This window comes from Variovorax sp. DXTD-1, assembly GCF_003984625.1.
Classification (GTDB): Bacteria; Pseudomonadota; Gammaproteobacteria; order Burkholderiales; family Burkholderiaceae_C; genus Variovorax.
Genome location: NZ_RWKH01000003.1, coordinates 221,035 through 273,880, shown reverse-complemented (window position 1 = coordinate 273,880; position 52,846 = coordinate 221,035). Strand labels below are relative to the sequence as shown.

Below are 52,846 nucleotides of genomic sequence, written 5' to 3'. Positions count from 1 at the left end.
GTGTAGACGGCGCTGTCCATCTAAAGTTAGCTGGAAGCCATCTATAGGCATCAATTTGAAGCAACGGCGCCGTCACCTATCAGGTTCAGGCCGCTGCAGGCGCTAAGCCCAGGGGGTATCGGCCGCTTCCGTCGTATCGGCTCATACGCATTCTTGGGCACAAATTTTGCGCAAGCGAGCAAGGAAAAATCGGGAAGTTGCGGGAAAACCCAAATTCGATGGGCAATAAAAAACCGCCCCGAAGGGCGGTTTTCAGAGGGAACGGTTCCCTGTATGTGGTGCCGGAGAGATGAATCGAACACCCGACCTTCTCATTACGAATGAGCTGCTCTACCGACTGAGCTACACCGGCGAAGCCTCGGATTATAGCAACACCGTCAGGCCTTTTCGGTGTGGTACTTGGTCAAACGCTCGACTTCGTTACGCGAACCCAACATCACGCTCACGCGCTCGTGCAGTTTGGTGGGCTTCAAGTCCAGGATGCGCTGCTTGCCGTTGGTGGCGGCGCCGCCGGCCTGCTCCACCAGCCAGCTCATGGGGTTGGCCTCGTACATCAGGCGCAGCTTGCCGGCCTTTTCGGGTTCGCGCTTGTCCCACGGGTACATGAACACGCCGCCGCGCATCAAGATGCGGTGCACGTCGGCCACCATGCTGGCAATCCAGCGCATGTTGAAGTCTTTGCCGCGCGGGCCTTCCTTGCCGGCCAGGCACTCGTCGATGTAGCGCTTCATGGGCTCGTCCCAGTGGCGCATGTTGCTCATGTTGACTGCAAATTCCTTGGTATCGGCCGGAATCTGGATGTCTTCCTGTGTGAGCACAAAGCTGCCTTGCTCGCGGTCGAGCGTGAACATGGCCACGCCGTTGCCCACGGTAAGCACCAGGGTGGTCTGCGGGCCGTAGATGCAGTAGCCGGCGGCTACCTGCTGGGTGCCGGCCTGCAGAAAGTCGGCTTCCTGCACGCCGGGGGTGTCATCAGGCTTCTTCAGCACGCTGAAGATGGTGCCAATGCTCACGTTCACGTCGATGTTGCTGCTGCCGTCGAGCGGGTCGAACATGAGCAGGTATTCGCCCTGCGGGTAGCGGTTGGGCACCACGTGGATGGTTTCCATTTCCTCACTGGCCATGGCCGCGAGGTGGCCGCCCCATTCGTTGGCCTCGATCAGCACTTCGTTGGCGATGATGTCCAGCTTCTTCTGGATTTCGCCCTGCACGTTTTCGCTTTCGGCGGTGCCGAGCACTCCGCCCAGCGCGCCCTTGTTGACGGCCTGGCTGATGCTCTTGCAGGCGCGGGCGACCACTTCGAGCAGCAGGCGCAGCTGGCCGGGAATGAGGCCGTCGGCGCGCTGTTGTTCGACGAGGTAGCGGGTGAGGGAGATCTTTTGTTGAGCCATGTGCTTCCTGTGTTCCTTGCTTATCAGTTGCCGGCCAGGGCGCGGGTCACGACTTCATGCGTGTCCTTGCTCAGGTCGGGCTTGGCGGCCACGCGGGCAATGGCTTCGCGCGCGGCGCTGCGGTAGGGCTCGGCCAGCTTGCTCCAGCGGTCGAGCGCGCGGGCAAGGCGGGCGGCCACCTGGGGGTTGATGGCGTCCAGCTCTATGACGCGCTCGCTCCAGAACACGTAGCCGGCCGCGTCGGGGCGATGAAACGCTCCGGGGTTGGCGCTGCAGTAGCTGAAGATCACGCTGCGGGCGCGGTTGGGGTTCTTGATGGAGAAGTCCGGGTGCTTCATCAGCTGCTTGACCAGCGGCAAGATGTCGCCGCCGCGGTCGGGCGCGCCGGCCTGCAGCGAAAACCACTTGTCGATGACCAGCGCTTCGTCCTTGAACAGGGCGTGAAAGCGCGCGAGCGCCTGCGCGGCCAAGGTGTGGCCCGACGCCACCAGCGCGTTGAGCGCGTTGAAGCGGTCGGTCATGTTGCCGGCGTCCTTGAAGCGCTGCAGCGTCTTGCCGGGCCACACGGTGTCGCCCGAAGAGCGCGCCGCCAGGCACAAGAAGTTCAGCGCCATGCCGGCGAGCGCGCGGCGGCCTGAAGAGGTGGGGTCGGGCGTGTAGGCGCCGGTGTCGTGGTTTTCTTCGTAGACCTGTTGCCAGTCCTGGAAGAGGGCGGTGGCCAGCTGGGCGCGCATGGCTTCGCGCACCAGGTGCACGCGCTGCGGATCGACCACGTCGAGCTGCTCGGCAATGTAGGTTTCCGAAGGCAGGGTGAGCACCAGTTCCTTGAAGGCGGCGTCGAGCTTGGGGTTGCGCAGCACGCTGCGCATGGCGTCCAGATACGCGTCGTTCAGCACCGGGGTGGTGTCGGTCGCAAGCGCCGCAATGCCTTGCAGCGCGGCGCGCAGGCCCAGGCGCTGGCCGGCTTCCCAGCGGTTGAACGGGTCGGGGTCGTTGGCCAGCAACGTCAGCAGTTGGGCGTCGGTGTACTCGAAGTCGAGAATCACCGGCGCGCTGAAGCCGCGCAAGATGGAAGGCACGGGCTCGGCGTCGAGGCCGACAAAGGTAATTTGCTCGCCGGCGCGCGAGAGCACCACGGTGCGCGTGCAGGGCGTGCCCGGCGCGCCGCGGGTTACTTCGGTTTCGCCTTCGAGCTGCAGCGGCAGTTCGCGGCCGCTGGCATCGAGCAGGCCAATGTTCACCGGAATAACGAACGGTTCCTTGGTCGGCTGGCCCGGCGTGGGCGGGCAGCTTTGCACGATGCTCAGGGTGTAGCTGCGCGCTTGCGCGTCGTACACGCCGTGGGCGGCAAGGCGCGGCGTGCCGGCCTGGCTGTACCAGCGCTTGAACTGCGGCAGCAGGCGGGCCAGCTCCGAATCGGGGTTGGTATCGGCAATGGCCTGGGCAAAGTCGTCGCAGGTCACGGCCTGTCCGTCGTGGCGCTCGAAGTAAAGGGTCATGCCCTTTTCAAAGCCCTTGCGGCCGACCAGCGTCTGCATCATGCGGACCACCTCGGCACCCTTTTCATAAATGGTGACGGTGTAGAAGTTGCTGATCTCGATGTAGCTGTCTGGCCGCACCGGGTGGGCCATGGGGCCCGCGTCTTCAGGGAACTGGGCGGTGCGCAGCACGCGCACGTCTTCGATGCGCTTCACGGCGCGGGCCGAGGCGTCGGCGCACAGGTCCTGGCTGAACTCCTGGTCGCGGAAGACGGTCAGGCCTTCTTTCAGAGAGAGCTGGAACCAGTCGCGGCACGTGACGCGGTCACCGCTCCAGTTGTGGAAGTACTCGTGGCCGACCACGCTTTCGATGTTGCTGTAGTCGGCATCGGTGGCGGTGGCCTGGTTGGCCAGAACGTACTTCGTGTTGAAGATGTTCAGGCCCTTGTTCTCCATGGCGCCCATGTTGAAGTCGCTGGTGGCCACGATCATGAAGCGGTCCAGGTCCAGCGGCAGGCCGAAGCGGGCTTCGTCCCACAGCACCGAGTTGACCAGCGAGTTCATCGCGTGCTCGGTCTTGTCGAGGTCTCCGGCGCGCACGTACACCTGCAGCAAATGCTCCTTGCCGTTGCGCGCGGTAATGCGCTGCTCGCGCGCCACCAGCTTGCCGGCCACCAGCGCAAACAGGTAGCTGGGCTTCTTGAAGGGGTCGACCCACTTGGCAAAGTGGCGGCCCTCGGGCAGGTCGCCCTGCTCGACCAGGTTGCCGTTCGACAGCAGCACGGGGTAGGCGGCCTTGGCGGCGCGCAGCGTTACCGTGTACATCGCCATCACGTCGGGGCGGTCCAGGAAGTACGTGATGCGGCGGAAGCCTTCGGCCTCGCACTGCGTGAAGAAGGTGTCTTCGCTCACGAACAGGCCCATCAGCTTGGTGTTCTTGATGGGGCAGCAGGTGGTGAAGATCTCGAGCTCGAAGGCGTCGGGCAAACCATCGATCACGAGCTGCTCGCCTTCCATGCGGAACGACGCGCCCTGGCCGTTGACCAGCACGCGGGCCAGGTTCAGCTCGTCGCCGTCCAGGCGCAGCGGTTGGGCCGGCACGTCGGGGTTGCGGCGCAGTTGCATGCGGTTGAGCACGCGGGTCTTGGCGGGGTCGAGGTCGAAGGTCAGGTCGACGGTGTCGATCCAGAATGCCGGAGCGGCATAGTCTTCGCGGCGAATGGCAATCGGTTGCCCTTGGGCGTCACGCTGCAGCAGCATCGAGTGTCTCCAGAAAATTCGAATGGGCGAGTTCGTCGTAGTCGCGAACGGCGGCAATCACATGGGGGCCGGCAAGCTCGGCGGCGGTATGGGTGCTGCACACGGCCACGGCACGCATGCCGCCGCGGCGCGCAGCCTCGATGCCGAAGGGCGCATCTTCAAACACGATGCAGCGCTCGGGCGGCACGCCAATGCGGCGCGCGGCTTCCAAGAAAATCTCGGGCGTGGGCTTGCCGGCAAAGCCTTCGTCGCCGCCCACAATGGCCAGCGGCAGTGGGTCCATCTTCAGGCGCGACATCGCAAACTCGATGTTGTGCCGGTCGCCCGCCGTGCCCACGGCCACCTTCAGGCCGCGCGCCACGGCGGCCTTGGCAAAGGCGGTGAAGCCGGCCACCTCGGTGAAGTTGTCGCTGAACATGGCGCGGTAGATTTCTTCTTTCTCGTGCACCAGGGCCTGGCATTCGTCGTCGGCCAGTTCGCGCTCGAACAGCTCGCGCATGCACTCGGCGCCGGTGCGGCCCGTGGTGCGCGCAAGAATGTCGGTCACGTCGAGCTTGAGCCCGTGGCGCGCCACAAACTCCACCCACGAGCGCGCATGCCACGGCATGGAGTCGATCATGGTGCCGTCCATGTCGAAGATGAAGGCTTCGACCTTGTCGTGGGTCAGGCTCATCGATTACACGCCTTGCTTCAGCGAGGCTTCGATGAACACGTCCAGGTCGCCGTCGAGCACCTTTTGCGTGGCCGAGACTTCGACGTTGGTGCGCAGGTCCTTGATGCGGCTGTTGTCCAGCACGTAGCTGCGAATCTGGTGGCCCCAGCCCACGTCGGTCTTGCTGTCTTCGAGCTTTTGCTGCTCTTCCTGGCGCTTGCGCATTTCGTGGTCGTACAGGCGCGAGCGCAGGCGCTTCCACGCCACGTCGCGGTTGCTGTGCTGGCTGCGGCCGTCCTGGCACTGCACCACGATGCCGGTGGGGATGTGCGTCAGGCGCACGGCCGAGTCGGTCTTGTTGATGTGCTGGCCGCCCGCGCCGCTTGCGCGGAAGGTGTCGGTGCGCACGTCCGAAGGGTTGATCTCGATCTCGATGGAGTCGTCGATTTCCGGGTACACAAAGATCGAAGCAAAGCTGGTGTGGCGCCCGCCCGACGAGTCGAACGGCGACTTGCGCACCAGGCGGTGCACGCCGGTTTCGGTGCGCAAGAGGCCAAAGGCGTAGTCGCCTTCCACCTTGATGGTCGCGCCCTTGATGCCGGCGGTGTCGCCGGGGGTTTCGTCTTCGATCTGCGTCTTGAAGCCCTTGCGCTCGGCGTACTTCAGGTACTGGCGCAGCAGCATGCTGGCCCAGTCGCAAGCCTCGGTGCCGCCGGCGCCGGCCTGGATGTCGACAAAGGCGTTGAGCGGATCGGCCGGGTTGTTGAACATCCGGCGGAATTCGAGCTGCTTGATGTCGGCTTCGAGCGCGGCGGCGTCATCGGCAATGGACTGCAAGCCGTCCATGTCGCCTTCTTCCTTCGACATCTCGAAAAGCTCGGCGTTGTCAGACAAGCCGCTGGTCAAGCGGTCGAGCGTCACGACCACGTCGTCGAGCGATTTCTTCTCGCGGCCGAGTTCCTGGGCCTTCTTGGGGTCGTTCCAGACGTTCGGGTCTTCGAGCGATGCGTTGACCGTCCTCAGGCGTTCGGCTTTGGCATCGTAGTCAAAGATACCTCCGTAAATCGGCCGTCCGGGCGCTCAGGTCCGCGAGGGTTGCGCCGATTTGGTTGATTTGTTCTGCGTCCATGGGGTGTCCTGACTGTGTTCGGGGGAAACCGGACATTTTCTCATGGACCGCACCGTTGCCCAGGAGAGCCCCTGTATTGCTCCTTCCCCCGCTGGGGGAAGGCTGGGATGGGGGCGGGCTTCGATCGAGCGCTGTGCTTATTTGGAGGCCGTCGTGCCCCCACCCCGGCCCTCCCCCAGCGGGGGAGGGAGGAAGGCAAAGTCAGAACGCGGGGACAAGCGATCCCTTGAACTGCGTTTCGATAAAGCTCTTCACCTCCGCCGACTGGTAGGCCGCAACCAGCCGCTTGGCCCATGGCTTGTCCTTGTCGGCGCGGCGCACGGCAATCAGGTTGGCGTAGGGGCTTTTCGGGGCCTCCTTGATCACGGCGTCCTTGGCGAGCGACAGGCCGGCCTTCTCGGCGTAGTCGTTGTTGATGGCGGCAATGACCAGGTCGTCGAGCGAGCGCGGCAGTTGGGCCGCGTCCAGCGCCACCAGCTTCAGCTTCTTGGGGTTGCTCACCACGTCGAGCGGCGTGGCGTTGTTGTTCTTCACCGCCTCGGGCTTCAGCGTGATGAGGCCCGCCGTCTGCAGCAGCAGCAAGGCGCGGTTGCCGTTCGACGGATCGTTCTGGATGCCGACCGAGGCGCCGTCGGGCAACTGGTCGATCGACTTGATCTTGCGCGAGTAGAAGCCCAGCGGCGCCGTGATGGTGAGGCCCACGGGCACGATGTCGAAGCCGCGGGCCTTGTTCTGGTTGTCCAGGAAAGGCTGGTGCTGAAAGGCGTTGGCGTCCAGGTCGCCCGAGGCCAGCGCGGCGTTGGGCAATTGGTAGTCGTTGAACACCACCACCTGGATGTTCAGGCCGTCCTTGGCGGCGACCTTCTTCACCACTTCGAAGATCTGCTCGCCGTTGCCGACGGACACGCCCACCTTGATGGCGGTCTTGTTGTCTTGCGCGAAGGCGGCGCTACCGGTGAAGAAAAGTGCGCCCGCAATGGTTGCAAGGGCGAGGGTGCGGCGGCGAAGGGTGCTGTGCATGTTGTTGCGCGAAATCAAAAAAAGTAAGGCCGCGAATGTGGCATTGCCCCGCCGGTTTGGGAACGAACCAATGCGCATATCGATATGGCGTTGTTCGCCGAGCTTCTTCAATGCTTATGCTTTTTCATGCATAAGCAAGCGCCGATTTGTTCGTTCCCTTTTGACGATTTTGTTTTCATACTCGGCACCTTTTTGCGAACTCCGCGGCCCGCTTCAGCGCGGGCCGTGCCTCCTCTCCATGACCAACCATTCGCCTGATACGGCCCGCGGCAACGCGGCGCCGGTCATCCGACTTCAATCGGTGCAGAAGTCTTTTGCCTTGCCCAGCGGCGAGGTGTTCGACGCCGTGCAGTCGCTCTCGCTCGACATTCACCAGGGCGACGTGTTCGGCCTGATCGGCAAGAGCGGCGCGGGCAAGTCGACCTTGCTGCGCCTCATCAACCTGCTGGAGCGGCCCGATGCGGGCAAGGTCTTTGTGGGCGGGCGCGACCTGACGACGCTCTCGCGCCGCGAGCTGCGGGACATGCGCCAGAACATCGGCATGATCTTTCAGCAGTTCAACCTGCTGCAGAACGCCACGGTGTTCGACAACGTGGCGTTCCCGCTGAAGATACACGGCCGCCATTCCAAGGCCGAAATCGACGCCCGCGTGCGCGAGTGCCTGGCCCTGGTGGGGCTGGCCGAGAAGATCGACACCTACCCGGCCCAGCTTTCGGGCGGGCAGAAGCAGCGCGTGGCCATTGCGCGTGCGCTGGCGCCGCGGCCGCAGGTGCTGCTGTGCGACGAGCCCACCTCGGCGCTCGACACCGAAACCACGCGCGCGCTGCTCGAAACGCTGCGCGACATCAACCAGAAGATCGGCGTGACCATCGTCATCGTGACGCACGAGCTCTCGGTGGTCGAGGTGCTGTGCCGCAACGTGGCCATTCTGGAGAAGGGCCGCCTGGTGGAGCAGTTTGCGGTGCTCGATGCGTCGGCCGAAGAGCGCAAGACGGCGCTGGGCCGCGAAATCGACGAGCTGGTGCGTCGCCGCGAGCGCGAGGCGCGCGAACCCATCACGTCGCGCCCCTTGCCGGTGCAGCGCAGCGCGCAGGAGGTGGCCTATGTTTGAAAACATCGCGCCCATCCTCCCCGAGCTGTGGGTGGCCACGGGCCAGACCTTCCTGATGCTGGCCATCGGCCTCTCGGCCGCGGTGCTGATTGGCGGGCCGCTGGGCATTCTGCTGTTCTTGCTGGGGCCGGGCCAGTCGCTCGAAAACAAGCCGGCGTTCCTTGTGCTCAACTGGATCGTGAACACCGTGCGTTCGTTTCCTTTCATCATTTTGCTGGTGGCGCTGGTGCCGTTCACGCGCGTGATTGCCGGCACGTCCATCGGGCCGCTGGCGGCCGCGGTGCCGTTGTCGTTTGCGGCCATTCCGTACTTTGCGCGGCTCGTCGACCAGTGCCTGCGCGAGGTGCCGCGCGGCGTGATCGAGGCGGCGCACGCCATGGGCGCTTCGGAGCTGCAGATCGTTTGGCGCGTGCTGGTGGTGGAGGCGCGCTCCGGTCTGGTGCTGGCGCTCACGGTGTTGGCGGTGAGCTTTCTCTCCTACTCGGCCATTGCCGGCGTGGTGGGCGGCGGCGGCATTGGCGACCTGGCCATCCGCTACGGCTACTACCGCTTTCAGACCGACGTGATGGTGCTCACCGTGGCGCTGCTCGTGGTGCTGGTACAGATCCTGCAGTTCGTGGGCAACACCACGGCGCGCAGGCTGGACAAGCGTTGATTTTTTGTTTTTCTCTTTCCTTTTGTCTCTTTTCTCTCCTGCTCATTCCATGAAAACCGCACTGCTGCGCCGTTCCGTCCTCGCCCTGTCTCTTGCCGCCCTGTCGTTCGGCGGCCTCTCGCTGGCACAGGCGCAAGAAGCCAAGAAGAACCTCGTCATCGGCGGCACCGCCGGCTCGAACATCGACCAGCTCAAGGCCGGCATCGTCCCCATCCTGGAGAAGAAGGGCTACAAGGTGAAGCTGGTCGAGTTCAACGACTATGTGCAGCCCAACCTCGCGCTGGCCCAGGGCTCGCTCGACGCCAATTTCTTTCAGCATCAGGTCTACCTGAAGAAGTTCTCCGCCGACCAGAAGCTGGACCTTGCCGAACTGGTGCAGGGCCCGATCGCGCCGCTGGGCGTGTATTCGACCAAGCGCAAGACCCTGGCCGAGGTGAAAGAGGGCGACCGTTTCACGCTGCCTAACGACCCGAGCAACCTGGCCCGCGCGCTGGTGCTGCTGGAGCAGAACAAGCTCATCACCATCAAGCCCGGCGTCGATCCGCTGCGCGCGTCTGAAAAAGACGTGGCCGAGAACCCGAAGAAGCTGAAGTTCATTCCGCTCGAAGCCGCGCAGCTGCCGCGCTCGCTGGGCGATACCGAATACGCCATCGTCAACGGCAACTTCGCAATCTCGTCGGGCCTGAAGCTCACCGAGGCCGTGGTGCTCGAGAAGACGCCCGACTACTACCTGAACGTGGTGGCCGTGAAGAGCGCGGACAAGAACGCGCCCTGGGCCAAGGACATTGCCGACGCCTACCGCTCCAAGGAGTTCAAGGCCGTGGTCGACACCAAGTTCCAGGGCTACGCCAAGCCCAGCTTCCTGCAGTAACTTTCAAGCAAAGGACGCCCATGCCCGTGCTCGCCGTTTTCGATGCCGAAGGACGCTGGTGCGACACGCATGTGTGCGACGGCCGCATCACCGAGCGCCTGGCCGGGCAAGGCGTGACCTGGGGCCGTGAAGAAGCGCCCGCAGGCCAGCGGGCGCTCGAGCGTGCGAGCTTGTTCTATGTGCGCACCGAAGACGGCTACCTGGGCCTGCTGTTCGAGGCGGGTGAATGGGTGGACATGTCGGCCGGCGCGGAGCATTTTTTCGACGACGGCCAGGCCGCACCGGCCCGGCCGCTGCCCGCCGCGCTGCCGCACTTCGACGCCTTCGTCGAAGAGGTGCTGATGCTGACGGGCAACGACGCGGACGAAGAAGACTGAGTTCGAAGCCGGTCTGGCGCACGCCGGGCCGCAGGCTTGTAGCATGTGCGAATGACCCAGCACATCGGAATCGTCGGATGCTCCGCCGAAGGCGCGGCGCTCTGCTACCAAACCATCTGCGTGGAGGGGGCCCAACTGCTCGGCCCGCATGCGCATCCTGAAGTCTCGATGCACACGCCGTCGCTTGCCGACTACATGCAGCACATCTATCGCAATGACTGGCGCGGCGTGGGCGAGGTCATGCTCGCTTCGGCGAGCAAGCTCGCGAAGATCGGTGCGAGCTTTCTGGTCTGCCCCGACAACACCATTCACCAGGCGCTGCCTTTCATCGAGGCGCGCTCGCCGTTGCCTTGGTTGCATATTGCGGAGTGCGTGGCCGAGGAGGCCGCGCAGCGCGGTTTCCGGCGCCTGGCCATCACCGGCACGCGCTGGCTGGTCGAGAGCGAGGTCTATCCCGAGAAGCTCTCTGCCAGGGGGCTCGAGTACGTTCGGCCTACTGCCGATGAGCGCGAAGAGATCAACCGCATCATCATGGACGAGTTGGTTTGCGGTGTTTTCACGCCCGACGCCATCACGGCGTTCCGCCGCGTCATACAGCGCATGAAGGACGAAGACGGCTGCGACGCGGTGGTGCTCGGCTGCACCGAAATTCCGCTGATCATGAACGACGTGAACTCGCCGCTGCCCACGCTCGATTCGACGCGGCTGCTGGCGCGCGCGGCGTTGCAGCGCACCGTGCAGGGCCGCGCCGCCAACTGAAACCCTGCTGGCTCAGCCGGCCAGGAACTGCTCGATCAGCCCGGCCACGCGCTGCGGCTGGTCGTGGTGCAGCATGTGGCCCGCGTCGGCGACTTGCTCGATGCGCACCGAAGGCATGGACTTCAGGCGCTCGTGGAACTCATCGAGGGTGTAGCGGTTTTTCCACCAGCCGTGCAGGCTGTCGTCCGCAGCTTCGACCATCAGCGTGGGCGCTGAAATCCGCGCATAGAGCGCGAGCGTTTCATCGACCCGGAAGATGTTCGCGTTGATGATCTTGTGCGCGGCGTCGCCGAGGATCTGCCAGCGCTCGCCGCCTTCGGCCTGCGCCTGGAGGGCCGACCAATGGCCGGCCAGCCAGTTCGCCTTGTCGGGTGTGAGGCGCGGGTTGGTCTTCATGAGCCGCCGCGCCACACCGTCGACCGACGAGTAGCCGGCAAGCGCCATTTCGCCGCGGTGCAGCCGCTTGAGTTCGTCGATCCATTGCCCGTAGCGCGCGGGCGCTTCCTCGGGTTTGCGCGCGGGCATGCCGAAGCCTTCGCAATTGACCAGTCGGCGAATGCGCTCGGGCCTCACGCCCGCATAGTGCATGGCGACATTGCCGCCCATGCTGTGGCCGACCAGGTCGACAGGCCGGGCCGCATCGCCTTCGCCCGCGTAGTGGTCGAGCAGCCATTCGAGATCGGCGAGGTAGTCGGGCAGCCAGTAGTTGTCGACACCGCCGCCATCGGTCAGCCCGAAGCCGCGCCAGTCGGGCGCGACGATGAAGCGCTCTTCGGCCAGCGCATCGACCACGAACTGCCAGGAGGCCCCCACGTCCATCCAGCCGTGCAGCAGCACCAACGGCGGCCGCGCCGCGGAGGGCTCGCCCCATACGCGCACGTGGTAGCGGAGGTTGCGCACGGGCACGAATTCGGTGCGCGAAGGACGAAGGGCTTGGTACATGGGCGCCGATGATACGGAGCCGGCGGCCGCGGCGCAGTCCGCCACAAGACAGTGCGCGCCCGGGTTTTGGGCCCGCGGCCTGCACACCGCAAAGGAGGGCGGTAGCATTCCGCGCATGAAAAAAATCCAACTCGGCCAGAGCAGCCTGCAGGTCACCCCGATCTGCCTTGGCACCATGACATTCGGCGAACAGGTGGACGAGCCCACCTCGCATGCCATCTTGAGCCGCTCGCTGGAGCGCGGCGTCGATTTCATCGACACGGCCGAGATGTACGCGGTGCCCACGCGCAAGGAGACCTACGGCGCCACCGAAACCATCATCGGCAACTGGTTTGCGGCCAATCCCGGCGCGCGCCAGAAGGTCACGCTCGCCACCAAGGTGGCCGGCCCGGTGCGCGCCACGCCCTGGGTGCGCGAAGGCACGGGCATGACGGCGGCCGACATCGTGGCGTCGTGCAACGCCAGCCTCAAAAGGCTGAAGACCGACGTCATCGACCTGTACCAGATCCACTGGCCCGAGCGCCACGTGCCGGCCTTCGGCGCGCTTTACTACGACCCGGCCAAGGAAACCTCGCAAACCCCGATTCACGAGCAGCTCGAGGCACTGGGCGGGCTGGTCAAGGCCGGCAAGGTGCGCGAAATCGGCCTTTCGAACGAAACGCCGTACGGCGTGCATGAGTTCGTGCGCCTGGCCGAACAGCACGGCCTGCCGCGCGTGGCCTCGGTGCAGAACGTCTACAACCTGGTGAGCCGCGGGCTCGAGAACGGGCTCGACGAGACGATGCACCGGCTCGGCGTTTCGCTGCTGGCGTATTCGCCGCTCGCCTTCGGCCTGTTGACCGGCAAGTACGACCAGGGTGGCATCGAGGGGCCCGAGGCTCCGAAGGGCGCGCGAATTTCGAGCTACGAATCGGTGCGCAAGCAGCGCTGGGGCCGGCCCGATGCATTGAAGGCGGCGCGCCGCTACAACCAGCTGGCACGCGACAACGGCCTGACGCCGGTGCAGCTGGCGCTGGCCTTCTGCTACACCAAGTGGCAGGTGGCAAGCACCATCATCGGCGTGACCACGGTGGCGCAGCTCGACGAAGACCTTGACGTGTGGGGCACCACGCTTTCGCCGGCAGTCCTGGCCGAGATCGATCAGATCCGCTGGGAGATCCGGGACCCGGCGACCTGACGCTGTTCAGCTCAGCGACCGCATTCGTTCCTGGCGGCGGCCAGGGCAAGCATGGGCAAGCTGAGCAGGCCCATGTCGCTGCCCTTGAATTGGCCGCGCATGCAGTCGCCGCGCGCTGCGTTGGCGACACCCGCACTGAGCGGCGTGTCGAGCGCGGAGCGGGCGCGGCCATTAATGCTCTGGTTCGCCTGGTCGGCGAAAGAGCGTTGCCGGGCCACGTCGCGGAGGGCACGCCTCGTGGCTTCGGTGTCCAGGGTGAGCGGGGGCGTGGCAGGCGGGCCCGTTGCCTGCGCGGGCTCGGCCAAGGTGTCTGGCGTCGCGGGGATCGAGCCGCTGGGCGCCGGCCGCGACGCACGCCTGGGGACGGGGCGAGGGGCGGCTGCCATTGGCGCGGTTCGTGGCTTGACAGTCGGTTGTTCCCGTTGCTCCGACGGGGCCGGCTTAGCCGGCGTGACGACCTGGACGACTTCCATGGCGATGCGCTTGATCGAACCCGCCGGTCTTTCGTGCGGTTGGCTGGCAACCAGCAGCAGCCACAACACGGCCGCATGTATGGTCACCACGGCCAGCACCAGTGCCGGCAGGGCCGGACGCGGCATCAGTCTCCGGGAGCCGGCTGCCATTCGAGCAGGTCACCTGGCTGGCACTCGAGCGCCTCGCAGATGCGCTCCAGCGTGTCGAAGCGCACACCGCGCACCTTGCCGCTTTTGAGGAGTGAAAGGTTCTGCTCGGTGATGCCGACGTGCTCCGCCAACTCGCGCGAGCGCATCTTGCGCCGCGCGAGCATGACATCGAGGTTCACGATGATGGGCATGGCGTCTTCAGACGAAGCCTGCATTGTCGTCGGCCATGCGGCGAGCCTCGACCATCACGCGTGCGATGGCCACGAGCACCGCACCGAAGAGGATGTGCAGGCAATCGAACCACGCGATGGTTATCGACAGGAAGCGCTGGCCCGGCGGGTTGCCGATGCTCAGTGCCACTGTCATCAGGCCGCGCGCCAGCGGAAGCAGCAGCGCCAGCAGCAGCACAGCCCACGCGAAGCGCGCCAGCGCGTCTAGCGCTGCGGCGCTGAAGACCCGGCCATGTCCGTATTCGTCGAACAGCCGCCAGAGGTGCCGCAGGGCGTACAAACCGCCGCCAACGGGCAGAAGGCTGACGGCCGCAGTGCGCCAACGTGCCGGGTCGTCCGTCGGCAGGCTGGGCAGGCCAAGGAGGTTGGCTCCGCCGAACAACTCCAGCCCCTGGTTGAACACCAGCAGCAGGACGGGCTGCGCCAGGAGCAGCGCGCCTCCGGCGAGGATGAGCGTGTGCACGATTTGAGCGTGCCGCCGCAGGTAGTACGAGGAGCTTGCCTTCGAGGCTGACGTATGCTGCATGTTTGGCTCGATATTTAATGTTGTACAGACAAAGTTTATCGTAAAACAGTAATCTCTAAAAAATCGAATCGTCAGCAGGATGGCCAGGAAAAACACCCACACCTCCGAAACGCCGGCCACCCAGCTGCTGCGCGAGCACAAGGTCGCCTTCACGGAGCACCCGTACGAGTACCTGGAGCACGGCGGCGCGCAGCACAGCGCCGAGGTGCTGGGCCTCGACCCCTTCACCGTGGTGAAGACGCTGGTCATGCAGGACCAGGACGCCAAGCCGCTCATCGTGCTGATGCACGGCAACCGCACGGTGTCGACCAAGAACCTGGCGCGGCAGATCGGCGCCAAGTCGGTGGAGCCCTGCAAGCCCGAGGTCGCGCAGCGCCACAGCGGCTACATGGTGGGCGGCACCTCGCCCTTCGGCACGCGGCGCCAGATGCCGGTGTACATCGAGTCGAGCATCCTGGAGCTGCCGAAGATCGCAATCAACGGCGGGCGGCGCGGCTACCTGGTGGGCATCGACCCGCAGGTGTGCGTGGCGCTGCTCGGCGCCAAGCCGGTGCAGTGCGCGCTGGCAGAATAGCCGGCCCGAATAAGAACATCCATCCTTCGTGGAGCGCCGCCTTGAGCTTTCATTTGCCTTCCCTCCTTGCCATCGTGGCTTCGTACCTGATCGGCTCGCTGTCGTTTGCGGTCATCGTGAGCAAATCGCTCGGCATGGCCGACCCGCGCAGCTACGGCAGCGGCAACCCCGGCGCCACCAACGTGCTGCGCTCGGGCAACAAGGGCGCGGCGCTGGCCACCTTGCTGCTCGATGCGCTCAAGGGCTGGCTGCCGGTGTTCGTCATCCGCCACTTCGGCGCGCAGTGGGGCCTGGGCGAGGGCGTGGCTGCGCTGGCGGGCCTGGCGGCCTTCCTGGGCCATCTGTACCCCGTGTTCTTCGGCTTCCAGGGCGGCAAGGGCGTGGCCACCGCGGCCGGGGTGCTGGTGGGCATTGCGCCCTGGCTGGGGCTGGCCACCGGCGTCACCTGGCTGATCATTGCGGTGTTCTTCCGCTATTCGTCGCTGTCGTCGCTCGTGGCGGCCTTTTTTGCGCCGGCGTACTACCTGATTGGCGGCAACATTGCGTGGCCGCTCGACCGCACGGTGCTGATTGCGATCATCATCATGAGTCTGCTGCTCGTCTGGCGGCACCGCGAAAACATCCGCCGGCTCGCGGCCGGCACGGAGTCGAAGCTCGGCTCGAAGAAAAAGGCTTGAACACCATGGCATCCATCACCCGCTTCCACGTTGGCCCGCGTCTGTCCGAGACGGCCGTGCACAACGGCACCATCTACCTCGCCGGCCAGGTGCCCGACGACACCGCGCAGGACATCCGCGGCCAGACCACGCAGGTGCTGGCCATGGTCGACCGCCTGCTGGCCGAGGCCGGCAGCGACAAGTCGCGCATTCTCATGACGCAGATCTTCCTGGCGGACATCACCGACATCACGGCCATGAACGAGGTGTGGGATGCATGGATTCCCGCCGGCAACACCCCGCCGCGCGCGACGGTGCAGGCCAAGATGGCCAATGCGGCCTACAAGATCGAGATCGTCGTCACGGCCGCGCAGGCCTGACGCGGACGCTCAATAGCGTTTTTCCAGGACCATCTGGTCCGCGTCCCGGCGCATCGAGAAGCGGTTGATGAAGCTGTTGCCCAGCAGAACAAAGGGCATGGGCTGCGGCGAGACGATGGCGTCGATGTCGTACACCTCGACATCGCCCACGCGCACCGACTGCAGCCGCAGCTTGTAGCCGCTGGACACGCCGTTGGCGGTGTTCATCTGGACGCGCTGGCCCTTGCTGTAGTCGAGGCCGATGCGCTGCGCGTCGGCGGCCGACAGGGCGATGGACGTGGCGCCGGTGTCGAGCATGAAGGTGACGGGGCGGCCGTTGATGGCGCCCTGCGTCATAAAATGGCCGCGGCTGTCGGCCGGCAGCACGATGCGGTTGCCGCCACCGCCTGAACCGGCTCCGCCGCCGATGCTCACCGGCGTGTCCATGCGCAGGTTGACGCGCTTGCCTTCCATCTCGACCACCGCCTGCTCGGCTTGCAGCGAGACCAGTTTCACGCCCTGGAAGGTTTCGCCGACCGCCACCGTCTTGGGCGGCGCGCCGTTCACGATCAGGATCGCGCGGCTGCCGATGGTGCCGGTCAGCATGACCGAGCTCGCCGCATGCGCCCCTGCTGCGGCCGCCAGCAGCTGCGCCGCGACGACGAGGGATTTCATGCGGGTCAGTCGCGGAAGTTGTTGAACGAGAGGGGCATGTCGGGCACGTCCTTCTTGATCAACGCCATGGCGGCCTGCAGGTCGTCGCGCTTGGCGCCGGTGATGCGCACCGCGTCGCCCTGGATGGCGGCCTGCACCTTGAGCTTGCTGTCCTTGATGATGCGGGTGATTTTCTTGGCCTGCTCGGATTCGATGCCGCTCTTGACCTTGATGACCTGCTTGACCTTGTCGCCGCCGATCTTCTGGACGTCGCCCTTGTCGAGAAAGCGCACGTCGACGCTGCGCTTGGTGAGCTTGGCGCGAAGAATGTCTTCGACCTGCACGAGCTGGAACTCGGCGTCGCCGATCATGGTGATTTCCTTGTCCTTGAGCTCGACGGCGGCGGCCGTGCCCTTGAAATCGAAACGCGTTGCGATTTCCTTGGCGGTGTTTTCGACCGCATTCTTCACTTCGGGCAGATTTGGTTCGCAGACGGTATCGAAAGACGGCATGGGCTCTCCTGATTCGCGGTAGCTGGATGCGACAATTCTCCCATGATCGTGGAGAACAACGTCCCGCTGCAGCCGTACAACAGCTTCGGCATCGTCGCGCGCGCGCAGAACCTGGTGCGCATTGCCAACGAGGCGGACGTGGCCGAGCTGCGCGCCGACCCCCGCTGGCGCGACGCGCCCCGTTTCGTGCTGGGCGGGGGCAGCAACATCGTGCTCACCGGCGACGTGAAGCCGCTGGTGCTGAAGGTCGAAATCAAGGGGCTGCGGCTGGTCGAGGAGACCCCGCGCGCCTGGATCGTGGAGGCCGGCGCGGGCGAAATCTGGCACGACGCGGTGCAATGGATGCTGGCGCACGGCTACCCGGGGCTCGAGAACCTGGCGCTCATTCCGGGCACGGTGGGCGGCGCGCCGGTGCAGAACATCGGCGCCTACGGGGTCGAGCTGCAAGACCGTTTCGATTCGCTCGACGCCATCGACCTGGACACCGGGCGCAGCTTTACGCTGGACGCCGCGCAGTGCGCCTTCGGCTACCGCGACTCGGTGTTCAAGCATGTGCGCAGCGGGCCGAACGATTTCGGGCTTTCGGGCCGGGCGCTGATCACCCGCGTGCGCTTTCGGCTGCCCAAGCCCTGGAAGGCGGTGGTGGGCTACCTCGACCTCGAGCGCAAGATGGACGAAACCGGCAATTTCACGCCGAGCGCCACCGACGTGTTCGACTGGATCTGCGCCATTCGCCGCGCCAAGCTGCCCGATTGGCGGGTGCTCGGCAATGCCGGCAGTTTCTTCAAGAACCCCACGGTCACGCCCGAGCAGTGCGCCGACATCATCGCGCGCGACCCGAAAATCGTGCATTACCCCATGGCCGACGGCACCATCAAGCTCGCGGCCGGCTGGCTCATCGACGCCTGCGGCTGGAAGGGCAAGTCGGTCGGCAATGCTGGCGTCTACGAAAGGCAGGCGCTGGTGCTGGTGAACCGCGGCGGCCTCGAGAACCCCGTGACCGGCGGCGAGGTGATGACGCTGGCCAAGGCCATCCAGACCAGCGTGTACGAGCGCTTCGGTATCCGGCTGGAGCCGGAGCCGGTGGTCGTCTGATGGACCTCGACTTTCTGCACCTGAATTACCGGCGGCGCATTGCCGCGCTGATGTGGGCACGCCGGGCCGCGGTGGTGGGGGCGCTTGTCGCGGTGTTCTTCGCCTTCAGCAATGGCGGCTGGCTGGTGCTGGTTCCGCTGGTTCTTGGCGCATGGGCGCTTGCGGCCACGCTGGGCTTCATGGAAACCAGCCTGCGCCGGCAGTTCATCCGCGAAGCCCGCATGCCGCCGTTTCTCATCGGCAAGCTGATCGCGGCCCACCCGGGGCTCAGCCGGCGCGACGCCGAGCTGGTGCTGCGCGGCCTTCGCCAGTTCTTCATGGCCCATTTGCGCAGCGGCCGCAAGTTCGTGGCCATGCCTTCGAAGGTGGTCGATACCGCCTGGCACGAGTTCATCCTGCACACGCAGGGCTACCACAACTGGTGCAAGGCGGCCTTCGGCGGCATGCTGCACCACAGCCCGGCCGAGGTGCTGGGCAAGGACCCGAAGCGCAACGACGGCCTGCGCCGCACCTGGTATTGGGCCTGCAAGGAAGAAAGCATCGATCCGCGCAAGCCCTCGCGGCTGCCGCTGCTGTTTGCGCTGGATGTGAAGTTCGGCATTCCGGGCGGCTTCGACTACGTGCCCGACTGCAAGGCGATCGACCGGCACAACGGCTCCGACGCCCATTGCGGCACCAGCTTTGGCGATTCGTCGTCCAATGGCGGTGGCGCGGGCGATGCCGGCGGCTTTGGCGGCAGCGAATCGAGCGGCAGCGGAGGAGGGGATTCTTCCGGCGGCTGCGGTGGTGGTTGCGGCGGAGGCGGTGGCGGCGACTGATCGACCGACAGACGCGCACCGCGCAAATGAAAACGGGCCCTCGAGGGCCCGTTTGTCATTCCAGGAAGCGCCGCGTCGGCTTACTTGGTTTCGTCGTCGTTGGTGAGCCGCGGCACCGAGGTGCCCTGGCCCGGCGACAGCAGCCCGGTGCGGGTGTAGATCGCCAGTTTCTCGCGCGTGTCGACGATGTCGAGGTTGCGCATCGTGAGCTGGCCGATGCGGTCCAGCGGCGTGAACGCGCCTGCGACCTTTTCCATGCTCAGGCGCTCGGGCTGGTACGTGAGATTGGGCGACACGGTGTTGAGAATCGAGTAGTCGTTGCCGCGGCGCAGTTCGATGGTCACTTCACCGGTAATGGCGCGCGCCACCCAGCGCTGCGCCGTTTCGCGCAGCATGATGGCCTGCGGGTCGAACCAGCGGCCCTGGTAGAGCAGGCGGCCGAGCTTGCGGCCATGGTCGCGGTACTGCTCGATGGTGTCTTCGTTGTGAATGCCGGTGACCAGGCGCTCGTAGGCGATGAACAGCAGCGCGAGGCCGGGGGCTTCGTAGATGCCGCGGCTCTTGGCCTCGATGATGCGGTTCTCGATCTGGTCGCTCATGCCCAGGCCGTGCCGGCCGCCGATGCGGTTGGCTTCCAGGATCAGGTCGACCAGGTTCGCATGCTCCACGCCATTGAGGGCGACCGGGCGGCCTTCCTCGAAGCGCACGGTGACGGTTTCGCGCTTGACCTCGACTTCGTCCTTCCAGAACGCCACGCCCATGATCGGCTGCACGATCTGCATGCCGCTGTCGAGGTTTTCCAGGTCTTTGGCCTCGTGCGTGGCACCGAGCATGTTGGAGTCGGTGCTGTAGGCTTTTTCGGCCGACATCTTGTAGCCGAAGCCGGCCTTGGTCATGAACGCCGACATTTCGGCGCGGCCGCCGAGCTCGTCGATGAACAGCTGGTCGAGCCAGGGCTTGTAGATCTTCAGGTTGGGGTTGGTGAGCAGGCCGTAGCGGTAGAAGCGCTCGATGTCGTTGCCCTTGTAGGTGCTGCCGTCGCCCCAGATGTGAACGTCGTCTTCCTTCATGGCCGACACCAGCATGGTGCCGGTCACCGCGCGGCCGAGCGGCGTGGTGTTGAAGTAGGTGACGCCCGCGGTGGTGACGTGGAAGGCGCCGGCCTGCAGCGCGGCAATGCCTTCATTCGCAAGCTGCGCGCGGCAGTCGATCAGGCGGGCGTTCTGCGCGCCGTAGAGCATCGCCTTGCGGGGAATCTCGTCGTAGTCGGGCTCGTCGGGCTGGCCGAGGTTGGCTGTGTAGGCGTAGGGAATCGCGCCCTTGAGTTTCATCCAGTGCAGCGCGGCGCTCGTGTCCAGGCCGCCCGAAAAGGCAATGCCGACCTTCTGGCCGGCGGGAACGTTTTGGAGAATGGTCGACATGTGGGTGTCCGGTTGGCGGTTCAGCCGAAATGGCAGATGTAGCTGTAGGGCTCGCCCGCCACGCGGATCTGGAAGCTCGAATTGCCAGGCACGCTGAACTTCTGGCCGGGGCCTGCCGTCACCCATTCGGTGGTGCCTTCGAGCTGGTATTCGCAGCTGCCGGCCGTGCCTTCCATGATTTCAGGGGCGCCAGTCTTGAAGGTCAGGGTGGACGGAAGAATCACGCCGACCGATTTTTTCGTGCCGTCGGCCAGCGTGAGGCTGTGGCTCACGCACTTGCCGTCGAAATACACATTGGCCTTGGTCGCCACTGCGGCGCTGTTGAGAGTGTCGGTAGTCGTCGTCATTGGATGGCGCCGGCGCGTGCGCGGTCGGCTTGTCGAGGACGCACCACCGCGGCGGCGCACCCCTCGGGGGTTGGAAAAGTCCCCGATTTTAGGGCTTGGCCAATACCCGCGGCCGCGGGCTTCCGGTCAGCCTGCCGCGCGCGGCTCAACGCCAGTGGCGATGGCCCCATCCGCCGCGGTAGCCGCCCCATCCCCTCGAGTACCCGAAATTCAGGGAGAGACCGACCGGCGGGTAGACGTAGGGCTGCGGGTAGACATAGGTCGGCTGCACATAGACGGGTGCCGCATACACCGGGGCCGGCCGAACATAGACCGGTGCCGGCGCCGGGGCATTGGAGACCACCACACCCTGTTCGGGCACCACGTTGTCCCATGGCGAGCCACCTTGCTGTGAAGGTTGGGCGTATTGCGGGGGGTGCTGGTACTGGTACTGCTGCTGGCCGCTGTCGGCTTCGACCGGGTAGGGCTGCAGCTGCGGCTGGGGCGCAACCGGCGCCGTGGTCACGCCATAGGTGTTGGCCTGGATCGGGATGGTGGCGCCCGGCCGGCTGTCCATGCGCGTCGTGTACTGGCGCCCGTTGTATTCGTAGGTGACGTTGTAGCTTGGGCTGCTGCCGGTCGTCTCATACACGGGGGTGGCGGAAATCACCCGCGCCCATGCCTCCTGGGCCTGGGCCACGCCCGCGGCGCCTGCCGTCAGCAACCCGGCCGCCGAAAGACCCGCAAGGGTGTGAAAGACTTGTCTGTTCATGGTGTTCTCTCCTGCAGATCGGTGTTGGAGAAGGTCGGCGAGACAGGGTTCCGGGGTTTACGCGGCGTTCACAGCAGCAGCCCAGGCTTCGGCATCGAACCCTGTCGTAACGCCGGTTCTGACCCCCCAGTTGACCACCGGCCTCTTGATGAGGCTCGGGTTGGCCAGCAATGTGGCGCGGGCTGAGGCGGCATCGACCACCGCATTGCGTTCGGCTTCGTCGAGCTTGCGCCAGGTGGTGCCGCGGCGGTTGACCAGCGCCTCCCAGCCCGGCTTTTTCAGCCACTGGTCAAGCTCGGCCTCGGGGACGCCTTGTTTCTTGAAATCGTGGAAGGTGTAGGCGACGCCATGCTCGTCGAGCCAGGCGCGGGCGCGCTTGACGGTGTCGCAGTTGGGAATTCCGTAGAGGGTTGTCATGGACGCCAATGATGCCGATAAAACGTGTGGCGTCAGTCGCTTCCCGGGTCGGCGACAATGCCGGGCTCCATGGAAACCCTTAACGACTGGCTCGCACGCGCCGAGCAACTCCATCCGAAGAACATCGAGCTCGGCCTCGATCGCGCCAAGGAAATGGCGGCCCGGATGGGCCTGCGCTTCGACTGCCCGGTCATCACCGTGGCCGGCACCAATGGCAAGGGCTCGACCTGCGCCATGCTCGAATCGATCCTCACGCATGCGGGCTACCGCACGGCGGTTTTCACGTCGCCGCACCTGGTGCGCTTCGAGGAACGGCTGCGCCTGGCGGGTGAAGCGGTCGATGCTTCTAAATTGATAGCAAACTTCGAGGCGGTGGAAGCAGCCCGGGGCGACATGCCCCTGACATACTTCGAATTCACCACGCTCGGCATCCTGCGCTGCATGATCGAGGAGAAGCCGGATGTGGCCATTCTCGAAGTGGGGCTCGGCGGCCGGCTCGACGCGGTCAACATCATCGACACTGATTGCGCGGTTATCACCAGCATCGACCTCGACCACATGGACTACCTCGGGCCCGACCGCGAAAGCATCGGCTTCGAGAAGGCCGGCATCCTGCGCCCGGGCAAGCCCGCCATCGTGAGCGACCCGATGCCGCCGCAAAGCGTGATCGACCACGCGGCCGCCATCGGCGCCGACCTGTGGCGCTTCGGACACGACTTCAACGTGTCGGGCGACAAGCAGCAGTGGGGCTGGTCGGGCCGAGGCAGGCGCTACAGCGGGCTGGCGTATCCGGCACTGCGCGGTGCCAACCAACTGCTCAATGCCGCGGGTGTGCTCGCGGCGCTCGAAGCGCTGCGGCCGCCGTTGCCCATCACCGCGCAGGCGGTGCGCACGGGGCTTGCCATGGTCGAGCTGCCGGGCCGCTTCCAGATTGTTCCGGGCGAACCCGCGCTGGTGCTCGACGTGGCGCACAACGCGCATGCGGTCGCGGCGCTGGCCGAGAACCTCGATGCGATGGGCTTCTATCCCACCACGCATGGAGTGTTCGGTGTCATGGCCGACAAGGACCTGGCCCCGATCCTCGCGCGCATCGGACCGATGATCGACCGCTGGTACTTCACCGATCTGCCGACACCGCGCGCCGCCAAGGCGAGCGATCTGCTCGCGAGTTGGCAGGCGCAGAACACGCGCGCCGACGCCTCGGGCAGCGTGCATGCGGGGCCGATGGAAGCGCTGCGCGCGGCCATCGAGCACGCGGACCCCGCTGATAGAATCGTGGTCTTCGGATCGTTCTTCACCGTGGGTGGCGTGCTGGAGCACGGCACCCCGCGGCTGCAAGCCAAACACCTGCTGCCCGGCGGCTGATCGCCGAACCGTCCGCACCATCTGGCACCACCTCGCTGCACTCCTTCAGGGATCGAACTTCATGGCGTTTTTCAAGTTCCGCACGCGCGGCCAGCAAGGCAACGAAGGACGCAGCGCACCGGCTGCCGTCCCCGCGGAAAGTGTCGAAACCATGCGCCGCCGCGCGCGGCACCGGCTGGTGGGCGCGGCTGTTCTGGTCCTGCTCGGCGTCATCGGCTTTCCGCTGTTGTTCGACACCCAGCCGCGGCCGGTGTCGGTCGACATCCCCATCGAGATTCCCGATCGCAACAAGGTCAAGCCACTGCCGGTGCCCGCCACGCCGGCACCCGCCGCACCCACGGGTGCAACCGACGGCGGCTCGCGCGTTGCCGCGGCGCCGTCGACGGGCGGCCGCATGATCACCGAGACTGCCGACGGCACCGAAATCGACCCCGGCAAACCGGCGGCCAACACGCCTCCGGCCGAAACAAAGCCCGCAGCCGAACCCAAGCCGGAGCGCAAGCCCGAGCCAAAGCCTGAACCGAAACCCGAGCCCAAGCCGGAACCCAAACCCGAGCCGAAGCCAAAGCCCGAAGCCAAGCCGGAATCCAAACCCGAACCCAAGCCCCCAGCTCCCAAGCCGGCTTCGGCCGATGACGGCAACCGCGCCCGCGCCTTGCTCGAAGGCAAGCCTTCCTCTACCAGCACCAAGCCCGCCGCAGCCGAAGACGGCGGCCGCTTCGTGGTGCAGGTCGGTGCCTTCGCAGACGCCGACAAGGCGCGCGAAGTGCGGCAAAAACTCGAGAAGGCGGGCCTCAAGACCTATGTGCACGTGGCCAAGACGGCCGACGGTGAGCGCACGCGTGTGCGTGTCGGTCCGTTCAGTTCACGTGCTGAGGCAGACAAGGCCGCGGATAAGGTCAAGGGCTTGTCTTTGTCGGCCGCCATCCTCACGTTGTAGTAGCCATCGCTCGCTGCCGTGGCCCTGCTCGACTGGATTGCCGTCACGCTCATCATCGTGTCGATGCTGTTCGGCCTGTGGCGAGGCCTGGTGTTCGAAGTGATTTCGCTGGCGGGTTGGGTGGCTGCCTTCATTGCCGCCCAATGGCTGGCTTCGGATGTGGCGGCCTGGCTGCCGTTTGGCGACCCGCAGGCCACCTGGCGCTATCCGCTGGCCTTCGTGCTGGTGTTCGTGGCGGTGGCGTTCGGCGTGGGCCTGGTGGCGGCGCTGACGCGAAAGCTGATTGCGGCTGTCGGCCTCAGGCCGGTGGACCGGATATTGGGTGGGGCCTTCGGCGCGGCGCGGGGTGCGGTTGCCTTGCTCGTGCTGGCGGTCATTGTTCATTTGCTGGCGTTGAGCGACAGTGCCTGGTGGCACGAATCGCACAGCGCCATTGTTCTCGATGCGGCATTGCAGGGCCTGAAACCCGCGCTGCCTGAAAAGTTGGCAAGCTACCTGCCCTGAGAGGAATCGTTCATGTGTGGAATCGTCGGCGTTGTCAGCAACGCACCCGTCAATCAACTGCTCTATGACGCCTTGCTGCTGTTGCAGCATCGCGGCCAGGACGCGGCCGGCATCGTGACCCTGCTCGAACGCAAGTTCTTCATGCACAAGGCCAAGGGCATGGTGCGCGACGTGTTCCGCACGCGCAACATGCGCGCGCTGCCCGGCAGCGTGGGCCTGGGCCAGGTGCGCTACCCGACCGCCGGCAACGCCTACAGCGAGGAAGAGGCGCAGCCCTTCTACGTGAACGCGCCCTTCGGCATCGTGCTGGTGCACAACGGCAACTTGACCAACGCGCATGCGTTGCGCGCGGAACTGTTCTCCACCGACCACCGCCACACCAACACCGAGAGCGACTCCGAAGTGCTGCTCAACGTGCTCGCGCACGAACTCGAGCGCGCATCGCGCGGCGTGCCGCTGAACCCGGCCGAGGTGTTTGCCGCGGTCAAGAACATGCACAAGCGGCTGCGCGGCTCGTATGCCGTGGTGTCGCTGATTGCCGGCCATGGGCTGCTCGCTTTTCGCGACCCCTACGGCATTCGCCCGCTCTGCATGGGCCGCAATGCCGACGGCACCGTCATGGTGGCGAGCGAGTCGGTGGCGCTCGAAGGTTCGGGCCACGTGTTCGAACGCAACATCGAGCCCGGCGAAGCGGTGTTCATCGACTTGCAAGGCAAAGTGCACTCGATGCAGTGCGCCGAAGCGCCCACGCTGAACCCCTGCATCTTCGAATTCGTTTACCTGGCGCGTCCGGACTCGGTGCTCGACGGCATTTCGGTGTACCAGGCTCGCCTCAATCTCGGCGAAACGCTGGCCAAGCGCGTGGTGTCCACCGTGCCGCCGAACCAGATCGACGTGATCATTCCGATTCCCGAATCGAGCCGCCCGAGCGCCACGCAACTCGCGCACCTGCTCGGCGTGCCGTACCGCGAAGGTTTCGTGAAGAACCGCTACGTGGGCCGCACCTTCATCATGCCGGGGCAGGGCGTGCGCAAGAAGTCGGTGCGCCAGAAGCTCAACGTGATTGCCAGCGAGTTCAAGGGCCGCAATGTATTGCTGGTCGACGACTCGATCGTGCGCGGCACCACCAGCAAGGAAATCGTGCAGATGGCCCGCGATGCCGGTGCGCGCAAGGTTTACCTCGCCAGCGCCGCACCGCCGGTGCGCTACCCCAACGTCTACGGCATCGACATGCCCACCAAGGACGAGCTGGTGGCACACGACCGCACGGTCGACGAAATTCGCGAGCTGATCGGCTGCGACGCGCTGATCTATCAGGACGTCGATGCCATGAAGCGTGCCATCGGTTCGCTCAACCCCAAGCTGAATGGCTTCGATGCCTCCTGCTTCGACGGCGTGTACGTGACCGGCGACATCGACACCGAAGCCATCTCGCGCATGAACGGCAACCGTCCGCGCATCGAAGAGACCGAAGAAGATTCGTCGCGCCTTGCGCTTCCCAATCACAGCGAGTGAGAGCTGAATTGACCGATGAACGAACCCTGCCGCCCGGACTGCATCGCGACACGCTCGCGCTGCGCACCGGGCTGGCGCCCAGTCAGCACGGCGAGCACTCCGAAGCGCTGTTCCTGACCAGCGGCTTTGTACAGCCCGACGCCGAAACGTCGGCGCGCCGCTTTGCCGGCACCGAGGCGGGCTTTACCTACTCGCGCACTTCCAACCCCACGGTCACCAGCTTCGAGCAGCGCCTTGCAGCCATGGAAGGCACGGAAGCCGCCATCGGCGCTTCCACCGGCATGGGCGCCATCCTCATGATGTGCATGGGCCTGCTCAAGGCGGGCGACCATGTGATCTGCTCGCGTTCGGTGTTCGGCTCCACGCTCAACCTGTTCGGCAAGGAGTTCGCCAAGTTCGGCGTCGAGACCACCTTCGTCTCGCAGACCGACGTGGCGGAATGGCGCGCGGCCCTGAAGCCGAACACCAAGCTGCTGTTCGCCGAAACGCCGACCAATCCGCTGACCGAGGTGTGCGACATCCGGGCGCTGGCTGATCTGGCGCATGGCGGCGGCGCGCTGCTTGCGGTCGACAACTGCTTTTGCACGCCCGCGCTGCAGCGACCGACCGAACTGGGCGCCGATCTCATCATTCATTCCGGCACCAAGTACCTCGACGGCCAGGGCCGCGTAATGGCCGGCGCGATCTGCGGTCCGTCGAAGCTCATCGTCGATGTGTTCGGCCCCGTGGTTCGCACGGCCGGCATGGCGCTGTCGCCGTTCAATGCGTGGGTGGTGCTCAAGGGCCTCGAAACGCTCGGCATTCGCATGCAGGCGCAGTGCGCCAATGCGCTGGCCGTGGCGCAGTGGCTCGAAACGCAGCCCGGCGTTGCGCGCGTCTACTACCCCGGCCTTGCCTCGCATCCCCAGCATGAACTGGCCATGCGCCAGCAGTCGGGGCAGGGCGGGGCGGTGGTGTCGTTCGACGTGGTCGGCGGCAATCCGGAAACGGCGCGCGCCAATGCCTTCCACGTGATCAACAGCACGCGCGTGGTGAGCATCGCCACCAACCTGGGCGACACCAAGACCATCATCACGCACCCCGGCACCACATCGCACGGCCGCTTGACCGAAGTGCAGCGCCAAGCCGCCGGCATCAGCCAGGGGCTCATTCGCGTCGCGGTCGGCCTCGAGTACATCGACGACATCAAGGCCGACCTGCTTCGTGGCCTGAGCACACTGAAATCCTGATCGATCCCATGACCGGCAAAGTTCGCACCCGCATCGCTCCGTCCCCCACGGGTTTTCTTCACCTGGGCACGGCGCGCACCGCGCTTTATTCATGGGCCTATGCGCGCCACCACGGCGGCGAGTTCGTGCTGCGCATCGAAGATACCGACGTGGCCCGCTCCACGCAGGATTCGACCGACCAGATCCTGGCTTCGATGCACTGGCTCGGCCTCGACTACGACGAAGGCCCGATCTACCAGATGCAGCGCCTGGAGCGCTACCGCGAAGTCATCGCGCAGATGCTCGCGGCCGGCACGGCCTACCACTGCTACTGCACACCGGCCGAGCTCGATGAAATGCGCGAGGCGCAACGCGCGCGCGGCGAAAAGACGCTGTACGACCGCCGCTGGCGCCCTGAGCCGGGCAAGGTGCTGCCGCCAGTGCCCGAAGGTGTGCCGCCGGTCGTGCGTTTTTGCAATCCGCCCGAAGGCGACGTGACCTGGAACGACCTCGTCAAGGGTGAGATCACCATCAACAACCGCGAGATCGACGACCTCATCATCCTGCGGCCCGACGGTGTGCCCACCTACAACTTTGCGGTGGTGGTCGACGACTGGGACATGGCCATCACGCACGTGTTCCGCGGCGACGAGCACATCAACAACACGCCGTGGCAGATCAACATCTTTCGCGCGCTGGGCGCGCCGCTGCCGCAGTTCGGCCATGTGCCGGTCATCCTCGGCGACGACGGGCAAAAGCTCTCCAAGCGCCGCGGCGCCGTGAGCGTTACCGCGTATGAAGAGAACGGCTACCTGCCAGAGGCCATGCTCAACTACCTGGCGCGCCTCGGCTGGAGCCACGGCGACGACGAGCTCTTCACGCGCGAGCAGATGGTGAGCTGGTTCGACGGCTCGCACCTGTCGAAGAGCCCCGCCCAGTGGGACGCCGCGAAGCTCGCGTGGGTGAATGCGCAGTACATCAAGGCCAAGGCCGATGCGGAGCTCGCACTGCTGGTGGCTGCGCAGCTGAAGAAGCGCGGCATCGAGGCCGACGATCGCCTTGCTGCCATCTGCGCGCTCTTCAAGGATCGCTGCGAAACCACGGTTGCACTGGCCGACTGGGCCGCTGCGTTCTATGCGGACGTGACGCCGAGCGAAGCCGATCGCACGCAGCACGTTACCGATGCGGTGAAGCCCGTCATTGCCACGCTCGCCGAGAAGCTCGCGAACGTGCCGTGGGAAAAAGTTTCGATCGCCGCGGCCATCAAGGAAGTTCTGGCCGCCCATTCTGTGAAAATGCCCGTGTTGGCCATGCCGGTTCGCGTCCTTGTGATGGGAACACCGCAGACGCCATCCCTCGACTCGGTGCTCGCAATTTTTTCTCGTGAAAAAGTTGTAGAGCGTCTGAAAAGGGCCTGATTTTTCGGTCTATAATTCGAGGCTCGACACCCACACGGGGGTATAGCTCAGCTGGGAGAGCGCTTGCATGGCATGCAAGAGGTCATCGGTTCGATCCCGTTTACCTCCACCATCAAAGTGTCGAGAAGAAGATAAGTGCTGATCGCAGCACGGTTCCTAAGGTTTTGACCCTATCGTCTAGAGGCCTAGGACACCACCCTTTCACGGTGGCTACCGGGGTTCGAATCCCCGTAGGGTCGCCAGTTTCATGCAAGTGAAGCAGGCACGAGTTGTCAACACTCGGCTCCGCAAGGAGTGAACGTTGTCTACCAGGAGTGGTAGTTCAGTTGGTTAGAATACCGGCCTGTCACGCCGGGGGTCGCGGGTTCGAGTCCCGTCCACTCCGCCAAACTCAAGCCCCTGTAGCAGTTTCTGCTACAGGGGCTTTTTGCTTTGTGCTCCAAATCGTCAGCAGCGCGGTTTGTCCGACACGGCGAACCGGCGCGTGCCGACCGGTCGATCCGCAGGGGCCTGTACTTTGGTTTCTTGGTCATGCACACCGACGAAAGGAATCACATGAACAAGCACCAACTCGAAGGTATGAAGGTCGCCATTCTCGTGACGGACGGCTTCGAACAGTCCGAAATGACCGATCCCCGCAAGGCCCTCGAAGCCGCGGGTGCGGAAACGAAGATCGTGTCGCCCAAGAACGACCGGGTGCGCGGCTCCAGGCACGGCGACCCGGCCGATACCTTCACCGTCGACATCCCGCTTGCGCAGGCGGCCGCGCACGAGTTCGACGCACTGCTGCTGCCCGGCGGCGTGATGAGCCCCGATGCGCTGCGCATCAACGAGCAGGCCGTGGTTTTCGTGCAGGACTTCGTCAAGGCCCACAAGCCGATTGCCGCCATCTGCCACGGCCCGTGGACGCTCATCGAGGCCAAGGGGGTCGAGGCCCGCACCATGACTTCGTGGCCTTCGCTGCGCACCGACCTGAAGAACGCCGGCGCCAAGTGGGTGGACAACGACGTGGTGGTCGACGGCAATCTGGTGACCAGCCGTGGCCCGAAGGACCTGCCGGCGTTCGACCGCGAAATGGTCCGGCTCTTTGCCTACGCCCACGCGCACGCCTGACCGGGCCTGCTGTTGTCGCCATGACTGTTCAATGGGACGAGCTGCGCGTTGCGTACGAGGAGTGGCGCAGCCAGCGAGACAAATACGACCGGTGGATGACCGACATCGCCGCCGGCAAGCCGTATGACAAATCGGCGCTGCAGCGCGACCTCGAAGAGCTGGATGCGGTGCACAAGGTCTTCCTGCAGAAGGCTCGGCCGTTCGTGCACCCGAAGCCTTGAACGCATCGCCACTCGGCGCATGGATGCGCGAGGGCGCTTTCATAAGCTGCCGTTATCACTAAACAACAGGCGCAGGCATTCCGTGCCCGCGCTTGCATGCCGATACTTCCGTCTCCCTTCAGGAGACGCACCTGTTCACGCCGAAGTATCCGCAAGAAGCACCGCAACGCCGCACTGCAGCGGGCGGCGGCGTGCGTGCTGTCGACAGCCACGCGCATGTCTTCCTGAGCAACCTGCCGCTCGCCCCGCAGCGCCGGCACGCGCCGGACTACGACGCCACGCCTGCTGAATACCTGGGCCTGCTGGATGCGCATGGCCTCTCGCATGCGCTGCTGGTCCAGCCCAGCTTCCTGGGCACCGACAACAGCTTCATGCTTGGCGCGTTGCGCGCCTGCCCGGATCGCTTGCGCGGCGTTGCCGTGGTCGCACCCGAGACGCCCGTTGCCGAATTGCGCGTGCTTGCCGATGCGGGCATCTGCGGCATCCGCCTCAACCTCATGGGCCTGCCCTTGCCCGATTTCTCTCAGCTCGCGTGGCAGGACCTGCTGCAGCATGTGCGCAGCCTCGACTGGCATGTCGAGGTGCACCGGCCTTCGCACGACCTGGCGGCGGCATGCCAGCCGGTGCTCGATGCCGGCTGCAGGCTCGTCGTCGACCATTTCGGACGGCCTGGCGGCAGCACGGCTGCCGATGCCGGTTTCGACTGGCTCTTGCGCGCGGCGGCAAAAGGCCGCACCTGGGTCAAGCTGTCGGCCGCCTACCGCAACTGGCCAGACCCTGCCGGCGCCGACGCCCGCCGGGCCGCACGCTCGCTGATCGACGCGGCGGGCCCGCAGCGCCTGCTGTGGGGCAGTGACTGGCCCCATACCGAACACCGGGAACACACGAGCTACCCGCACACGCTGGCGGTGCTGGACGAGTGGATTTCCGACCCCGAAGCGCGGCGCTGCATCCTGGCCGAGACCCCGGCAGCGCTGTTCCGTTTTTCCAAGGAGACATCATGAAAGTACACAGCGCATTGCGCGCATGGATCCCGGCTGCCTGCGTCGGCACGGCACTTCTCGTCACTGCCTTGAGCGCCGCGGCGCAGGCCTGGCCGGCAAAGCCGGTGAAGATGATCGTGACCTACCCGCCGGGCGGCACGGTCGACGTGGTGGCGCGCGTCATCGCGCCCAAGCTGTCGGCCCGGCTCGGGCAGCCGGTGGTGATCGACAACCGCGCCGGCGCGGGCGGCGCCATTGGCGGCGACCTCGTGGCCAAGAGCGCGGCCGACGGCTACACGATCATGCTCGACGCATCCAACCATTCGCAGAACCCCGCGCTGCGCAGCAAGATGCCGTTCGACACGCTGCGCGACCTGGCGCCGGTTTCGCTGCTGGTGCGCGTGCCCAACGTGCTCGTGGTCAACCCCTCCGCGACGATCACGGGCGTGAAGGACCTCATGGCACAGGCGAAGGCCAAGCCCGAGCACATCAACTATGCGTCTTCGGGCAACGGCTCGGCGCAGCACCTTTCAGCGGAACTCTTCAGCGCCATGGCCGGCGTGCGCATGACGCACGTGGCCTACAAGGGCGGCGGCCCCGCGCTCACCGATGTCATGGCGGGCCAGGTGCCGGTGTTCTTCGCAAGCCTTGCGTCGAGCCTGCAGTACATCCAGGGCGGCAAGCTGCGCGCGCTCGCGGTCACGGGCAAGGCGCGCTCGCCGGTCATGCCGCAAATTCCGACGGTGGCTGAATCGGGGCTCGCGGGCTACGAGGTCTATGAATGGAACGGTGTGTTCGTTCCGGCCGGAACGCCCGCGGCCGTGGTCGACAGGCTGTCGAAGGAACTGGCCGCCGTGGTGCGCGACCCTGAAGTCCGCACGCGCCTGGAAGGCATGGGCGCCGAAGTGATCGGTTCCAACCCGGCCGAGCTCGATGCGTTCCGGCGCGCCGAAATCGCCAAGTGGACGCAGGTCGCCAAGACCAACAAGATCGAACTGGACTAGGCGGCAAGCATCTCGGCAAAGGCGTCCGCAAAGGTCGGGCGCGACCGCGCGAGCCACATCGCGGCAAGCTCGAAAGGCGGAAGCCCCGCACCGTCGCGCACTTCGGCATAGCGCACGCCTTCATGCCGAAGCGCGCGAACCGAACTCGGCAGCAGCGACCAGCCCAGCCCCGCCGCCACGCAAGACAGCACGGTCAGCGTGCGGTTGGCGTCCTGCACGATGTGCACCTCGTGCCCGGCCGCGCGAAACGCCGCCAGCACCTGGGTGCGCAATGCCGACATCTGCAGGCTGGGAAACCACACCAGCCCGTGCGCGGCAATGTCTGCCAGCGAAACGCAGCCATCGACCCCGATCCGATGCGAGGCGGGCACGGCCGCCACCAGTAGTTCTTCGCCGAGCGCTTCTCGTGCACGCGCGCATTCACGGCCACGGGCGGATGCAGCAGCGCGATGTCGATTCGGCCGCCCTCGAGCGCCTCGACCTGCTCCGCGTTGCTCATCTCGCGCAGAGATATGTCGAGTTGCGGATAGGCCTCGCGCAGCCGCCGCAGCGCGCGCGGCAGCACTTCATACACCGCGTGGGTCACAAAACCGATGGTCAGGCGGCCCGCGCGTCCGGCGCCCATGGCGCGAACGCGTTCGGCCGCCGCATCACCGTAGGCGAGGCTGGCCCGCAGATCGTCGACGATGGCCAGCCCTGCCTCGGTGAGGGCGGCGCCGCGACGCGTGCGCGTGAAGAGCTTGGTGCCGACTTCGTTTTCGAGCCGGTTCAGCATCTGCGTCAATGCGGGTTGCGCAAGGCCGAGATTTTCGGCGGCGCGGGTAAGGCTGCCGGCCTCCGCGATCGCCACGATACAACGCATCTGCCGGGTTTCCATGCGGCATTCTATGAACCGGCCCGCGCGGAAAGTGCCGCGCGTGTTGGGTGGTTGGCACCGTTGGCGCCCCGGTTCCCACCCCACCTCGCCTGTACGATGCCCAGCAGCGCGAGGACCGGCAGCGCCAGTTCCAGAACCTCCTCGAAGCTGAGCACCAGGTAGCGGTACAGGCCCGTGGACCTGGCGCCGAGGGCGTCTTGGTCCGCAAGCACCGCGGGTAGCTGGTCCAGAACGATCGCGGTCCCGATCACTGCGGCAAAGGTCAGCAGGGTGGTGGCTTCCGGCCGCCATTGCCACCATGCGCGCAACGCGCCGCGCGAAGACCAGGCGCGCCTTGCGAGCCATGCGCCGGCCACGGCGATCGGCGCAAAGACCAGGCTGCCGTGGTGCGCCAGATGCCCGTCCGCTTCGCGCGCGGCAAAGGCAACAAGCACGATGCAGATGGCGGTCCTGTCCAGCCTCGACAGCGATGCCACCCGCACCGCCGCCAGGCATGCCGCCGCGGCAAGGTACAGGAGAACCGTGCTTTTCTCGACCGGTCCGCTTTCCTCCAGGACCGCCGGCCCGATCGACCCGGGTGTATTCAGCCCGATCCATGCCGCGGCAAAGCCGAACACCAGCACCAGCGCAGGCCCGCCGTGCCGGCTGCCAATGCGCGCAGTGGCCACGCCAGCGCGGCAGTGGGTGCGCGGGCAAACTTGCGTCCCGCCGCATGAAGCGCGAGCCGTGCCCCGGCAATGCACGCGCCAAGCAGCGCGCCGGCCGCAATGTCGAACGGAAAATGGATGCCCGCATAAATGCGCGACCACGCCGTGACCGAGGCCACGGCAAGAACGAGCAGCCCCACGTCACGCAGTCCGCGCTGCAGCAGCAGCATGAAAGCCATGGTGAACATCACCGAGGCGTGAGTGCTGGGCAGGCCCGCCCGCGCGCCGTGCGGCACATGGGCGGGGCTCAGTCCCACCATGAAGGGGTGCGGCATACCGACCGAAGCCGCGATCTCGTGCGAGATCAGCGAAGCGGCACCTCCGGCGGCCAGCACGGCCAGCACGCTGATGCACTGCGCGGGACGGCGCCATGCCACCCAGGCAAGAATGGCCGCGCATGCCCACGACGAGCCCCGCGCAATTGCCGATGCAAACCACAGCAGCGTGGGGGAGGGAGAGAAGCCCGCGGCGAGTGCGTCGAAAAGGGCAAGGTTGAGTGAATTCATCCAGCGTTTTCACAATCCTGGCCCAATTTAGCATCCGCAGTCTTGCGGCGAAGAATGCCCGCTCCCAGCGTGCCGATACTCGCCTTGGCGCTTGAGTCAGTCCGGCGCCGCGCAAGGCGTAGCCCGCGCCAGGTGGCTGATGTGATCGAAGTCGAGGCTTTCCAGCGCCTGGCGCACCGCCTTCACCAGCGCGTGGTGGCGCGGGTCTGCCGCAAGCCGGTCGACCCATTCGTGCAGATCGGTCCAGCGGCCGTCGCGCGCCAGTGCTTCGAGCTCGTTTCGCGCGCCCAGGGGGAGCGGTGCAATCTCGGGCACCGGCCGCATCTGCCGCCGCGGTGTATCCACCGGAGGGTGCGGCTCGGGTGGCACGTCGCCGGCGATGGGGAGGGGAGCCTCGTCCTCCGATGCGGCATCGACCACCACTGAAAAACGCAGCCGCGTGCCCAGATGGCGGCGGCTGTCGAGTTGCAGCTCGCCGCCCATGCGCTGAACGATGCGCCGCGCAATCGCCAGACCGAGGCCGCTTCCGGCCGCGGCGGGGTCCGCCTGCGTGAAGGCGCGAAACACGCGCCGCTGGTCTTTGCTGTCGATGCCGATGCCGCTGTCCCAGACCTCCAGGCTCAGCCGCCATTGCTGCTCGGCGGGGTGTGCCTGCACGCGCAGGCCCATCTGCCCGTTGTATGTGAACTTGGCGGCGTTCGAAAGCAGGTTCAGCAGCAGCTGCTGAAAGCGCTTGCTGTCCAGGCGCACGGCCGGCGGAAGCGTGCCTCTGACTTCGAGCATGAAGCGGTTGTTGCGGCGGTGCGCCAACGCGGACGCGTACTGTGCGATGTCCTCGATCAGCGCGGGCAGGCGGATCGGCTTGGGGTCGAGCGCCAGCGGCAGCAACTCGCCCTTGGCGTATTCGAGCAGGTCGTCGACCAGCGCAAGCTGGTAGTTGGCGCTGCGTTCGATGGCCTGCAGTTGCGGCGGCGCCGCCGCAAGTTCGCCCTGCAGCATGCGGGCATGTCCCACGATGGTGGCCAGCGGTGCGCGCAGGTCATGGCTGATGTAGGCCATGAGCCGCGTCTGCTCGCGCGCGCGCTGTTCGGCTTGCTCCAGTGCGGCATTGAGCGCGCGTGTCTTGCGCGCCACTTCGTTGTGCAACCGCTGTTGCTCCTGCGCCTGCCACTGAACCAGCTTGCGCTGCGCGGCGTGCTGCTGTTGCGAGAGGTGGTGGGTCCATGCCGCCAGCACCAGCAGCCCGACCAGCAAGCCCGGAAAGCCCAGCGCATAGGCGTCGAAGCCCGGAATCGTGTGCTCCGGCATGGAGAGCTCGGCCTGCCGCAGGCACACGCCCAGGGCGATGACCACCATCACCGGAAAAGCCAGCCGCCCACCCGGCCCGGCGCGGCGCATGTAGACGAAACTGCTGATCGTCAGGGACAGCACCAGCGCCAAGGCGCTCGCGGTGCCGGCCTGCGCGAAAAGCGGATAGCTGCCCAGCAGGGTTCCGAGCGTTACCAGCGCCTGCGCCGCGGTCAACCCCACCAGCACGTACAGGCCCGGCCGGCGCACCGGGCCGCCGCGCGAGAGCGCATGCAGGTACAGCACCATGTTCAGCACGCAGCAACCGGCAATGAAGCCCGCCGCGCGGTAGCTCCATTCAGTGCTGTCGGGCCAGAGAAGCAGCCGCGCGTAGCCGCGGTAGGCGGCTTCGTAGAGCGCGACCAGGGCGAACCCGAGGCTCTGCGAAGCCATCGCCCCCTTGCGCGAGATGCCCCACACCGCCAGCGAATACGCCGCGAGCACCAGCAGGCCGCCGATAAGAAGGCCGTCGATCAGTGCATGGCTGCTCTCGTACTCGCGCCAGGTGTCGGGGCTGTGCAGCACCGGCGCCAGCTTGACGCTGCTGTGGCTTTGCACGCGTACCAGCACATTGGCAAATTCGCCCGGCCGCAACTTCAATGCGAGCGTGGGTACGCGGTCGGCCTTGCGATGAAGGTTGTCGGGCATGGAAACGCCGGCCGCCTCATGCCGCCATGTTCTCGGGAGTGCCTTGCCGAGCTGTCCCTGTTGCACATGAAAGTCGACGTACTGGAGCCACGTGGTGTTGAGCACCAGGCGCAGCGGGCGCACAGCGTTGCTGTCGTTCGCAATCGAAAGCCGCAGCCAGAACACGGAGTTCGAAAAGCCCGGGCGCATGCGCGCCCGGGTGCCCGGCACGAAGCCCCCCGATGAGTCGCCGTTCTGGGCCTGCAGGGCCTCCACGGCCTCCAGCGAGAGTTCGGCTTTCCGGTCTTCAAGAATCTCGACCTTGTCGTCCAGCGCGATGGGCAGGTGCGCGGCATCGTGCAAATGCAGCGCTGCGGCCTGCGCAGGCTGAATACACAAGCAAACGCAGAAAGCTGTGCACAACAGCAGAACGTTGCGCACCGCAGTCACGACCCCCTCATGCCTCGGAGACGGGCAAAGGCAGCGGCATGCCCTTGCCGCCAAGCGTGCTGCGAAAGCCGCTCGGCGTGGCCTGAAAACGCTCGCGGAAGGCGGTCGAGAAATTCGCGGCGCTCGAGAACCCGACCGCAAGACCCACTTCCTCGACGCTGAGCGCCGATTTCGCGAGCAGCCGGCGTGCCTCGAAGAGCCGGGCTTCGCGCACGAACTCGAACACCGTGCGGCCCGTCAATTCGCGAAATACGCGCGAGAGGCGCTTTTCATGCGTGCCCACGCGCGCGGCCAATTCGGGCAGCGGGGGCACGTTCGCCAGGTCCGACATCACGACCCGCTGGGCAGCCAATGCAATGACCCGATCGGGGCCGGCTTCCTTTGGCTCATTGGGCGGTGTTCCGGCGTCCGAGGCGTCCGCGTGCACGTGCTTGCTGCTGGCCAGTACCAGGTGCACGGAGACGCGCGCCAGCACTTCGGCCGGCTCGTACGGCTTGAGGATGTAGTCGACCGCACCTTCGTGCAGGCCGGTGAGCCTTTCCTCCAGCGAACAGGACGACGTCACGAAGATCACAGGAATATGCGCCGTCGCCCGGTCAGCCTTCAGCAGCCGGCACGCGGCAAAGCCGCTGGAACCGCCCATGCGCACGTCCAGCAGGATCAGGTCCGGCTGCAGGGCCGTCGCCCGCCTGTAGCCCTGCATGGCGTCGAAAGCCATGCTGATGCGATGTCCCTCGCCCCGCAAGGCAGCGAGCAGAAGCTGCATTTCGTCGATGTTGTCATCCACCAGCAGGATGTGCGCACGCCGCGGTGGAACGGAGGACCAGTAAGACATTCGTCTAGCGTAGGGCGGTCCCGCAAAAGCGCGTGTGACGGAATTCACGCTCCGTCGAAATCGTAAGTGAATGTCAGTTTTAACAAACATTGCGTCCCGTGTAGCAAAAGTTTGTAACTCGGTCTCGTCGAACAATCGCGCTCTTTCCTGGACGCCTGCGCCGCATTCCGCGGCGCCCTAACGCACGGTGCCAGGGCCATCAGAGCCATTACGAGGGACGGGATGTCCAACACCCCAACGATCTTGTCGGGCGCGAAAGCGCCGAGCGATTTCTTCAAGCTTGCGCGAAAGGCGCTGCGCAGGCGCATGGCGCGGATGCCGGCGTTCATCGCCGTTCCGCTTGCAAGTTTGCTGCTGGCCACGGCCGCCCATGCCATACCGCAGGTTTCCAGCCTGGTGCATGTGCCCAACATCGTTCCGGCCGGCGGAACGGTCACCAGCACCGTGACCGTCGCCGAGACTGACGGCCTGCCGATCGGGCCGCCGGGCACCTCGTTCACCTACACCATCCCGGCCAACAGCGTCTACATGGGCACGGGCGCGGTGCCGGTGGGCAGTTGCGCCTCGACGGTCAACGTGGGCGAGGCAGGGCCCGGCACGGTGACCTGCTCGGGCATCACGCTGGCGGCCAACCAGACCCGTGACTTCGAGCTGCGGCTGCGCACCGTCTCGCAAGGCACGCTGAGCGTCACGGCAACTCCTGAGGGCGGCGGCGCCAGCGAGACCAAGACGATCACTGTGAACCAAGGCGCCGACGTCGCCCTGGTCATCACGGCGCCTGCCACCGCCTCCAGCGGCGCGACTGTACCGATCGCCTTCACGCTCACCAACAACGGGCCCGATGCGAGTTCGGGCTCGACGCTGACCTACAACATTCCCACGGGCCTGTCGGTCTCGGGCAGCGGCCTGCCTTCGGGATGCTCGATTGCCGGCAGCCAGCTGACCTGCGACGTCGGCGTCCTCTCGCCCAATGGCAGCCGCACGATCACCGTCAACGGCGTGGTCACGGGGGCCGCGGGTTCCACCATCACGCACCAGCCGGCGATCGCGCCCGCGGGCTCGATTGGCGATGGCGTGCCCACGAACAACAATGCAACCGCCAACACCACGATTACCGCGGGCACGGTGCTCTCGATGACCAAGACCCACAACGGCGGCCAGCTGCTCGTGGGCCAGCGTTTCAACTTCACGCTGACGCCGCGCTTCAGCGGCAGCGCGCCCACGGGCGTGACGGTGACCGACACCTTGCCAGCCAACTTCCAGATCAATGGCACGGTGACGGCGGACCCGGGGTGGACCTGCTCGGTCTCCGGCCAGACCGTGAGCTGCACGCGCGCCAACGTCGGCGGCGCAGGCGGTGCCAGCCAGTCGCTCGGCAACATCGTCGTTCCCGTGACTGCCCTGACCGCCGGCACGGGCGTGGTCAACGAAGCGACGGTAAATGCCGCCGGACCCGTGGCGACATCGGCCACCGGCAGCGTACCCGCCGACGTGGCGAATTCCGCCACCGACTTCCGCGCCGACAAGCGTCGCGGCTGGCCGCAGAACAACGTGCCGATCAACCAGCCCTTCGACTACCAGGTGGGCGCCACCAACCTGGGCGGCACCCGCCTCCTGGCGGGCAGCACCGTCAACCTGGTCGACGACCTGCCGGCCGGCGTGCGCATCAACAGCGTCGGGCAGGGGAGCTATACCTGCACGATCACCAAGGGCGGTTCCACCGTTACGGCTCCGGTCGACGGGCCCGCCACGGTGAACTGCACGCGCACGCTGGGTTCCGACATCCCGGTGGACACCTCGAACGGCGGCAGCGCGCGCAATGCCGGCTTCGTGACCGTGAACGTCACGATCCCCGCGGTGCCGGCGGGCAACGCCCCCATTGTCAACAGCATGTGCGTGAACGTGGCGCTGCCCTCGAGTGCGCCCACTTCGGGGGCAGACCCCGACGCCAACACCGGCAACGACTGCGTCAGCCTGGGCACCGGCGTGGACGACAGCGCCAACTATGCCGACGTCAAAGTCTTGAAGCGCGTGGTGGGCATCGGCAACAGCACGGGCAACCGCCAGACCGCGGGCCAGGCGATCACCTGGGAGATCGAGGTGGTCAACAGCGGCCCCTCGGTGGCGCAGAACGTTGCGGTCAGCGACCGCTTCTTGCAAGTGGTGGGCACGCCCGCGGTGTCGCAGACCGCCAATGCCGCGACCTTTGCAGGTAGTTGCGCGGTGCCCGCCCCCTCGGGCGGCGCGGGCGACACATCGCTTGCGAACTGCAACATCGCCCAGCTGCCGGTGTGCCGTGCGAGCACCGATCCCGTGACGGCGGTGCCGCTGTGTCCGGTGATCAGCGTCCAGGCCCGGCATTTCGGCGACGGCGCTTCGGCCTCGGACAACGCCTTCCAGATCGCCAACAAGGCGAGCGCCATCGCAGCCATGCCGGCCGATCCGGTGCTCGACGACGCGGGCCTGACCAACAGCGGTTCCGCCACCGGCTTCTTCAATGCCGTGGCCGATGTGACGGTGACCAAGACCGCAAGTCCGGGTTCGGTGCCGGTCGGCCAGGTGCTCACCTACACCCTTACCGCGCGCAACCGGTCCGTTCAGGAGGACAGCTTCAGCCGCGCCTACAACGTGCAGGTCACTGACACCCTGCCGTCGGGGCTGATGTTCATCAGGGCCGTGGCCTCGAATGGTGGCAGCTGCACGCCCCCGCCCAATGCCACGCAGCCGACCGGCCCTGGCAACAACCAGCTCGTGTGCACCTGGAGTTCGCTCGTGCGCAACGAGCAGCAGACGGTCACGGTGGAGGTGCGTCCGCTCTATGCGATCAACGGCACCACCATTACCAACAACGTTGCCGTCAGCACCGCCACGCCGGAGGGCAACGCCACCAACAATCAGGCAGCGGCCGGTACCAGCGTGACCGCGCCCGTGTACGACCTGGTGGTGACCAAGCGCGATGACGTCGATCCGGTGAACGTGGGCGACAACGTCACCTACACGATCACGGTCTCGAACAACAGCGCCTCGACAGCCGAGGGGGTTCGGCTCATCGACAACCTGCCCACCGCGGGAACCAACGGTGAACCGGCGCCCACGTTCGTGTCGGCCAGCGCGCCGGCCGGAGTCGGCGTCACGACACCCGCAGTCGGTTCGTCCGGCGGGCAGATCGTATTCACGATCCCGGCCATCGGCGGCACCGGTACCGGTGCAACAGGCGAATCCAACTCGCTGCAGGTCCAGGTAGTCCTGCGCGGCGTCTCGCGCGGCACGTTCCAGAACCGCGCTGCTGTCGACTTCCAGGATGCCGCGCGCAATGCCTTCGACACGAGCCAGGGCAACAACACGGTGGTCGAGAACACCACCTTCCGGTTCAAGGCCGATGTGGAGGTGGTCTCCAAGACCGCTGTTTCAACGGGCACCGCAACGCCGCTTGCCACCGTGGCTATCGGCCAGAGCTTCGACTGGCTCGTGCAGCTGCGCAACAACGGCCCAGACAGTGCCGAGACCACGAGCTTTACCGACACGCTGCCCACGGGCCTGGCGCTGACGGGCACGCCGGTGTTCACCGTGACCGGCGGCAGCTTCACACCCGCCGCGCCAACCTGCACGGGCAGCGCGGGCGGCACCAGCGTGAGCTGCGCCATCACTTCGATGCCGGCCAACGGCACGGCCACCGTGCGCATTCCGGTGCGCACGACCACGGGCAGCACGCCCGCCAACGGCACGCCGTTCACCAACCGCGCGCACCTGGTGACCACCGGCTCGGGCGACACCAACGGTGGTTCCGATCCGAACGCGGGCAACAACTTCAACCAGGGCAGCATCACCGTGCAGAGCAGCGCGCTCAGCGGCCGTGTGTATGAAGACCTGGACGGCGACGGCCAGATCGACACCGGCGAGTCCGGCATTGGCGGCGTCACCATGCGCCTGACCGGCACCGACAGCCTGGGCAACGCCGTCTCGCTGACCACCACCACGGCCACCGACGGCACCTGGAGCTTCACCGTGCCCGCGGGCACCTACAGCGTGGCCGAGGACCAGCCCGCGGCCTACCAGCCGGGCATCACCCGCGCGGGCGGCGTCACCGGCGCGGGCAGCACCGCAGGCACCGTGCCGGCGGGCGCTTCGAACGGGCCCAACGGCTCCAACGCCAACCGCATCGACACCATCGTGCTCGGCGCGGGCGGCACTTCGACCAGCAACAACTTCGGCGAAGTGCGCCCCGCGAGCCTTGCCGGCCGCGTGTACCGCGATGCCGACTACAACAACGCCGCGAGCGCGGGCGATCCCGGCATCGCGGGCGTGACGGTCACGCTCACCGGCACCGACATGTTCGGCAACCCGGTGTCGACCACGGCCACCACGGCCAGCGGTACCGGCAACTACGCCTTCAACAACCTCCTGCCCGGCAGCTATGTGGTGACCGAGACGCAGCCCGCCGCCTTCGCGGATGGCAGCGATGCGGCCGGCACGGCCGGAGGCACCGCGGGCAACGACGTGGTGAGCGCCATCGCATTGCGCTCGAACGTGAACGGCACCGGCTACGACTTCGGCGAACTGCTCACCCGCATTCCGGTGCGCGTGTTCGTCGACGGCAACAACGACGGCGTGCCGCAGGCGGGCGACACCGGCATTCCCACCGTGGAATTGCGCCTCACCGGCACCGATGCCGCGGGCAACCCGGTCAACATCGTCGCCGTGCCCTCGGGCCCGGACGGCAGCTACGAGTTCCGCAATGTGCCGCCCTCGGCGCCCGGCGGCTACACCATCACCGAAACGCAGCCCGCCAACTACGCACCGGGCAAAGCCAACGCAAACGGGCAACCGGGCGCTGCGCAAGGCGGCGGCAACAGCATCACGGGCGTGACCGTGGCCGGCACCAACCCGCCGCTCACACAGGGTGAGTACTACTTCGGGGAACTGCTGCCCGCGGGCATCTCGGGACGCGTGTACTACGACCGCGACGGCAGCGGCGCGCAGGGCGCCCCGGCCACCGAACCCGGCATTGCAGGCGTGGCCATCACGCTCACGGGCACGGACGTCAACGGACAGCCGGTGACGCGCACCACCACCACCGACGCCAGCGGCGACTACAACTTCGCGAACCTCGCCCCCGGCACCTACACCGTGACGGAGACGCGGCCCGCGGGCTACGAACCCGGCATCACGCGCGCCGGCAATGTGAGCGGCGCCGGCAGCACGCCGGGCTCCGTGCCCACGGCCGGCAACGGCGTGCTCAACGGGCCCAACGGCTCCAACGCCAACGTCATCCAGAACATCGTGCTCGCCGCGGCGGGTGCGGGTTCGGCCGCCAACAACTTCTCGGCCGTGCGTCCGGCCAGCGTGTCCGGCTACGTGTATGCCGACGTCGCTCCATCGAACGGCACCCGCGACACCGCGGAGCCCGGCATTGCGGGCACCACGGTGCGCGTGACCGGCACCGACTTCCTCGGCAACCCGGTCACGCACACGGTGCAGGCCGCCGCCGATGGCCGCTACCTGGTCGACAAGCTGTTGCCCGGCACCTACCAGATCGACGAGACGCAACCCGACGGCGTGGCCGACGGTCCCGAGTCGCTCGGCACCGTGGGCGGCGCGCCGCGCGGCACATTGAACCCAGGCAGCGTCAACGACCGCTTCGGCGCCCTGGTGCTCGCATCGGAAGACGCAGGCATCGACTACAACTTCGGCGAGCGCGGCGGGCAGATCGCGGGCTGGGTCTACGTCGACAGCAACAACGACGGCATTCGCCAGGCGGGCGAGCCGGGTATTCCGGGCGTCACTCTCACGCTCACCGGCCGCTCGGCCAGCGGGCTGGCGGTGAACGCCACCGTGGTGACCGATGCGAACGGCCGCTACGTCTTCACCGGCCTGCTGCCGGCCGATGCCACCGGCTACACCGTGCGCGAGACGCAGCCCGTCACGTATGCGGACGGCCTCGACGCGGTCGGCACGCTCGACGGCACGGCCAGCGGCACGCTCGGCAACGATGTGCTCTCCGCCATCGCATACCGCGGCGGCAACGGCGACAACTACAACTTCGGCGAGCGCGGCGCATCCCTTGCGGGCACCGTCTACAACGACGCGAACCGCAACGGAACGCGCGAACCGCAAGACCTTCCGATTGCGGGCGTGACCATCACGCTCACCGGCACCGACGCGGCGGGCAACCCCGTGACGCGCACCGCCGTGACCGGCCCCGATGGCCGCTACGAGCTGGCCGGCCTGCCGTTGCCCGGCACCGGCGGCTACACCGTCACCGAGACGCAGCCCAGCGGCTACGACGAGGGCATTGCCATTCCCGGCACGCTCGGCGGCTCTGCGCAGGGCACCAACCAGATCCGCGTGAACTTCACCACGCTGGCGGCCAACGGCACGGGCTACGACTTCAACGAGCACAACAACCTGCCTGCTTCGCTGACCGGCACCGTGTGGTTCGACCAGAACCACAACCGCGGCCGCGAAAGCGGCGAAGGCCAGGGCGAAGGCTGGACCGTGGAGCTGATGCGCTGTGCCGATGGCGGCAACGCCTGCCCGGAAACCGCGGCCACCGTGCTCTACACCGTGACCACGGGCGCGGACGGCAGCTACCGCTTCGGCGACCTCACGCCGGGCGAATACCGCGTGCGCTTCCGCTCGCCGGACGGCCGCGTGGTCGGCGGCGTGTGGCCCACCGATGCGGCGCAGAACGGCGCGGGCGGCCCTTACCCCACGCCGGCCGCCAGCGATCCGCGCTTCTCGATCAAGGTGCGCGTGAACGCCGGTGCCAACGTGCAGCGGCAAGACCTGCCGTACGACCCGGGTGGCGTGGTGTACGACAGCGTGAGCGGCACGCCCGTGCCCGGCGCCGTGGTGCGCCTGGTCGGCCCGCCGGGCTTCGATCCGGCGCAGCATCTGCTCGACGGCCGCGACACCTACACCACCGGCCCCAACGGCACCTACGACTTCTTCGTGCTGCCGGGCGCTCCGGCGGGCGAGTACCGCCTGGCGGTCACGCCGCCGGGCAGCTACCTGCCCTCGTCCATCTACCCGCCGGCGGCGGGCGGGCTCGGCACGCAGTCGTGTTCCGCACCGGCGAACGGACCCGCACCCGCGCAGAGCAACCCCTGCGTGGTGAGCCCGGGCGCGGGGCTGGTGCCCGGCGCCGGCTACTACCTGGCTTTCCAGATGCCGGGCGGCGGCGGCCAGCACGTGGTGGCCAACAACATTCCGCTCGACCCGTCGGACGCCACGCTCATCGAGCTGCGCAAGACCAGCTCGAAGCTGACGGTGAAGAAGGGCGAACTGCTGCCCTACCGCATCACGGCGCGCAACACCCGCGGCAACCCCGTGCCGGGCGTGGCCGTGGTCGACACGCTGCCGCCGGGCTTCCGCTACGTGCAGGGCTCGCTCACCGTGCGCACCATGCCGGGCGGCGTCGCGCTGCCGGTGGTGCCGCAGATCAACGGCCGCCAGGTGGTGGTGCCCGGCCAGAACTTCGCGCCCAACGAGACCAAGGAATACCTGATGGTCGCGGGCGTGGGGGTCGGCGTGGGTGAGGGCGAGTTCGTCAACCAGGTCATCGCCACGCAGGGCGTGGGTGGCCGCGTGCTGTCCAACCTGGCCACCGCCACCGTGCGCGTGGTGCCCGATGCGCTCTTCGACTGCACCGACGTGATCGGCAAGGTCTACGACGACAAGAACGCCAACGGCTACCAGGACGAAGGCGAACCCGGCCTTGCGAACGTGCGCATCGCCACCGTGAACGGCGTGCTGGTGACCACCGACGCCGAGGGCCGGTACCACATTGCCTGCGCCGCCATTCCGAAGGAAGGCACCGGCAGCAACCTGGTGCTCAAGCTGGACGACCGCACGCTGCCTTCGGGCTACCGTACGACCAGCGAGAACCCGGCCGCCGAGCGCGCCACGCGCGGCAAGGTGCTGAAGGTGAACTTCGGCGCCACGGTGCACCGCGTGGTCCGCCTCGCGCTGCAGGGCACTGCATTCGAAGACGGCAACGCAGCGCTGCGCGCCGGCTTCGTGCCCGAGCTCGACCGCACGGTGAACGTGCTGGCTGAGAAGGCCTCGGTGCTGCGCCTGGCCTACAAGGCCGCGCCCGGCGAAGCCGAATCGCTCGGCCGCCAGCGCACCGATGCGGTCAAGGCCGCGGTGCTCTCGCGCTGGAAGCAGCTGGGCGAACAGCGCGAAAGCCGCAAGGAGCCGCCGCTTTTCAACCTGGACATCGAAGTCGAGCTGGTGCCCGCCGCCACGCCCGCGGTGAAGCCATGACGCGAGAACGAGTGAACGCCATGAAAAGCCACCTGACACCGAAGAACCCGTTCAAGCGAGCCGATATGAGAAAGCTTCCGAAGCGTGTCGCCCTTGCGGGCGCCGTCACCGCCGCCTGCATGGCCATGGGGCTTGCCGCAGCACAGGAAACCGCCGTGCGCGGCCGCATGCTCGACCATGCCGCGGCCGACCCGCGCGCGGTGGACCTCGACGGCGCGCGTCACCTGCCGCACAGCGGCGAGCGCGAGCTGCCCAAGGCCACCTTCGTGCTCGGCGATGCACGCGAGCCAGCGGTGGTCCCGGCTGCCGGCCCCGCAACCGCTGCTGCTGCCGCGAAGGAGGGCAGCGAAACCGAGACACCGCAGTTCGCATCGGGCTCCGATCTTCTCGCTGCGGCGGACCGGGCGCAGCTCGACCGCATCGCGGGCCTGGTGAAGGGCCGCGACAGGCTGCGCTTCGAGATCGTGGGCCATACCGACGCGCAGCCGTTGAGCGCCAGGTCGCGAGAGCGCTTTGCCGACAACCATGCCCTGGGCCTGGCGCGCGCGCAGCAGGTGGCGCGCTACCTCACAGGGCGCCTCGGCCTGCCCGAATCCGCGGCGGCGGCAAGCTCCCGCGGCCCTGACGAACCCGTTGCGGCGCCCGCGTCCGATCCGGTCAACTGGCCGGCCAACCGGCGCGTGGAAGTGCGCGTGTACTGGGCCGATGCGGCGACCGCCGTGGTGAGTGCACCCGCCGCGGCACCGGCGGACCCCGGCGTGTGCCGCACCTTCACCGCCATCGGCACCGACGATGCGCCGCTGCGCCTGAGCGTGGACGGCCAGCTGCTCGACGGCAAGGGTGCCGCGGCGCCGGGCGGAGAGGGCGCCACCAGCGCCGACCGCCAGCGCTGCGTGGACGTGCAACTCGAACGCAACCAGCTGCGCCTGCAGTACGACAACCTCTCTGCGCCGCGCCGCCTGAGCGCCGCCGCCTGGCCCACGACCGTGGTCGCCGGCGACACCGTGCGCTTTGCGGGCTACAGCAACTACCTGCTGTTTACCGCCAAGGCCGAACTGCGCATCTTCACGGCCAACGACGTGATGCAGCGCCGCCTGCTCGCCACGCTGCCGCTCGACACCGAAATGCGCGGTGAATGGCAGGTGCCCGCGGGCCTCCTCGATCGCCTGGCCGATGGCGCGGGCGGCAAGCTCTACTACCGCTTGCGCGTGTACGACCGGCAAGGCCGGTTCGACGAGACCGACGATCTTTCGCTCACCGTGGCCGAGCGCCACGCACCCGAGACCACCACGCCCGACCCGGCCCGCGAACTGCTGCGCGCCTATGGCCAGAACAACGTCGCCATTGCCAACATTCCGCTGGCGGCGGGCACCGTCACCGCCAGCGGCGCGGCCATTCGCCCCGGCGAAAAGGTGCGCGCGCTCGGCTTCGCGGTGCCGGTGGACGACAACGGCCGCTTCGTGTTCCAGCAGCTCGTGCCGCGCCGCGTGCAGACCGGCGAGATTGCGGTCACCGATGCGCAGGGCGCCACGCGCTCGTACCGCCGCGACTTCGACCTGCCCGCAAGCGACTGGTTCTTCGTGGGCCAGGCCGACCTGACGGTGGGCAGCAACAGCGTGAGCGGGCCGGCCGCGATCATGACCAACGACAAGAACCGCTACGGCGGTGGCGGCTGGAGTGAAGGCCGCATCGCGGGCTACGCCAAGGGCCAGCTCAACGACCGCTGGACGCTCACGGCCAGCGTCGACACCGAGGAGCGTCCGCTCAAGGACCTGTTCCGCAACCTCGACCGCAAGGACCCGACCTCGCTGTTCCGCCGCTTCGATCCCGAGGATTCGTGGACCACCTTCGGCGACGACTCCACCACCATCGAGGACGCGCCCACGCAGGGCCGCTTCTACCTGCGCGTGGACGACGGCCGCTCGCAGGCGATGTGGGGCAACTTCAAGCTCAACTTCGGCGACACCGAACTCACCCGCGTGAGCCGCGGCCTCTATGGTTTTCATGGCCGCTACCTGGGCGACGAATCGACCTCGTTCGGCGAGGCGCGCCTCAAGGTCGATACCTTCGCGGCCGAGCCGGGCACGCTGGCGGCGCGCGAAGAATTCCGCGGCACCGGCGGCTCGCTGTACTACCTGCGCAACCAGGACATCACGCGTGGCGCCGAGCGCGTGAACATCGAAATCCGCGACCGCGACTCCGGCTTTGTGCTCAAGCGCACGCAGCTGGTTCCCAGCTCCGACTACGAGATCGACTACCTGCAGGGGCGCGTGCTGCTCTCCGCGCCGCTGCCCAGCCTGTCGGACGACGGCTCGCTGGTGCGCGCCGGCGGCCTTACCGGCATGCCGACCTTCCTGGTGGTGGACTACGAATACACGCCGATCGCAAGTTCGCTCGACACGCTCGCCATCGGCGGACGCGTGTCGTGGTGGGCCAACGACCACGTGGGCGTCGGCGTGACCGCGTCGCGGCAAGACCAGATCGGCGCCGACCAGCGGCTGGCGGGCGCGGACATCACGCTGCGCAAGACCGAGAACACCTACTTCAAGGGCGAGTTCGCGCGCAGCAAGGGCCCGGGCACGGCGCAGCTCGACTCGCTCGACGGCGGCTTCAGCTTCAGCGGGCGCAACGGCGCCCTGGGCACGACCCTGGGCAACGGCCCCACGGGCAATGCGAACGCATGGCGCCTCGAAGGCCAAGCCGACCTGGCCGACTTCGAGATGAAGGGCGGCGGCCGCATCAGCGCCTATGCGCAGTCGCGCGATGCGGGCTTCTCGGCACCGGGCCAGTACGCCAGCAACGCCACGCGCCAGGTGGGCCTGTCGGCCGCGGTGCCTTTCGGCGAAAAGGGCGAAGGCGGCGAGCTGCGCCTGAAGGCCGACCGCCGCGACGAACGCGACGGCTACAACAGCAGCGTGCTCGACGCGCAATACGGCCTGCGCCTGTCGCCCGACTGGAAGCTGGGCCTCGGCATGCGCTACGACGACAAGACCGGCGACTCGCTCATCACCAGTCCCTCGCTGCCGAGCACGCAAGCGGTTTCAGGCGAGCGCGCCGATGCCGCCGTGCAGCTGGAATACACCGGCAACGACCGCTGGAGCCTCTACGGCTTTGCGCAGAAGACGCTGCGGCGCACCGGCACGCGGCTGGACAACGACCGGCTGGGCTTTGGCGGGCGCTACCGCGTCAGCGACAAGCTCGCGCTGCGCGGCGAACTCTCGACCGGCGACGGCGGCCTGGCGGGCAAGGCCGGTGTCGACTACCAGTTCGACGACCGTTCCAACCTCTACATGACCTACGTGGCGGACACCGGCCGCACCGACGAGAACCTCATCGGCCGCGGCGGCAGCCTGGTGACGGGCGTGCGCTCGCGCGTGGCCGACGGGCTCACCATGTTCACCGAGCACCGCCATGCCACCGGCACGCAGCCGGGCCTCACGCATGCCTACGGCGTGCAGTACGCGCCCGACGCCAACTGGACCCTTGGCGTCAATTTCGAGAACGGCTGGGTCGGCGCCGAAACACTGGGTGCCACGCGCCGCGAGGCAGTGGCGTTGACCGCCGGCTACTCGAGCGAGCGTCTCAAGTACAGCGGCGGCCTCGAGTACCGCAAGGACCGCACCACGGCCGAAGCGCGCACCAGCTGGCTGGTGAAGAACTCGTTCTCGTGGAAGGTGAACGACGATGCGCGCTGGGTCGGCAAGTTCAACTGGGCCGACAGCGACAGCAGCACCGGCGCGCTCGCCGCGGCCAAGTACACGGAGGCAATGCTCGGCTACGCACTGCGCCCGGCGCTGGACGACCGGCTCAACCTGCTCTTCAAGTACACCTACCTGTACGACCTCTCGTCGCCGGGCCAGGTGGTGTCGGCGGGCGGGCTCGATTCGAGCCTGGGCACCGTGTCGACCACGGGCATCGACTACCAGCAGCGCAGCCACGTCTTCGCGATCGACGCCACCTACGACATCAACGAGCGCTGGACCGTCGGCGGCAAGTACGCATGGCGCCGCGGCGAACTGCGAGCGAGCCGCGACAACTCGGCGCCGTGGTTCAAGAGCTCGGCCGAACTGGCGGTGCTGCGCGTCGACTGGAAGCTGGTGCGCAACTGGGACTGGATGGTCGAGTGGCGCTCGCTGCGCGCCAAGGAGCTCCAGGACCGCAAGAGCGGCTTTGTCACCGCCGCCTACTACCACGTGAACGAGAACCTCAAGGTGGGCGTGGGCTACAACTTCACCGACTACTCCGACAACCTGACCGACATGAGCTATCGCAGCAAGGGATGGTTCCTGAACGTGCTCGGCAAGTTCTGAAGCGGCGGCGCACGGGAGAACGATGCATGCGCGAACGACATGAAATCGACTTGATCGTGCCCTTGGTCGACATCGCGGAAGCGCTTGTCTCCCGACAGTACCCCGGAGACAACCGCAGGCGCTACAAGCTCTATGAGGAGTGGGCGCAAGACTTTCTTGCGGACTTCGTCGCTCGTGCGGCCGCGGGGCGAAGGCCCGATGAAACCTACCGCCAGGACATCGCCGATTTTGCGATCCGCAAGGCTGCGGCGTACGGGTTCGCGGCCTAGCAGGGCCGCGAGGCGCGAAGGGGTCAGCAGCGCAGGAGGCCGGCCACCATGTTGGCCGCGCCCTGGTGGTTCTGGCGTGCGTAGCGGCGCTCGAACTCATGCAGCCGGGCAGCGAGTTCGGCATGCTTCGCGGTCGCGCCCGCCGGAAGGGCCCGCACGGCCGACGCCTGCGCCAGCGCATGCGCCAGGTCCGTGCCGATCCGCTGCGAAAGCGGCCAGCCGGCACCCAGCGGCTCCAGCCGCCAGTCGGCCCAGTGATGGATCTTGAAGCCGTCGTCCTCTTCGCGGTAGATGGGATTGCCGGAAAGATCGGGCAGCACCAGTTGCAGCGGCATGGCACGCACAGCCTGCAAGAGTGCGGGCCAGGCGAGCCGCAGTGTCTCGATATCGCCGGCCTGCGACCTGTCGGCGGCCGCTTGTGCGAGCGCATCGAAGCGCACCTGCAAGAGCCGCTCGGGCAGAGCGACGCGCGAACGGCGGTACCGCTCCACCAGCTCCGGCGGCGGCTCGAAGGCCATCAACTGGGTGCGCAGTGCCAAGACACCTCGCGCAAGTTCCGCCCCGTCGATCCGGCGTGCCCGCGGGTTCCAGCGCATCGCGTGGCAGGCATAGCGGCTCACGCGCATGCTGCCCAGCCATTCGAAAGCCGGCAATCCCGCAGTGCCAAGGCCCAGAAGATCGGCTTCTTGCTGGGCCGCCGCGTCGCGCGCATGATCGAAGAGCTTGAAGAGAAAGCCCTGTTGCACGGCACCTCCGGCATCGAGCACTTTCACGAACAGCGCCTTGATGTTGCCTGCGGCCATGGTGCGGGTTTGCACCTCCAGCCGCGTGCCGTCGAGGTGCAGGTCGAGCGAAAGGCCTGGCTGCTTGCCGAGCAGGTCGAGCATCCACTCTTCGCGGCGCGCCGGCTCCAGCAACTCGTCGAACGGGCTGCGAACCGCCGCCGGTGCCTGCCACTGCACACCGGGCAAGAACAGGGCACGGACTTGGCTGCGCTGCCTGTCGAGCGCAGCCACGTGAAGCACCGCCTGGGCAATCTGCTGCAGCGCCTGCCGCAAGAGAATCAATGCCACCAGCACCTGCTGCAGGGGCGGGAGGGCGTTGCGCCAGTATTGCCAGACGATGTAGGCCAGCGCGCAGAAGAAGCCTCCTTGCACGAACCCGCCCATGAGCCGGTTCAGCGTGCGGCGCAATGCATGCGCCAGCTGTGGACGCCACGCGGTCGAAGCATGCAATGCCAGCGGCACCAGCCCGCACCACAGCAGGCAGACCAGCAGCAGCGGAGCATGGAGAACGGCCAGCGCCACCATGGCCACGGCCGCAAAAGCCACAGCGGCAATGCTGCGCAGCAAGCGTTGGTAGGCTTGCCTCGCGGTCTTCGACTGGTTGTTGAACAGCCCTGTTTTTTCGCTGGCCCGCCACTGCCGCCGCGCTCCGCGCTCGCAGAGCCAGTCGATGAGCTTCTCGGCCGCCAGATGCAGCACATAGGCCGCCACGATGGCTCCCCCGATGAGCAGCACCTGGGTTTTCTGCGGCAGCACCGTGATGGCGTGCGGCACGAGCGTGGGCACATACGGTCCGGCCAGCATGACCACGAGCTTCCACGGCAGCCACAGCGTGAGCAGCAAACCCAGCTGCGATGCCAGCACCGCTCCCACCACCAGGACCACATGGCCCGGCGTGTGGGCCATCAACGCGCGATAGACCGGCAGGCAGCTGCGAATGGCGCCCATGCCGGTCAATGCAATGCCGACTGCAGCGCCAGGAAGGCGCCCATCTCCGCGGTGGCGGCGGTGCCCGAGCGCCTGGCCTGCGCACGCACCACCTGCAGCACCTGCCGGAAGATCTCAGCGTCATGCGCCGGGGAGCGCTGGTCTTCTTCCTTCCAGCCGAAGACGGGCCAGCCGTTGCGCGCCGAAACCTGCCGGTCCAGCGGACCGAGTGCCTCGAACAGCGCCTTCATGAAGGCAGCGCCGCGCAGCAGGTCGTCATGGATGACCGGGCTGCCGTCGACATAGGTGCTCCGCGCCAGGTCGGCCGGGAGCTTCAGGCGGCCGTCGGGGTCCAGCAGCGCGGCAAGGCGGTTCCACATGGCGCTGGCTTCGTAGGTTTCGGCAAACACCTGCGCCTGGAGGGCCTGCAAGGTACCGGGCAGCGGCCGCTCGGGCGCCACGCCCGGGCGCAACGCGTACTCGGCCCAGCGCGCGGTGCCCTCCAGGAACCAGCGCGCCTTGAACATCGTGTAGCCGTACTGGTACTGATGGAAGAGCTCGTGCACCGGCGTCACGTTCTGGTTCGAATGGCTGTTCAGCAGGTCGATGCGCAGTGCGCAGTGCCCTTTGGAGCCGTCGGTTCCCAGCCGGTAGTTCGTCGCTTCGTCGTAGGAGCGGCCGTTGCCTTTTTCCATCTTGAACAGGAAGACGTCGATCGACGCGGTGTGCGCATTGCGGGCCTGGCGCATCGGATGCGTGAGCCCCATCACCTCGGAGAAGATGCGCCGCCCCGCCACGAGCTGCGTGGCCACGTCCTCGACCTTGTCGGGCACGCCGTTGCGGTTGGCGTCGCGGGCGTCGG

General features: G+C 66.8%; 45 protein-coding genes, 4 tRNA genes and 1 pseudogene (1 of these 50 cut by a window edge). 27 read left to right on the top strand and 23 right to left on the bottom strand.

Annotation, left to right across the window (positions count from 1 at the left end):
• Window positions 1-276: 276 nt before the first annotated feature.
• The 6 genes from EJI00_RS04720 to EJI00_RS04690 form a co-directional block, all read right to left on the bottom strand.
• Window positions 277-352: transfer RNA gene (locus EJI00_RS04720), tRNA-Thr, on the bottom strand.
• A 25-nt stretch (window positions 353-377) separates the two neighbouring features.
• A complete protein-coding gene (locus EJI00_RS04715; RefSeq protein WP_126746311.1) occupies window positions 378-1,391 on the bottom strand; it encodes a class 1 fructose-bisphosphatase in 1,014 nt (337 codons plus the stop codon).
• A 23-nt stretch (window positions 1,392-1,414) separates the two neighbouring features.
• Entirely contained in the window at window positions 1,415-4,129 is a 2,715-nt protein-coding gene (pepN, locus tag EJI00_RS04710) for an aminopeptidase N (protein ID WP_126746310.1), read from the bottom strand.
• Complete coding sequence (locus tag EJI00_RS04705; protein WP_126746309.1) at window positions 4,113-4,802, bottom strand: HAD family hydrolase; 690 nt, start codon at window positions 4,800-4,802, stop codon at window positions 4,113-4,115. Before EJI00_RS04705 ends, pepN begins: the two co-directional genes overlap by 17 nt.
• 3 nt (window positions 4,803-4,805) lie before the next feature.
• A protein-coding gene (prfB, locus tag EJI00_RS04700) for a peptide chain release factor 2 (protein ID WP_126746308.1) occupies window positions 4,806-5,910 on the bottom strand; the annotation gives its coding sequence in 2 pieces (ribosomal slippage) (window positions 4,806-5,828 and window positions 5,830-5,910; 1,104 coding nt in all).
• Window positions 5,911-6,111: 201 nt separating this feature from the next.
• The gene (locus EJI00_RS04690; protein ID WP_126746306.1) at window positions 6,112-6,930 is read right to left on the bottom strand and encodes a MetQ/NlpA family ABC transporter substrate-binding protein; all 819 of its coding nucleotides are present in this window, start codon (window positions 6,928-6,930) and stop codon (window positions 6,112-6,114) included.
• 238 nt (window positions 6,931-7,168) lie between these two features.
• Between EJI00_RS04690 and EJI00_RS04685 the strand changes: the two genes are divergently transcribed.
• Genes EJI00_RS04685 through EJI00_RS04665 form a run of 5 tightly spaced genes read left to right on the top strand, consistent with a single transcriptional unit; the run spans window position 7,169 to window position 10,703 of the window.
• Entirely contained in the window at window positions 7,169-8,041 is an 873-nt protein-coding gene (locus EJI00_RS04685; protein ID WP_126746305.1) for a methionine ABC transporter ATP-binding protein, read from the top strand.
• On the top strand, window positions 8,034-8,696 hold the full coding sequence (locus EJI00_RS04680) for a methionine ABC transporter permease (protein ID WP_047783086.1): 663 nt from the start codon (window positions 8,034-8,036) through the stop codon (window positions 8,694-8,696). The genes EJI00_RS04685 and EJI00_RS04680 overlap by 8 nt, the downstream gene beginning before the upstream one ends.
• A 49-nt stretch (window positions 8,697-8,745) precedes the next feature.
• The gene (locus tag EJI00_RS04675) at window positions 8,746-9,567 is read left to right on the top strand and encodes a MetQ/NlpA family ABC transporter substrate-binding protein (RefSeq protein ID WP_126746304.1); all 822 of its coding nucleotides are present in this window, start codon (window positions 8,746-8,748) and stop codon (window positions 9,565-9,567) included.
• 20 nt (window positions 9,568-9,587) lie between these two features.
• Window positions 9,588-9,944, top strand: coding sequence for a hypothetical protein (locus EJI00_RS04670; RefSeq protein ID WP_126746303.1), 357 nt, complete (start codon window positions 9,588-9,590; stop codon window positions 9,942-9,944).
• Window positions 9,945-9,995: 51 nt separating this feature from the next.
• Window positions 9,996-10,703 carry an aspartate/glutamate racemase family protein gene (locus EJI00_RS04665; RefSeq protein ID WP_126746302.1) on the top strand — a complete coding sequence of 236 codons (708 nt, stop codon included), beginning with the start codon at window positions 9,996-9,998 and terminating at the stop codon, window positions 10,701-10,703.
• 12 nt (window positions 10,704-10,715) lie between these two features.
• On the opposite strand, the gene EJI00_RS04660 is transcribed toward EJI00_RS04665, so the two are convergent.
• Window positions 10,716-11,645: an alpha/beta fold hydrolase gene (locus EJI00_RS04660; protein WP_126746301.1), complete on the bottom strand. Its 930-nt coding sequence runs from the start codon at window positions 11,643-11,645 to the stop codon at window positions 10,716-10,718.
• A 115-nt stretch (window positions 11,646-11,760) separates the two neighbouring features.
• Between EJI00_RS04660 and EJI00_RS04655 the strand changes: the two genes are divergently transcribed.
• Complete coding sequence (locus EJI00_RS04655; protein WP_126746300.1) at window positions 11,761-12,822, top strand: aldo/keto reductase; 1,062 nt, start codon at window positions 11,761-11,763, stop codon at window positions 12,820-12,822.
• 11 nt (window positions 12,823-12,833) lie between these two features.
• Here the strand turns inward: EJI00_RS04655 and EJI00_RS04650 are convergent, their stop codons facing one another.
• The 3 genes from EJI00_RS04650 to EJI00_RS04640 are packed head-to-tail and all read right to left on the bottom strand — an operon-like array spanning window position 12,834 to window position 14,201.
• On the bottom strand, window positions 12,834-13,421 hold the full coding sequence (locus tag EJI00_RS04650; protein ID WP_126746299.1) for a hypothetical protein: 588 nt from the start codon (window positions 13,419-13,421) through the stop codon (window positions 12,834-12,836).
• Complete coding sequence (locus tag EJI00_RS04645) at window positions 13,421-13,636, bottom strand: helix-turn-helix domain-containing protein (protein ID WP_126746298.1); 216 nt, start codon at window positions 13,634-13,636, stop codon at window positions 13,421-13,423. Before EJI00_RS04645 ends, EJI00_RS04650 begins: the two co-directional genes overlap by 1 nt.
• Before the next feature lie 7 nt (window positions 13,637-13,643).
• The gene (locus tag EJI00_RS04640) at window positions 13,644-14,201 is read right to left on the bottom strand and encodes a DUF2975 domain-containing protein (protein WP_126746297.1); all 558 of its coding nucleotides are present in this window, start codon (window positions 14,199-14,201) and stop codon (window positions 13,644-13,646) included.
• 79 nt (window positions 14,202-14,280) lie between these two features.
• On the opposite strand from EJI00_RS04640, the gene ybaK reads away from it, so the two are divergent.
• From ybaK to EJI00_RS04625, 3 genes are read left to right on the top strand one after another with little or no spacing between them, the layout of a single operon-like run.
• A complete protein-coding gene (gene ybaK / locus EJI00_RS04635) occupies window positions 14,281-14,775 on the top strand; it encodes a Cys-tRNA(Pro) deacylase (protein ID WP_126746296.1) in 495 nt (164 codons plus the stop codon).
• Window positions 14,776-14,816: 41 nt separating this feature from the next.
• Complete coding sequence (gene plsY, locus EJI00_RS04630; RefSeq protein WP_126746295.1) at window positions 14,817-15,452, top strand: glycerol-3-phosphate 1-O-acyltransferase PlsY; 636 nt, start codon at window positions 14,817-14,819, stop codon at window positions 15,450-15,452.
• A 5-nt stretch (window positions 15,453-15,457) separates the two neighbouring features.
• A complete protein-coding gene (locus EJI00_RS04625) occupies window positions 15,458-15,811 on the top strand; it encodes a RidA family protein (RefSeq protein WP_126746294.1) in 354 nt (117 codons plus the stop codon).
• A gap of 9 nt (window positions 15,812-15,820) precedes the next feature.
• Here the strand turns inward: EJI00_RS04625 and EJI00_RS04620 are convergent, their stop codons facing one another.
• A complete protein-coding gene (locus EJI00_RS04620; RefSeq protein ID WP_126746293.1) occupies window positions 15,821-16,465 on the bottom strand; it encodes a TIGR02281 family clan AA aspartic protease in 645 nt (214 codons plus the stop codon).
• A 5-nt stretch (window positions 16,466-16,470) separates the two neighbouring features.
• On the bottom strand, window positions 16,471-16,956 hold the full coding sequence (locus EJI00_RS04615) for a YajQ family cyclic di-GMP-binding protein (protein ID WP_015866547.1): 486 nt from the start codon (window positions 16,954-16,956) through the stop codon (window positions 16,471-16,473).
• A 42-nt stretch (window positions 16,957-16,998) separates the two neighbouring features.
• Between EJI00_RS04615 and murB the strand changes: the two genes are divergently transcribed.
• Both murB and EJI00_RS04605 read left to right on the top strand, forming a co-directional pair.
• The gene (gene murB / locus EJI00_RS04610) at window positions 16,999-18,051 is read left to right on the top strand and encodes a UDP-N-acetylmuramate dehydrogenase (RefSeq protein WP_126746292.1); all 1,053 of its coding nucleotides are present in this window, start codon (window positions 16,999-17,001) and stop codon (window positions 18,049-18,051) included.
• Entirely contained in the window at window positions 18,051-18,869 is an 819-nt protein-coding gene (locus EJI00_RS04605; protein ID WP_126746291.1) for a glycine-rich domain-containing protein, read from the top strand. Before murB ends, EJI00_RS04605 begins: the two co-directional genes overlap by 1 nt.
• Window positions 18,870-18,949: 80 nt before the next feature.
• Here EJI00_RS04605 and argG read toward each other — a convergent pair whose 3' ends face one another.
• The 4 genes from argG to EJI00_RS04585 form a co-directional block, all read right to left on the bottom strand.
• On the bottom strand, window positions 18,950-20,290 hold the full coding sequence (gene argG / locus EJI00_RS04600; RefSeq protein WP_126746290.1) for an argininosuccinate synthase: 1,341 nt from the start codon (window positions 20,288-20,290) through the stop codon (window positions 18,950-18,952).
• A gap of 20 nt (window positions 20,291-20,310) precedes the next feature.
• A complete protein-coding gene (locus EJI00_RS04595) occupies window positions 20,311-20,637 on the bottom strand; it encodes a pyrimidine/purine nucleoside phosphorylase (RefSeq protein WP_126746289.1) in 327 nt (108 codons plus the stop codon).
• Window positions 20,638-20,782: 145 nt separating this feature from the next.
• Window positions 20,783-21,388 carry a hypothetical protein gene (locus tag EJI00_RS04590; protein WP_126746288.1) on the bottom strand — a complete coding sequence of 202 codons (606 nt, stop codon included), beginning with the start codon at window positions 21,386-21,388 and terminating at the stop codon, window positions 20,783-20,785.
• A gap of 57 nt (window positions 21,389-21,445) precedes the next feature.
• Window positions 21,446-21,805 (bottom strand): ArsC family reductase, encoded by a 360-nt coding sequence (locus EJI00_RS04585; RefSeq protein ID WP_126746287.1) that lies wholly within the window; start codon window positions 21,803-21,805, stop codon window positions 21,446-21,448.
• Between the two features lie 57 nt (window positions 21,806-21,862).
• Here EJI00_RS04585 and folC point away from each other — a divergent pair, with 57 nt between their 5' ends.
• From folC to EJI00_RS04520, 13 genes are all read left to right on the top strand, one after another.
• Complete coding sequence (gene folC / locus EJI00_RS04580) at window positions 21,863-23,170, top strand: bifunctional tetrahydrofolate synthase/dihydrofolate synthase (protein WP_126746286.1); 1,308 nt, start codon at window positions 21,863-21,865, stop codon at window positions 23,168-23,170.
• 61 nt (window positions 23,171-23,231) lie between these two features.
• Window positions 23,232-24,110, top strand: coding sequence for an SPOR domain-containing protein (locus EJI00_RS04575; protein ID WP_126746285.1), 879 nt, complete (start codon window positions 23,232-23,234; stop codon window positions 24,108-24,110).
• Window positions 24,111-24,128: 18 nt separating this feature from the next.
• Window positions 24,129-24,614 (top strand): CvpA family protein, encoded by a 486-nt coding sequence (locus EJI00_RS04570; RefSeq protein WP_126746284.1) that lies wholly within the window; start codon window positions 24,129-24,131, stop codon window positions 24,612-24,614.
• Window positions 24,615-24,626: 12 nt separating this feature from the next.
• A complete protein-coding gene (gene purF / locus EJI00_RS04565; protein ID WP_126746283.1) occupies window positions 24,627-26,129 on the top strand; it encodes an amidophosphoribosyltransferase in 1,503 nt (500 codons plus the stop codon).
• An 8-nt stretch (window positions 26,130-26,137) separates the two neighbouring features.
• Entirely contained in the window at window positions 26,138-27,358 is a 1,221-nt protein-coding gene (locus EJI00_RS04560; protein ID WP_126746282.1) for an O-succinylhomoserine sulfhydrylase, read from the top strand.
• An 8-nt stretch (window positions 27,359-27,366) separates the two neighbouring features.
• Window positions 27,367-28,755 (top strand): glutamate--tRNA ligase, encoded by a 1,389-nt coding sequence (gene gltX / locus EJI00_RS04555; protein WP_126746281.1) that lies wholly within the window; start codon window positions 27,367-27,369, stop codon window positions 28,753-28,755.
• 36 nt (window positions 28,756-28,791) lie between these two features.
• Window positions 28,792-28,867: transfer RNA gene (locus EJI00_RS04550), tRNA-Ala, on the top strand.
• Window positions 28,868-28,921: 54 nt separating this feature from the next.
• Window positions 28,922-28,997 (top strand) — tRNA-Glu (locus EJI00_RS04545).
• Between the two features lie 69 nt (window positions 28,998-29,066).
• Window positions 29,067-29,143 (top strand) — tRNA-Asp (locus tag EJI00_RS04540).
• A gap of 167 nt (window positions 29,144-29,310) precedes the next feature.
• Window positions 29,311-29,868 (top strand): type 1 glutamine amidotransferase domain-containing protein, encoded by a 558-nt coding sequence (locus EJI00_RS04535; protein WP_126746280.1) that lies wholly within the window; start codon window positions 29,311-29,313, stop codon window positions 29,866-29,868.
• Between the two features lie 20 nt (window positions 29,869-29,888).
• Entirely contained in the window at window positions 29,889-30,089 is a 201-nt protein-coding gene (locus EJI00_RS04530; protein WP_126746279.1) for a hypothetical protein, read from the top strand.
• A 92-nt stretch (window positions 30,090-30,181) separates the two neighbouring features.
• Window positions 30,182-31,093 carry an amidohydrolase family protein gene (locus EJI00_RS04525; protein WP_409514004.1) on the top strand — a complete coding sequence of 304 codons (912 nt, stop codon included), beginning with the start codon at window positions 30,182-30,184 and terminating at the stop codon, window positions 31,091-31,093.
• Window positions 31,090-32,076, top strand: coding sequence for a tripartite tricarboxylate transporter substrate binding protein (locus EJI00_RS04520; protein WP_126746278.1), 987 nt, complete (start codon window positions 31,090-31,092; stop codon window positions 32,074-32,076). The genes EJI00_RS04525 and EJI00_RS04520 overlap by 4 nt, the downstream gene beginning before the upstream one ends.
• On the opposite strand, the pseudogene EJI00_RS04515 reads toward EJI00_RS04520, so the two are convergent.
• The 5 genes and pseudogenes from EJI00_RS04515 to EJI00_RS04500 form a co-directional block, all read right to left on the bottom strand.
• Window positions 32,073-32,953: pseudogene (locus tag EJI00_RS04515) on the bottom strand (LysR family transcriptional regulator). The gene EJI00_RS04520 and the pseudogene EJI00_RS04515 overlap by 4 nt on opposite strands.
• Window positions 32,954-32,961: 8 nt before the next feature.
• Complete coding sequence (locus tag EJI00_RS25325; protein ID WP_260590451.1) at window positions 32,962-33,621, bottom strand: hypothetical protein; 660 nt, start codon at window positions 33,619-33,621, stop codon at window positions 32,962-32,964.
• Window positions 33,537-34,166, bottom strand: a complete 630-nt coding sequence (locus EJI00_RS25320; RefSeq protein ID WP_260590450.1) for a phosphatase PAP2 family protein — start codon at window positions 34,164-34,166, stop codon at window positions 33,537-33,539. The genes EJI00_RS25325 and EJI00_RS25320 overlap by 85 nt, the downstream gene beginning before the upstream one ends.
• 96 nt (window positions 34,167-34,262) lie before the next feature.
• Window positions 34,263-36,503: an ATP-binding protein gene (locus EJI00_RS04505; RefSeq protein WP_185868064.1), complete on the bottom strand. Its 2,241-nt coding sequence runs from the start codon at window positions 36,501-36,503 to the stop codon at window positions 34,263-34,265.
• Between the two features lie 94 nt (window positions 36,504-36,597).
• Window positions 36,598-37,425 carry a helix-turn-helix domain-containing protein gene (locus EJI00_RS04500; RefSeq protein WP_126746320.1) on the bottom strand — a complete coding sequence of 276 codons (828 nt, stop codon included), beginning with the start codon at window positions 37,423-37,425 and terminating at the stop codon, window positions 36,598-36,600.
• Between the two features lie 222 nt (window positions 37,426-37,647).
• Between EJI00_RS04500 and EJI00_RS04495 the strand changes: the two genes are divergently transcribed.
• The 3 genes from EJI00_RS04495 (at window position 37,648) to EJI00_RS04485 (ending at window position 50,272) form a co-directional block, all read left to right on the top strand.
• Window positions 37,648-45,693 (top strand): SdrD B-like domain-containing protein, encoded by an 8,046-nt coding sequence (locus EJI00_RS04495; protein WP_126746276.1) that lies wholly within the window; start codon window positions 37,648-37,650, stop codon window positions 45,691-45,693.
• A gap of 65 nt (window positions 45,694-45,758) precedes the next feature.
• Window positions 45,759-50,003, top strand: coding sequence for an OmpA family protein (locus EJI00_RS04490; RefSeq protein ID WP_185868063.1), 4,245 nt, complete (start codon window positions 45,759-45,761; stop codon window positions 50,001-50,003).
• A gap of 26 nt (window positions 50,004-50,029) precedes the next feature.
• Window positions 50,030-50,272 carry a hypothetical protein gene (locus EJI00_RS04485; protein WP_126746274.1) on the top strand — a complete coding sequence of 81 codons (243 nt, stop codon included), beginning with the start codon at window positions 50,030-50,032 and terminating at the stop codon, window positions 50,270-50,272.
• Window positions 50,273-50,295: 23 nt separating this feature from the next.
• On the opposite strand, the gene EJI00_RS04480 is transcribed toward EJI00_RS04485, so the two are convergent.
• Window positions 50,296-52,005 carry a hypothetical protein gene (locus tag EJI00_RS04480; protein ID WP_126746273.1) on the bottom strand — a complete coding sequence of 570 codons (1,710 nt, stop codon included), beginning with the start codon at window positions 52,003-52,005 and terminating at the stop codon, window positions 50,296-50,298.
• A gap of 5 nt (window positions 52,006-52,010) precedes the next feature.
• Window positions 52,011-52,846, bottom strand: the 3' portion of a protein-coding gene (locus tag EJI00_RS04475; protein WP_126746272.1) for an FAD-dependent oxidoreductase. Its footprint extends 136 nt past the window's final position; 836 of the gene's 972 nt are visible here — the last part of the coding sequence; the start codon falls outside the window, past its right edge — the gene reads right to left on this strand; its stop codon occupies window positions 52,011-52,013.

What these genes read in the sequence shown, in the direction of transcription:
- EJI00_RS04595 (WP_126746289.1), bottom strand. Translation starts at nt 20,637, where the DNA reads ATGACGACGACTACCGACACTCTCAACAGCGCCGCAGTGGCGACCAAG.
- EJI00_RS04520 (WP_126746278.1), top strand. Translation starts at nt 31,090, where the DNA reads ATGAAAGTACACAGCGCATTGCGCGCATGGATCCCGGCTGCCTGCGTC.
- EJI00_RS04670 (WP_126746303.1), top strand. Translation starts at nt 9,588, where the DNA reads ATGCCCGTGCTCGCCGTTTTCGATGCCGAAGGACGCTGGTGCGACACG.
- EJI00_RS04645 (WP_126746298.1), bottom strand. Translation starts at nt 13,636, where the DNA reads ATGCCCATCATCGTGAACCTCGATGTCATGCTCGCGCGGCGCAAGATG.
- EJI00_RS04605 (WP_126746291.1), top strand. Translation starts at nt 18,051, where the DNA reads ATGGACCTCGACTTTCTGCACCTGAATTACCGGCGGCGCATTGCCGCG.
- EJI00_RS04530 (WP_126746279.1), top strand. Translation starts at nt 29,889, where the DNA reads ATGACTGTTCAATGGGACGAGCTGCGCGTTGCGTACGAGGAGTGGCGC.
- murB (WP_126746292.1), top strand. Translation starts at nt 16,999, where the DNA reads ATGATCGTGGAGAACAACGTCCCGCTGCAGCCGTACAACAGCTTCGGC.
- EJI00_RS04585 (WP_126746287.1), bottom strand. Translation starts at nt 21,805, where the DNA reads ATGACAACCCTCTACGGAATTCCCAACTGCGACACCGTCAAGCGCGCC.
- EJI00_RS04535 (WP_126746280.1), top strand. Translation starts at nt 29,311, where the DNA reads ATGAACAAGCACCAACTCGAAGGTATGAAGGTCGCCATTCTCGTGACG.
- EJI00_RS25320 (WP_260590450.1), bottom strand. Translation starts at nt 34,166, where the DNA reads ATGAATTCACTCAACCTTGCCCTTTTCGACGCACTCGCCGCGGGCTTC.
- EJI00_RS04620 (WP_126746293.1), bottom strand. Translation starts at nt 16,465, where the DNA reads ATGAAATCCCTCGTCGTCGCGGCGCAGCTGCTGGCGGCCGCAGCAGGG.
- EJI00_RS04480 (WP_126746273.1), bottom strand. Translation starts at nt 52,005, where the DNA reads ATGGGCGCCATTCGCAGCTGCCTGCCGGTCTATCGCGCGTTGATGGCC.
- EJI00_RS04655 (WP_126746300.1), top strand. Translation starts at nt 11,761, where the DNA reads ATGAAAAAAATCCAACTCGGCCAGAGCAGCCTGCAGGTCACCCCGATC.
- EJI00_RS04500 (WP_126746320.1), bottom strand. Translation starts at nt 37,425, where the DNA reads ATGTCTTACTGGTCCTCCGTTCCACCGCGGCGTGCGCACATCCTGCTG.
- EJI00_RS04680 (WP_047783086.1), top strand. Translation starts at nt 8,034, where the DNA reads ATGTTTGAAAACATCGCGCCCATCCTCCCCGAGCTGTGGGTGGCCACG.
- EJI00_RS04590 (WP_126746288.1), bottom strand. Translation starts at nt 21,388, where the DNA reads ATGAACAGACAAGTCTTTCACACCCTTGCGGGTCTTTCGGCGGCCGGG.
- EJI00_RS04690 (WP_126746306.1), bottom strand. Translation starts at nt 6,930, where the DNA reads ATGCACAGCACCCTTCGCCGCCGCACCCTCGCCCTTGCAACCATTGCG.
- EJI00_RS04575 (WP_126746285.1), top strand. Translation starts at nt 23,232, where the DNA reads ATGGCGTTTTTCAAGTTCCGCACGCGCGGCCAGCAAGGCAACGAAGGA.
- EJI00_RS04715 (WP_126746311.1), bottom strand. Translation starts at nt 1,391, where the DNA reads ATGGCTCAACAAAAGATCTCCCTCACCCGCTACCTCGTCGAACAACAG.
- purF (WP_126746283.1), top strand. Translation starts at nt 24,627, where the DNA reads ATGTGTGGAATCGTCGGCGTTGTCAGCAACGCACCCGTCAATCAACTG.
- EJI00_RS04650 (WP_126746299.1), bottom strand. Translation starts at nt 13,421, where the DNA reads ATGCCGCGTCCGGCCCTGCCGGCACTGGTGCTGGCCGTGGTGACCATA.
- argG (WP_126746290.1), bottom strand. Translation starts at nt 20,290, where the DNA reads ATGTCGACCATTCTCCAAAACGTTCCCGCCGGCCAGAAGGTCGGCATT.
- EJI00_RS04665 (WP_126746302.1), top strand. Translation starts at nt 9,996, where the DNA reads ATGACCCAGCACATCGGAATCGTCGGATGCTCCGCCGAAGGCGCGGCG.
- pepN (WP_126746310.1), bottom strand. Translation starts at nt 4,129, where the DNA reads ATGCTGCTGCAGCGTGACGCCCAAGGGCAACCGATTGCCATTCGCCGC.
- EJI00_RS04640 (WP_126746297.1), bottom strand. Translation starts at nt 14,201, where the DNA reads ATGCAGCATACGTCAGCCTCGAAGGCAAGCTCCTCGTACTACCTGCGG.
- EJI00_RS04625 (WP_126746294.1), top strand. Translation starts at nt 15,458, where the DNA reads ATGGCATCCATCACCCGCTTCCACGTTGGCCCGCGTCTGTCCGAGACG.
- folC (WP_126746286.1), top strand. Translation starts at nt 21,863, where the DNA reads ATGCCGGGCTCCATGGAAACCCTTAACGACTGGCTCGCACGCGCCGAG.
- EJI00_RS04675 (WP_126746304.1), top strand. Translation starts at nt 8,746, where the DNA reads ATGAAAACCGCACTGCTGCGCCGTTCCGTCCTCGCCCTGTCTCTTGCC.
- EJI00_RS04685 (WP_126746305.1), top strand. Translation starts at nt 7,169, where the DNA reads ATGACCAACCATTCGCCTGATACGGCCCGCGGCAACGCGGCGCCGGTC.
- EJI00_RS04615 (WP_015866547.1), bottom strand. Translation starts at nt 16,956, where the DNA reads ATGCCGTCTTTCGATACCGTCTGCGAACCAAATCTGCCCGAAGTGAAG.
- gltX (WP_126746281.1), top strand. Translation starts at nt 27,367, where the DNA reads ATGACCGGCAAAGTTCGCACCCGCATCGCTCCGTCCCCCACGGGTTTT.
- EJI00_RS04705 (WP_126746309.1), bottom strand. Translation starts at nt 4,802, where the DNA reads ATGAGCCTGACCCACGACAAGGTCGAAGCCTTCATCTTCGACATGGAC.
- EJI00_RS04660 (WP_126746301.1), bottom strand. Translation starts at nt 11,645, where the DNA reads ATGTACCAAGCCCTTCGTCCTTCGCGCACCGAATTCGTGCCCGTGCGC.
- EJI00_RS04495 (WP_126746276.1), top strand. Translation starts at nt 37,648, where the DNA reads ATGTCCAACACCCCAACGATCTTGTCGGGCGCGAAAGCGCCGAGCGAT.
- ybaK (WP_126746296.1), top strand. Translation starts at nt 14,281, where the DNA reads ATGGCCAGGAAAAACACCCACACCTCCGAAACGCCGGCCACCCAGCTG.
- EJI00_RS04490 (WP_185868063.1), top strand. Translation starts at nt 45,759, where the DNA reads ATGAGAAAGCTTCCGAAGCGTGTCGCCCTTGCGGGCGCCGTCACCGCC.
- EJI00_RS04485 (WP_126746274.1), top strand. Translation starts at nt 50,030, where the DNA reads ATGCGCGAACGACATGAAATCGACTTGATCGTGCCCTTGGTCGACATC.